We start from the raw sequence: 56,135 nt of genomic DNA, 5'->3' as shown, positions 1-56,135 counted from the left end.
CACCAACAACCGCAGGCATCAACACACCCAAGCCGTCACAGACAGCTTGATTTACACCGGATCTCGTCGCCATATTCGGATTCCGGGTACGGCGACGGCCTCCTTCCGTGTACCCGAAACCCGATTTCCGCGTCGAGATCCGTACCCGCGATGCCTCCCGCCCTGAGGGACGGAGGCCTCCTGCGAGACAGGTGCCGACAGACCGGCTTCGCGGCCCAGGAACGTGAGACCGGCGGCTCCTCGCGAGACCGGTCCCGACAGCCCCGGTCTCGCGGGCAAGGTCCGGTCTCGTGGACCCTCACGGCGCGGCAGCGCCCCTAAATCGCTAGCCCCCCGATCCTCAGCCGAGCGGGGCCCGGACCGATCGACTCGGTCCGGGCCCCTCGGCCGTGCTGGGGTCCCGCCTACTCGGCGAGGGAGTGGTGGATGGCGACCTGGAGCGCCGCGCCGACGATGCCGGCCTCGTTCTTGAGCTCGGCCGGGACGATCGGGGTGCGCAGCTTGAGCCGCGGCAGGTACTCGTCCGCGCGCTTGGAGATGCCGCCGCCGACGATGAACAGCTCGGGCGAGAACAGGAACTCCACGTGCGAGAAGTAGCGCTGGAGCAGCACCGAGTACTCCTCCCAGCTGAGCCCGTCCCGTTCGCGTGCGACGGCGGAGGCCTTGGTCTCGGCGTCGAAGCCGTCGATCTCGAGGTGGCCGAGCTCGGCGTTGGGCACGAGCCTGCCGTCGAAGACGAAGGCCGAGCCGATGCCGGTGCCGAGCGTGATGACGAGGACCGTGCCGTCGACGCCCTTGCCGGCGCCGTACCGCACCTCGGCGAGCCCGGCTGCGTCGGCGTCGTTGATCACCTCGACCGGGCGACCGAGGCGCTGGGTGAAGAGCGTGTCGATGTCGAAGTCGAGCCACGATTTGTCCACGTTCGCCGCAGACCGGGAGACGCCGTGCTGGATGATGCCGGGGAACGTCACGCCGACGGGGGAGTCGGGCTCGGGCGCGTCCTCGCGGGCGCCGAGGGCGCCGACGATCTCGGCGACGACCTCCGCGACGTTCTCGGGGGTCGCCGGTCGGGGGGTGTCGATGCGCACCCGGTCGCCGAGGAGCTTGCCCTTCTTCAGGTCGACGATGCCGCCCTTGATGCCGGTGCCGCCGATGTCCACGCCGATGACGTACCGGGACTTCTTCTTCTCGCTCTTGGCCATGCGTTGTGCCTCTCGCGGGTTCAGGGGAGGGTGAGGACCTCGGCGCCGGAATCGGTGACGACGAGGGTGTGCTCGAACTGGGCGGAGCGCTTCCGGTCGCGGGTGACGACGGTCCAGTCGTCCTCCCACATGTCCCACTCGATCCCGCCGAGGGTCAGCATCGGCTCGATCGTGAAGACCATCCCCGGCTCGAGCGTCTGGCTGTAGCCTGGCGCGGCGTCGTAGTGCGGGATGATCAGGCCCGTGTGGAAGGCCTCGCCCACGCCGTGGCCCGTGAAGTCCCGAACGACGCCATAGCCGAAGCGACGCGCGTAGGACTCGATGGCCCGGCCGATCACGTTGATCTCGCGTCCGGGGGCGACGGCCTTGATGCCGCGGCGGAGGGACTCCTGTGTCCGCTCCACGAGCAGCCTCGACTCGTCGTCCACCTCCCCCACGAGGAAAGTGACGTTGGTGTCCCCGTGGACACCGTCCTTGTAGGCAGTGATGTCGATGTTGACGATGTCGCCGTCGGCCAGGACGGTGGTGTCCGGGATGCCGTGGCAGATGACCTCGTTGACGGAGCTGCAGAGCGACTTCGGGAAGCCGCGGTAGCCCAGGGTCGACGGGTACGCGCCGTGGTCGAGCACGAACTCGTGCCCGATCCTGTCGAGCTCGTCCGTCGTCACGCCCGGCCGGATGTGTCGGCCGACCTCGACGATCGCCTGCGCGGCGATCCTGCCCGCGGCGCGCACGAGCTCGATCTTCTCGGGCGAGAGGACCGAGGAGCCCGTGTGCTTGGCCGGGGCCGCCTTCCCCACGTATTCGGGTCGCGGGATCCAGTCCGGCACGGGCCGCAGGGGGCTCACAGTGCCGCGGACCAGAGTGCCCACGGGTGCCGTGGAGGGGGAAGAAGGCATAGGGTTGAGTGTACTAGGGAGGAGGCTCACGTGGTCGAGTACTGGTACAACGTGCGGACCCATGAAGTCGAGGTCGACGCCCAGAGCGACTGGACCCAGCTGATCGGCCCCTACGCGACACGCGAGGAGGCCGAGCGGGCGCTCGAGAAGGTCAGGGAGCGCAACCGCGCGTGGGATCCGTCCGACGCCGACGGGGACGGCTGGTCGGACAACGACGACTGACGCGCGGACAGCTGCTGGATCGAGGGTTCTCTAGAACGAGTGCTCGGGGCCGGGGAACTCGCCCGAGCGGACCTCGTCGCGGTACTGGCGTGCGGCGTCGAGGAGGGTCGTCCGAAGATCGGCGTACTTCTTGACGAACTTCGCGACCTTCATGCCCTCACCGCCCCGCAGCCCGGCCATGTCCTGCCACACGAGCACCTGGCCCGTCGTGGAGCTACCCGCGCCGATCCCGACGGTGGGCACGGCGAGGGCAGCGTCGACGGCCGCCGCAGTGTCCGCGGGGACCATCTCCATGAGCACGCAGAATGCCCCTGCCGCCTCGAGGGCGCGGGCGTCCTCGATGAGCCGTTCGGCGTCGTCGCCCCGCCCCTGCACGCGGTAGCCGCCGAGCGCGTGCTCGCTCTGCGGGGTGAAGCCGATGTGGGCCATGACGGGGATGCCGGCCTGGACCATGGCGCGGACGGTCTCCACGTAGTACGCGCCGCCCTCCATCTTGACCGCGTGTGCGAGGCCCTCCTTGAGGAAGCGCACGCCCGCCGCGACGGCCTGCTCGGGCGAGGCCTCATAGCTGCCGAAGGGAAGGTCCGCCACGATGAGTGCACGGCGCGCGGCGCGGGAGACGGCGCGCACGAGGGGCAGCATCTCGTCGACGGTGATGGGCAGCGAGGTCTCGTAGCCGTAGACGTTGTTCGCGGCCGAGTCGCCGATGAGGAGCACCTCGACCCCGGCCTCGTCGAAGATCTGCGCCGAGTACTGCTCGTAGGCTGTCAGCATCGCGAACCGCTCGCCCCGCTCCTTGGCCTGGGCGAGGTGGTGCACACGCACGCGGCCGGTCCGCGCGGCGGGGGCGGCGCCGCTGCCGTACGGCGCGGCGCCCTCGGACGGGCGCGGCTCAGGGGAGATCGTGGGGGCCATGGACCGAGCCTAGCCGACCGTGCGGTGCGCTGCTTAGCGCAGGCCCAGTTGCTGAGTAGAGTGGGAGGCACCGGCCGCGGTGCCTCCTTAGCTCACGCACCGGCCCAGCACTGAGAAGGCGAGGGACTGCCCCCCATGAACCGTCAGCAGGAGTTCGTGCTCCGCACCATCGAGGAACGCGACGTCCGTTTCGTCCGCCTGTGGTTCACCGACGTCGTCGGCTCGCTCAAGTCCGTCGCGCTCGCCCCGGCCGAGGTCGAGGGTGCCTTCGAGGAGGGCCTCGGCTTCGACGGGTCCTCGATCGAGGGTCTCGCCCGAGTCTCCGAGTCGGACATGCTCCTGCAGCCGGACCCCTCGACCTTCCAGATCCTGCCCTGGCGCGGGGAGACCGAGCCGACCTCGCGCATGTTCTGCGACATCCTCACGCCGGATGGCGAGCCGTCGACGGCGGACCCGCGCAACGTGCTCAAGCGGACGCTCGCGAAGGCCGCCGAGATGGGCTTCACGTGCTACACGCACCCGGAGATCGAGTTCTACCTCCTCGAGTCGGACCAGCTCGGGCCTGACGGCGCGCCGGTGCCGATCGACCAGGGCGGCTACTTCGACCACGTCCCGGGCGGTGTGGCCCAGGACTTCCGACGCACCGTGGTGAACATGCTCGAGTCGGTCGGGATCTCCGTCGAGTTCAGCCACCACGAGGGCGGCCCGGGCCAGAACGAGATCGACCTGCGCTACGCTGACGCCCTCCAGACGGCGGACAACATCATGACGTTCCGCACGGTCGTCAAGGAGGTCGCGATCCAGCAGGGCGCCTATGCCACCTTCATGCCCAAGCCGTTCACGGTCCACCCCGGCTCCGGGATGCACACGCACTTCTCGCTGTTCGAGGGGGACACGAACGCGTTCCACGAGGCGGGCGCCGAGTTCCAGCTCTCCCGCACTGCTCGGCACTTCATCGCGGGCCTCCTGCGGCATGCGAACGAGTTCTGCGCGGTGACGAACCAGTTCGTCAACTCCTACAAGCGACTCTGGGGCGGCGGGGAGGCCCCGAGCTACCTCAGCTGGGGGCACAACAACCGCTCGGCGCTCGTCCGGGTCCCCCTCTACAAGCCGGGCAAGCACCAGAGCGCTCGGGTCGAGTACCGCGGCATCGACTCCGCGACGAACCCGTACCTCTCCTACGCCGTCCTGCTCGGTGCGGGCCTCAAGGGCATCGAGGAGGAGTACGAGCTGCCGCCCGCGGCCGAGGACGACATCTCGATGCTCACGACCTCCGAGCGCCGCGCCCTGGGCCACTCGCCGCTCCCCGCGAGCCTCTACGACGCGGTCAACGCGATGGAGGAGTCCGAGCTCATGGCCGACATCCTCGGCGAGCAGGTGTTCGAGCACTTCCTGCGCAACAAGCGCCAGGAGTGGAACGAGTACCGGCTCGAGGTCACGCCCTACGAGCTGTACCGCAACCTCGGCATCCTGTAGGGGACTGCATGGCTCCGAGCCTCGCGCGCAGGCTGATCGCCCTCGGCTCGTCCGACCCTGAGCGGGCCGAGCGGTTCTTGGCGGCCGAGGAGCTCGACGGCGTCGGCACGGATGCCCTCCTCGAGGGCCTCTCCGTCGCGCCGGACCCGGACACCGCGCTTCTGACGCTCGTGCGGCTCCTCGACCGCAGGCCCGAACTCAAGTCTCTGCTCGAGGGGGGCCCCGAGCGCAGCGAGCCGCTCTTCCGCCTCCTTGGCGCGTCCGAGGCCCTCGGCGAGTTCCTCCTGCGCCGCCCCGAGCACTTGGACGTGCTCGAGATGCCGCTCTCAGCCGAGCCGCTCGGCGCGGACCCGGAGGAGCTGCGCGCCTTCCTCCTGCGCGCCGTCGGGGCCGACCCGCACGCGGCCCGGCCGGTCGCCGGGGTCACGGGCGGAAGCGCGTACGAGGCCCTGCGCGTCGCCTACCGGAGGCGGCTGTGCGAGCTCGCCCTGCGCGACCTCGGCGCCGCCTCGCCCACCGACTTCCTGCCCATCGCCGCCGCCGAGCTCTCCGACCTCGCCGCTGCGGCCCTCGAGGCCGCCCTCGCCGTCGCGCGGGCCGAGGCCGCGGCGACGTTCCCTGCAGACGAGGTCGCCGCCGTCGGGCTCGCCGTGATCGGCATGGGCAAATGCGGGGCGCGCGAACTCAACTACATCTCCGACGTCGACGTGGTCTACGTGATCGAGGCTGATTCGAGGGATTCCGAGGGACCCGTCGACGACACCCGGGCCGTGCAGATCGGCACGTTCCTGGCCACGGGGCTCGCCCGTGCGGTCTGGTCGACGGGCCGCGAGCCGGCCCTGTGGCAGGTGGACGCGAATCTGCGCCCGGAAGGGCGGGACGGCCCGCTCGTGCGCACCCTCGACTCGCATCTGGCCTACTACGCGCGCTGGGCGGAGAGCTGGGAGTTCCAGGCCCTCCTCAAGGCCCGCTGCATCGCGGGCGACAGGGAGCTCGGCGCCCGATACGAGGCGGCCATCGCCCCGCTCGTGTGGGCCTCCGCGGGGCGGGACGGCTTCGTCGACTCGGTCCAGGCCATGCGCCGCCGCGTCACCGACAACATCCCCGCGGGGGAGGCCGACCGGCAGATCAAGCTCGGCGTCGGCGGGCTCCGCGACGTCGAGTTCACGGTCCAGCTCCTCCAGCTCGTCCACGGCCGCGCGGACGAGTCGCTGCGCGTGCGCGACACGACGTCGGCCATCTCGGCCCTTGCCGCGGGCGGGTACATCGGGCGCGGGGCCGCGGCGGAGTTCGACTCGTCCTACCGCTACCTGCGGCTCCTCGAGCACCGCATCCAGCTCTTCCGGCTCAGGCGCACCCACCTCATGCCCGTCGGCCAGGACGCCCTGCGTGCCCTCGCGCGCTCGGCGCAGGGCATCTTCGAGGTGGGCCGCTCGACCCCCGAGCAGCTCCTCGAGCGGTGGCACCGCACCAAGCGCAGCGTCCGCGAGCTGCACGAGCGCATCTTCTACCGCCCGCTGCTCAACACCGTCGCGAACCTGAGCCCCGACGAGGCACGGCTGACGCCGGAGGCGGCCCAGGAGCGGCTCGCCGCGCTCGGCTACCGCGACCCGCGGGGGGCCATGCGGCACATCGAGGCCCTCACGGCCGGCGTGAGCCGCCGGGCCGCGCTCCAGCGGCAGCTGCTGCCCGTCCTGCTCGGCTGGCTCGCCGACGGCGTGGACCCCGACGGCGGGCTCCTCGGCTTCCGCCGCGTGAGCGAGGCGCTCGGAACGACGCACTGGTACCTCGGCCTCCTGCGGGACTCCGCGGCCGCCGCCGAGCGGCTGTGCCAGGTCCTCGCCGACTCCCGGCTCATCGCCGACCTCCTCGAGGTCTCGCCGGAATCCGTCGCGTGGCTCGGCAACGACGTCGACCTGCGGCCCGTGCCCCTCGACACGCAGTGGCAGGAGATGCAGGCCAAGCTGTCCCGCCACGATGACCCCGGGGCCGCGATGCGGCTCGTCCGGCTGATCCGCCGGCGCGAGATCCTGCGTGTCGCCCTCGCGGACCGTGCGCGCCTCCTCGACGTCGGAGCGGTGGGGGAGGCCCTCGCGGACACGGACCAGGCCGCCGTGCTCGGCGCCCTGCGCGTGGCCGAGGGCATCGCGGCCGCCTCCGGCCCGCTCCTGACCCAGGTCCTCGTCGTCGCGATGGGCCGGCAGGGCGGGCGGGAGATCGGCTACGGCTCCGATGCCGACGTCATCTACGTCCACCGTCCGCTCCCGGGGGCCGACCCGACGGCGGCGCAGAAGCAGGCGCTCGAGATCGTCGGGAGCCTGTCCTCGCTCCTGACACAGCCGCTCAAGCCCCCGGTCCTCGCCGAGCGGGTCCTCGCGCTCGACGCCAACCTGCGCCCCGAGGGCAAGAGCGGGCCGCTCGTGCGCTCGCTCGAGTCGTTCGCGGAGTACTACCGCCGCTGGGCCCTCGTGTGGGAGGCGCAGGCCCTGCTGCGCGCCCGGCCGCTCGCGGGGGACGACGACGTTGCCCGCGAGTTCATGGCGCTCGTGGATTCCGTGCGCTACCCCGAGAAGCTCGAGGCCGCGGACGTCCGGGAGATCCGGCGCATCAAGGCACGTGTCGAATCGGAGCGGCTGCCCCGCGGGGCCGACCCTTCGCGGCACCTCAAGCTCGGCCGCGGCGGGCTCAGCGACGTCGAATGGCTCGTCCAGCTCCTGCAGCTCCAGCACGCAGCGCGGTATCCGGAGCTGCGCACGACGGCGACGCTCCCGGCGCTCGCGGCGGCCGCCGCGGCGGGGCTCGTCCCCGGAGACGAGGCGGAGCTGCTCGCCGAGACCTGGACCCTCGCGAGCCGCGTGCGCAGCGCCAACGTCGCATGGACCGGCAGGGCGTCCGATCTCCTGCCGTCCTCGAGGCGGGACCTCGAGGGCGTCGCGCGGTGGTGCGGCTACCCGCCGGGCCAGGCGAGCGCCCTCGAGCAGCAGTACCTGAACCTCACGCGCCGTGCGCGGCAGGTCTTCGAGCGGCGGTTCTACGCCGCCGGATAGGGGAGGGACATCACATGGAGCACGTCAAGGTTGACCTCGCGGCAGAGGCCGAGCGGGAGCTTGCACGGGCCCGGGCGGACGCCCATGGGCACAGCGCCGCGGCCGAGCTCAGGGACGGTCGGCTCCGGCACACGCTCGTCGCCATCCTCGACGGCCGGAGCCTCGGGGAGCACGCCAAGCCCGAGGCGGCGACGCTGCACGTCCTGCGGGGACGCGCCGTCGTGCGATCGGGCGAGGACGGGGCCGAGACGACCGTCTCCCAGGGGGAGGTCATGGTGCTGCCCGGAGCGACGCACGACGTGCGCGCCGAGGGCGACCTCGTGGCGCTCCTGACGTCGATCGCAGGCTGAGGCGGGCCGTCGGGCGACAGCGCCGCCGCACGCGCCGGGGATGCGGCACGTGCCCCGGCCCAAAAGGCCGGAGGGCGCGGAAGAGCGCCCGCCCGGGCACGGCTTGGCCGTCCCGGGCGGGCGCTGTCGCAGCGGTGTCGGCTGTGCCGATCAGACGCCGTAGTAGAGCTCGAACTCGTACGGGTTCGGGCGCAGGGAGAGCGGAGCGATCTCCTTCTCGCGCTTGTAGGCGACCCAGGTGTCGATGAGGTCCTGCGTGAACACGCCGCCCGCCTGGAGGAACTCGTTGTCCGCCTCGAGGGCCTCGAGGGCCTCGTCGAGCGAGCCCGGAGCCTTGGGGATGTCGCGGGCCTCCTCGGCCGGGAGCTCGTAGAGGTCCTTGTCAATCGGAGCCGGCGGCTCGATGCGGTTGCGGATGCCGTCGATGCCGGCCATGAGCTGAGCGGCGAACGCGAGGTACGGGTTGCTCGAGGGGTCCGGCGCGCGGAACTCGATGCGCTTGGCCTTGGGGTTCGAGCCCGTGATCGGGATGCGGATGCCGGCCGAGCGGTTGCCCTGCGAGTACACCATGTTCACCGGGGCCTCGAAGCCCTTGACGAGGCGCTTGTAGGAGTTCACCGTCGGGTTGGTGAACGCGAGCACCGCCGAGGCGTGCTTGAGCAGGCCGCCGATGTACCAGCGGGCGGTGTCGGAGAGGTTGGCGTAGCCCTTCTCGTCGTAGAAGAGCGGCTCGCCGCCGTTCCAGAGCGACTGGTGGCAGTGCATGCCCGAGCCGTTGTCGCCGAAGATCGGCTTCGGCATGAAGGTCACGGACTTGCCCCACTCGAGCGCCGTGTTCTTGATGATGTACTTGAACTTCTGCAGGTCGTCGGCGGCGCGGACGAGCGTCGAGAAGCGGTAGTTGATCTCGGCCTGGCCGGCAGCGCCGACCTCGTGGTGCGAGCGCTCGACCTCGAGGCCGGCCGCGTCGAGGTTCAGGCACATCGCGTCGCGGAGGTCGGCCTGGTGGTCGACCGGGGCGACGGGGAAGTAGCCGCCCTTGAACGGGGTCTTGTTGCCGAGGTTGCCGCCCTCCTCCTCGCGGGAGGAGTTCCACGGTGCCTCGATGGAGTCGACCTTGTAGAAGGAGCCCTGCGGGGAGGACTCGAACTGGACGTTGTCGAAGACGTAGAACTCGGCCTCGGGCGCGAAGAACGCGGTGTCCGCGATGCCGGTCGAGGCGAGGTAGGCCTCGGCGCGCTCGGCCACGCCGCGCGGGTCGCGGTGGTACGGCTCACCGGTGCGCGGGTTGACGATGGAGAAGTTGAGCGCGAGGGTCTTCTCGACCCGGAACGGGTCGACGAACGCCGTCGTGACGTCCGGGATGAGCTGCATGTCAGACTCGGCGATGCCCTGGAAGCCTCGGATCGAGGAGCCGTCGAAGAGCTGGCCGTTCTCGAAGAAGTCCGCGTCGACCGTCTTGGCCGGAACGTTGAAGTGCTGCTGGACGCCCGGGAGGTCGGTGAAGCGGATATCGACGAACTTGACGTCTTCGTCCTGGATGTACTTGAGGACTTCGTCCGCAGACTTGAACATCTATGCTCCTATACACAAGGGGGGTGGCAGTCTGGCCGGGCGCAATCACGGCGCGCGCAGCCTGCGCGGCGCCGGACGCCTCGCTGCAACGGGCTCCAGCCTACGAATGAGGCATTTCCCGGCCGTGTCCGCATTGTTTCGGGCAGGTTACAGAAGGCTGTCGTGTGTAAACGCTAGCGGTGACCGCAGCGCGAGGCCAGCGCGCCACGCGCCCTAGACTGGACCGGTGATCGACCGCAAAGACCTTGGCTCCTGGCTCGGCGGCACGCCGTCGTCCGAGGGCGACTATCCAGGCCGGCGCCTCGGCAAGCCCGCCGCCGGCCCCGGCTCCATCGGGCGGCCCGGCCGGCGGGTGCTCGCCCTGTGCATCGACTGGGCCGCATGCTACGCGATCGCGGCGGCCTTCTTCGGCGCGAGCCAGCTCGCCATCCTCGCGGTGTTCGCCGTCGAGCAGATCCTCCTCGTCGGGCTCGCCGGCTACGGACTGGGCCACCGGATCGCCGGGCTGCGCGTCGAGCGCCTCGACGGCCGGCGGGCCGGCCTGCTGGCGGCGGTCATTCGCACGGTCCTGCTGTGCCTCGTGATCCCCGCGGTCATCTTCGACCCTGACCAGCGCGGCCTGCACGACAAGGCGGCCGGAACCGTCGTCGTGCGCCTCTGAACCCCCGTCCCCGGCGTCGACGGAACCACGATGGACGCCGAACACGCGCGAGGACCCCGGGCACTGCCCGGGGTCCTCGCGTATGCCGCGGGTTCGTCCTCGTCAGCGGCCACGCATGGCGCGGCGGTCGGGCCGGACGCGGCGGGGGTCGATGCCCTTCGGGATGGGGAGGCGCGGGCCGAGGGAGGCGATCCGCTTGCTGACGGTCGCGACCTCCACCTTGGACAGCTCGGGCTTGAGCTTCTGCATGGCCTTCGCCACGCCGCGCAGGGGGGTCTGGCCCTCGTCGCGGCCGGTCTCGATGACATGGATCGGCACGTTCGGCAGGATGCGTGTGAGGCGCTTGCGCTCCTCGTCGACGAGCTGGCGCACGCGCGAGCTCGGGCCCTCGGTCACGAGGACGACGCCCGGGCGGCCGATCGCGCGGAACACGACGTCCTGCATGCGGTTGACGGCGACCGGCTCCTCGGCCACGATCCAGCCGCGGCGGAGCGTGCCGAGCGCGGCACCGGCGGCGCCGGGCTGGCCCTCGATCTGGCTGAAGGCCGCGCGTTCGGCGCGGCGGCTCAGGATGAAGACGGCGCCGAGCAGGCCGAGCGGGAGGCCGATGAGGAGGCCGGTGATCCAGTTATCGAGCAGGAAGCCGATGAGGAGGCTCACGCCGGTGACCGCGAGGAACACGAGTGCCATGAGCCACACGGAGTTCGGGTCGGCCTTCCGGGTCATCTGGAAGACCTGGATGAACTGCTTGATGCCGTTCGTGAAGCCGTTCGGCTTCTTCGCCTTCTTCGGAGACTTGTCCGAAGGCGTGCTGGAGGTGTCGGTGCTCTTCGCCATAGTCCCTCAATTCTACGGGACAACGCGCGCGCGGCGCCCGCCGGGCGGCCCCTCGGGGGCCGGGCGGGCGCCGCGGTCGGCAGGTGCTGGGCTCAGCCCTGACGGGAGGCGACGAGGGTCGCGGCCTCCTGGCGGGTCGTCCCGGAGCTCTCGATGTGGGCGAGGTGCGCGGGGATCGGCAGGCCCTTCTTGCGCATTGCCGTGGCCCAGAGGCGGCCGGCGCGGTACGACGAGCGAACGAGCGGGCCGCTCATGACGCCGAGGAAGCCGATCTCCTCGGCCTCCTGGGACAGCTCGACGAACTCCTCGGGCTTGACCCACCGCTCCACCGGGTGGTGGCGCTCGGAGGGGCGCAGGTACTGGGTGATCGTGATGAGGTCACAGCCCGCGGCGTGCAGGTCGCGCAGGGCCTCCGAGACCTCCTCGCGGGTCTCGCCCATGCCGAGGATGAGGTTCGACTTCGTGACCATGCCGCGGTCGCGGCCCTGCGTGATGACGTCGAGCGAGCGCTCGTAGCGGAACGCGGGGCGGATGCTCTTGAAGATGCGCGGGACGGTCTCGACGTTGTGCGCGAAGACCTCCGGGGCGGCGTCGCAGATCGCGGTGATGTGCTCGGGCTTGCCGGAGAAGTCCGGTATGAGGATCTCGACGCCGGTGCCCGGGTTGAGCTCGTGGATCTTGCGGATCGTCTCGGCGTAGAGCCAGGTGCCCTCGTCCTCGAGGTCGTCGCGCGCGACGCCGGTGACGGTCGCGTAGCGCAGGTTCATCGACTGCACCGAGCGCGCGACCTTGGTCGGCTCGAAGCGGTCCAGCGGGGAGGGCCTGCCGGTGTCGATCTGGCAGAAGTCGCAGCGGCGCGTGCACTCGGAGCCGCCGATGAGGAAGGTGGCCTCCTTGTCCTCCCAGCACTCGAAGATGTTGGGGCAGCCGGCCTCCTCGCAGACCGTATGCAGCCCCTCCTTCTTGACCTGGTTCTTGAGCTGGACGAACTCGGGTCCCATCTGGACCTTGGCCTTGATCCAGTCAGGCTTGCGCTCGACGGGCGTCTGGGCGTTGCGCGCTTCGATGCGCAGCAGTCGGCGTCCTTCGGGGGCGAGGGTCACGCGAGGGCTCCTTCCGGCGAGGCGATCCCGGCCGCGACGAACTCGTCTTGGCGTCGGGAGAGCTCCTCCGTGATCCGGTCGACGATGTCGCGGGGGCCGACGTCGCGCCCGCATTCGGCCGAGATGGTGGTGGTCCCGGCATCGGTGATGCCGCACGCGATGATCTGCGCGTACGGCTCCAGGCTGTTGTTGCAGTTGATGGCGAAGCCGTGGCCCGTGACGCCGTCGCGGACGCTGATGCCGATCGCGGCGATCTTGCGGTCCCCGCCGCGCTCGTCCGCGCGGACCCAGACGCCCGAGCGGCCGTCCACGTGCTCTGCCCTGATCCCGTACTCGTTGATGACGGTGATCATGACGTCCTCGAGGAGTTCGACGTACGCGCGGATCCCGCGCGGCTCCCTGAGCCGTACGATCGGGTACCCGACGAGCTGGCCCGGGCCGTGCCACGTGAGCTTGCCCCCGCGGTCGACGGGGATGACGGGGGTGCCGTCGAGGGGTCGCTCGTGGTCCTCCGTGCGCTTCCCGGCCGTGTAGACCGCGGCGTGCTCGAGGAGGAGGACGGTGCTGGGGGAGTCGCCGGCCACCACGTCGTCGTGGAGCTGGCGCTGCGCCTCGAGGCCGGCTTCGTAGTCGACGTAGTCCGGCGCGAACCCCAGCTGGGTGAACGCAAGAGTCATGCCGTCCAGCTTAGCCCTCAGGCCGGGGCCCAGGCCCGGCAGTGTGGCGAAGGTCGCACTGGCCTGTGGATAACTTCTGCGGCCCCCTGCCTGTCTGCGGTAGACATGAGCCATGGAGACCCAGCCGCCTACCGCGCCGCCGGGCGGGGGCCAGCCCGAGCCGCCCGCCCTGCCGGGCTACGACCTCGTGCGCCACCTCGGGACGGGGGCCGCGGGGCACGTGTGGCTCGTGCGCGAGGCGGCGACCGGCCGCGCCCTCGCTGCCAAGGTCATCGTCCCCACGGTGGGGGATGATCGCGACGTGCTCGCGGCGGCCCGTCGGGAACTGCGCATCGCCGCGGCCCGGCCGCACGAGCACGTCCTCGCCGTGCGGGACGCCATTGAGGTGCGGGGTACAGAGCCGACGACGGCGCAGGGGCACGGGAGTGAGGCAGCCGGCGCCGAGGCGAGGCTCGGGCAGGGCGCGATCGCGCTCCTGGCCGACTACGCCGCGGGCGGCTCGCTCGGGCGGCTCGTCGCGGCCCGCGGGCGGCTGGCCGTGGGGGAGACGGTGACGTCGGTGGCGCCCGTGGCCCAGGCCCTCGGCATGCTGCACGCAGAGGGCACGGTCCATGGCGACGTCTCGCCGGGGAACGTCCTCTTCACGGCCCGGGGCAAGCCCCTGCTCGCCGACTTCGGCCTCGCGCGCATGGTGGGCGACTCGTCCGCGGGCGGCGCCGGCACCCCCGGCTTCGTCGACCCGGTGCCGAGGCCCCCGGAGGAGGAGCACGTGCGCACCGCCGCGCGGGACGTCTTCTCGCTGGGGGCCCTCGCGTGGTTCTGCCTTACGGGCTCGCCCCCGCCGCCGACGGCGGGGCGCCCCCCGCTCAGCCTCCTCGTCGAGGACGTGCCGGCGGAGCTCGCCGCGGCCATCGAGGCTGCCCTGCGGGACGATCCGCTCGCACGACCGACGGCGGCCGAGTTCGCCCACGCCCTCCTGCGCAGCGCCCGTGCCGAGCCCGTCGACCTCGCCCCTGCGGTGGACGCCGCCGTCATCCCCGAGCTGCTCACGCGTGTCCAGGCGCCCCCCGCGGGACGCTGGCCGTTCGCGGGCCTCCGCCGGTCCCGGCGGCGGCCGCTGTTCGGCGCCGAGCCGGGCGACGGCGGCACCGCGTCGAGGCCGCGCCGTGCCCCGCGCGCCCGCCGCCTGCCCGTGCGCATGGGAGTGCTGCTCGCCTGCTCGGCCGCGCTCGTCCTCGTCGCCGTCGCTGTCGGGGCATGGTGGGCGGCGTGGCCCGGGGAGGCCCGCACGACGGCGGTGCACGGGTCGTCGGCAGGCGACGCTGAGGCGCCAGGATCCGCGGGCGGCTGGGCGTCCCTCCCGGAGCGGCTGCGCACGGCCGCCGGCGCGGACGACCCGGTGCGCGCGGTCCAGGCCCTCTCTGACATCCGGTCCCAGGCCATCGCCGCCTCCGACCGCGCCCTGCTCGAGGCCGTGAGCGTCCCCGGCTCCGCGGCCGCCGCTGCCGACGCGGCCCTCCTGGACGCCCTTGAGCGGGACGGCCAGCGGCTCGAGGGCTTCCGTGCGAGCGTGACCACGGCGTCTCTGGACCCGAAGCCGGCGCCCGGAGCGGCGGAGGGCAGCGCCGTGGTGCGCGTGCGCATCGTCACGAGCGGCTACACGGTGCTGGACGCTGCGGGCGGCCGCGTGGGCGAGCAGCCCGCTGGCCGGGACCAGGACCTGAGGATCGTGCTCGAGCGGGTCGACGGACGCTGGCGCGTGGCCAGCGTCCTCGGTGCGTGAGCGAGCTGCGTCACACTTCGCAGGGGCGGGGCGGACGGACGATGCGCCCGCGCTCTGCCACTGCGCGGCCTGCCTATGATCGGAGGATGACTGGCTCCAGCTACTTCCGCTATCCCCATGTGCACGGGGACCTCGTGGCCTTCGTGGCCGAGGACGACGTCTGGCTCGCGCCCCTGGCCGGGGGCCGCGCCTGGCGGCTGTCCGCGCTCCGGCTCCCGGCCCGCAACCCGCGCTTCGCCCCGGACGGGTCGAAGGTCGTGTGGACTGTCGTGCAGGGCAGCGCTCCCGAGGTCGTCTCGGCGGACGTGGACGGCGGCGGCTTCCGCCAGCTCACCTACTTCGGCCACTCGACCACGCGGGTCAAGGGCTTCGAGCCCGGCGGCCGCGTCGTCGTCACGAGCGCCCACAACCAGCCGGACTCGCGCCACACCCACGCGTACACCGTGCCGCTCGACGGCGGCTGGCTCGAGGAACTGCCCTACGGGCCCGTCGACTCCGTGGCCTTCGGCCCGCGCGTGGGGGATGAGCGGCCAGTCGTCGTCGCAAGCGTCGTGACGCGCGAGCCCGCCTCGTGGAAGCGGTACCGCGGCGGCGCGGCGGGGAAGCTCTGGATCGACCCCGACGGCGGCGGCGAGTTCCGCCGCCTCCTCCCCGGCCTCGAGGGCAACCTCTGCGACCCGATGTGGGTCGACGGCAGGATCGCCTTCCTCTCCGACCACGAGGGCGTCGGCAACCTGTACTCGGTGGACAGGCTCGGTCAGGACCTGCGCCGGCACACCGACGCGGACCGCTTCTACGTGCGGCACGCGAGCACGGACGGCTCCCGCATTGCGTTCGAGTCCGCCGGCGAGCTGTGGCTCCTCGACAGCCTCGACGCCGAGCCGCGCCGCCTCGACATCGCCCTCGCGTCCGCCTCGACCTCACGCCGCGCCGTCCCCCTCGCGGTGTCCCGCCACCTCGGCGAGGTCGTGCCGGCCCAGGACGGGCACGCGAGCGTCGTCGAGTCCCACGGGACGGTGCACTGGCTCGCGCACCGGGATGGGCCCTCCCGGGTCGTCGAGGCGACCCCGGGCGTCCGCGCCCGGCTCGCCCGCCCGCTCGGCACGGACGCCGTGGCCTACATCGCGGACCACGAGGGCGAGGAGGGGCTCTTCGTCAAGCGCCTCGCCGACGCCGAGGCTGCCGCCCGTGCCGCGGCGGGGATCCGCGGCGCCGCGGCTGTCGCGTACGACGGCGGGCCCGCGCGCGCAACGCACGACGGCGGCGAGGGCCTCCCGCAGCCCGTCTCGGCCCTGGCCCGGACCGGGCAGGCCGGCAACACCATGGCCGGCGCCGACGCCGAGGCTGCTGCGGCAACCGAGGCTGCGGCGGCCCTCGCCCCGTTCCCTGCCCCGGCGGGTGCCCGCTCGTACGTCGTGCCCGCTCGGGAGAGCGTGCCCCCGAACCCCGATGACACGGCGGACTCCCTCCCGCGCGTGCGCCGCATCGCACTCCCGACGCCGAGCCGCGCCGCGGAGCTCGTGCCGAGCCCGGACGGGACCCTCATCGCGGTCGGCACGGCGTTCGGGGAGGTGCACCTCGTCGACGTCGCCGCGGGTACCGCGACGACGCTGAGCAGCGTCGAAGAGGGCAGCATCGAGCAGCTCGCGTGGAGCCCCGACTCGCGCTGGCTCGCCTGGAGCGAGCCCGTCACGGCGTTCGGCGCGCGTTCGAAGATCCGCCTCGCCGAATGCGCGACCGGCACCATCGCCGACGTCACCGACGGCCGCTTCTGGGACGCGTCCCCGGCGTTCACTCCCGACGGCTCGTATCTCGCCTTCCTCTCGGGCCGCAGCTTCGACCCGGTCTACGACGGGCACTCGTTCGACCTGTCGTTCCCGAGCCCGATCAAGCCGTACATCGTCCCGCTCGAGGCCACCGCGGCGAGCCCCTTCGGGCCGCGCGTGGCGGACTTCGGGGCCTCAGGCCGCGGGTCCATCGCCTCCGGTGACGGAGCCGACGGCGCCGGCCAGTCGCCGTCGTCCGCGCCCGCCCCGGTCACGGTGGACCTTGAGGGGATCCAGCACCGCATCGTGGCCCTGCCCGTCCGGCAGGGCAACTTCTCGCACCTCTCCGCGGCACCCGACGCGCTCCTGTGGCTCTCCCAGGACCTCTCGGGGGCCACGGGCGAGGGCAAGGCGAAGCCGGGGGACAAGGACACGCCGCCAACCCTCCAGCGCCTCGACCTCCTCACGGGCGTCGAGACGACGCTCGTCTCCGCGCTCGACGCGTACCGGCTCAGCGGCGACGGGTCGCGGGTCGTGTACGTGCGGGACCGGGCTGTGCACAGCGTGCCGAGTTCGTCGGCGGCCGAGGACGGGCACAGCGAGCACATCGCCGTCGACCTCGACCGGATCCGCGTCCGGCTCGACCCGGTATCCGTGTGGTCCCAGGCCTTCGACGAGGCCTGGCGGCTCCAGCGCGACTTCTTCTGGACCGCGGACATGGCCGGGACCGACTGGGACGAAGTCGCGGACCGATACCGTCCGATCGTCTCCCGGCTCGGCTCCCACGACGACCTCGTCGACCTCCTGTGGGAGGTCCACGGCGAGCTCGGGACGTCCCACGCCTACGTGACCCCCGCGCTCGTCACCGAGCCCGGGGCGGGCGGCCAGGGCCGCCTCGGTGGCGAGTTCGACTTCGACGGCGGCTGGGTCGTCCGGCGCGTCCTCGCCAACGAGTCCTCGGACCCGCTCGCGTCCTCGCCGCTGGCGTCGCCCGGCGCAGACGTGCGCGCGGGCGACCGGCTCCTCGAGGTCGACGGCGTGCCGCTCACCCCCGAGTTCGGTCCGGCCATGGCCCTCGTCGGAGCGGCGGGGAAGGTCGTCGAGCTGACCATGCTCAACGGCCCGGCCCACGGCGACGAGTCGGGCGAGAGCCGGCGCATCGCCGTCGTGCCCATCCTCGACGAGGAGCGGCTGCGCTACCAGGACTGGGTCCAGGCCAACCGCCGGCTCGTGCGCGAGGCATCCGAGGGCCGCTTCGGCTATCTCCACGTGCCGGACATGGCCGCGCGCGGCTGGGCGCAGCTGCATCGGGACCTCGACACCGAGACAGCGCTCGACGCCCTCATCGTCGACGTGCGCCGCAACCGGGGCGGGCACACGTCCCAGCTCGTCGCCGAGCTCATCGGGCGCCGCGTGACCGGCTGGAGCATGCCCCGTGGCGAGCAGCCGCGCACCTACCCGCGGCACGCCCCGCGCGGCCCGGTCGTGATCCTCGCCGACGAGTTCGCCGGCTCGGATGGGGACATCATCACGCAGGTGTCCAAGCTGCGCGGCATCGGCCCCGTGGTCGGGACGCGCACGTGGGGCGGCGTCGTCGGCATCGACCACCGCTTCCGTCTCGCCGACGGCACAGGCGTCACCCAGCCGCGCTACGCGACGTGGTTCGAGGACGGCGTCGGCTGGGGCGTGGAGAACGCCGGCGTCGAGCCGGACATCGAGGTGCCGTACCCGCCGCATGCCCACGCCGCCGGCATCGACCCGCAGCTCGAGCAGGGGATCGGGGTGCTGAAGGAGATGCTCGTCGAGATCCCGACGCAGCGCCCGCCCGCGCGCGAGGGCTACCGGTCGCTCCGCCCGGCGCCGCTGCCCCCGCGCCCGCAGGCCCGGGCCGGCGAAGAGGCGGTCCCGGCCCTCGAGGGCTGAGCCGGCCGGGACGCACGGAAGGCCCCTGAGGCACCATGTGGTGCGTCGGGGGGCCTTCCGTGCGTCCCGCGCCCGGGGCACTCCGGGCGCTGCGGTCCTTCCGGGCCGGCTGGGATCAGGCCTCGAGCGTGGCCTCGAGCGTGATCGGGATGGAGAGCGCCTGGCTCACCGGGCATCCGGCCTTGGCGGCGTCGGCGATCTTCTGGAACTCGTCCTCGGCGATGCCCGGGATGCGGGCCGCGACGGTGAGCTTGCTGCCGGTGACGCCCTCGCCCGGCTGGAAGCCGACCTCGGCCTTGGTCTCGATGTGCTCGGCCTTGTAGCCGGCCTTGTCGAGCTCGTTGCTGAAGGCCATCGAGAAGCACGCGGAGTGCGCTGCTGCCAGGAGCTCCTCGGGGCTCGTCTTGCCGCGGGCGTCCTCGGTGCGCGCCTTCCACGTCACGTCGTAGGTGCCGATGCCCGAGTAGTCGAAGGTGGTCTCGCCAGAGCCCTCGAAGAGGTTGCCCTGCCAGACGGTGTGCGCGTTGCGGATGGTAGCCATGCGTGCTCCTTGCGTGCGTGGTCGGTGTGCCGCGGCGCAGCCGGAAGGACTGCGCCGTCCTCGCCCATCCTAGGCACAACTGAGGAACTATCCGGGCACAAGGCGGCCCCGGCCGCCACGCGTGGCGCTGGCTGCCGGGGCTCGGTGCGGCGCCCTGGAGACTAGTTCCAGATGGTCGCGATCGCGACGTTGAGGAGGGCCAGGCCGCCGACGGCGTGGGCCAGCCCGGGCGCGACCGCCTCACCGGACTTGCGCTTGCGGTTGCCGACGAACGCAAGGGCGCCGACGATCACGGCGACGGAGAACTTGACGATGAGCTTGGGATAGTTCGGGTCAGCGAAGGCCTCGTCCGTCTGGCGGAGGACGGGGATGAGGCCCATGAGGATGACGCCCGTGAGCAGCTGGGTCATCGCGCCGTCGAACTGCCGCGGCCCGACCGTGGGCTGCTTCATGTTCGCGATCCATGGGCCGATGATCATGGCCGCACCGACGATGTGCACGAAGACGACGATGTTGTAGACGAGGGTCATGGGTCCGAGTCTAGCGGCGGGCCCCCGCTCGATCCGCCGGGCGCAGGCGCGGCGGGTCCCAAGTCCATAACGAATGCCCTCTGCCCCGTGGCGGCCCCGCGCGGCAGCAGCCCGGGTGAGGAGACGCCGACGGCGCCCGTCCGGGGGGACGGGCGCCGTCGGCGTCGTGCGCGCTGCTCAGAGGCCGAGGTCGGCCTCGAAGGCGCCCTCTTCGAGGCGTGCCTTGAGCGTCTGGAGGAAGCGGCCTGCGTCCGCGCCGTCCACGAGGCGGTGGTCGTACGTGAGCGAGAGGTACATCATCGAGCGGATGGCGATGACGTCGTCGCCCTCGGCGTTCTGGGTGACCCACGGGCGCTTCACGATGGCGCCCGTGCCCAGGATCGCGACCTGCGGCTGGTTGATGATCGGGGTGTCGAAGAGCGCCCCGACCGAGCCGATGTTCGTGATGCTGAACGTGCCGCCGGAGAGCTCGTCCGGGCCGATCTTGCCCTTGCGGGTGCGGTCGGCCACGTCCGCGATCTTGGCCGAGAGGCCCGCGAGGTTGAGGCTGCCCGCGTCCTGGACGACCGGGACGAGGAGGCCCTTCTCGGTGTCGACGGCGATCGCGAGGTGCTCCGCGCTGTGGTACACGATCTCCTGCGTGTCCTCGTGGTACTCGGCGTTGAGCTTCGGGTGCTGCTTGAGCGCCTCGGCGACGGCCTTCGCGATGAACGGCAGGAAGGTGAGCTTGGTGCCGTTCTGCGCGAGGAACTGGCCCTTGGCCTTGTCCCGGAGCTTCGCGATCTTCGTCATGTCGACCTCGTGGACCTGCGTGAGCTGGGTCGAGGTGTCGAGCGACTCGCGCATGCGCCGGGCGATGACCTGCCGGATGCGCGGGGCCTTCTCGGTCGTGCCGCGCAGGGACGACGCCGCTGCGGCGGGGGCCGCCTTCGCCGGGGCGGCGGCCGGGGCTGCCTGTGCCGGGGCGGCCTGCGCTGCCTCGGCGGCCTCGGCGGCTGCGAGCACGTCCTGCTTGCGGATGCGGCCGCCGACGCCGGTGCCCGTGAGGGTCGAGACGTCGATGCCGTGCTGGTTGGCGAGCTTGCGCACGAGCGGGGTCACGTAGCCGGCCTCGGCACCCTGGGCCGGGGCCGCCTGGGCAGGAGCCTCCTGGACGGGCGCCGGGGCCGCCTGGGCCGGGGCGGCCGGGGCAGGCGCCTCCGCCGGGGCGGGGGCCGCCGGTGCCTCCTGGGCGGGGGCGGCGGGTGCCTCGGCGGCGGGCGCTGCCTGCGCCGGGGCGCCGGAGCCGACGACGGCGAGGACGGCGCCGACTTCGGCGGTCTCGTCCTCGCTCACGCGGATCTCGAGGAGCGTTCCGGCGACGGGGGAGGGGACCTCGGTGTCGACCTTGTCGGTGGAAACTTCGAGGAGGGGCTCGTCGACCTCGACGGTGTCGCCGACGGCCTTGAGCCAGCGGGTCACCGTCCCCTCGGTGACGCTCTCGCCCAGGGCCGGGAGTGTGACCTCGTGGCCCTCCGCCGCGGCCTGCGCCGAGGCCGGCTCGGCCTGCTCCTGGGCCGGGGCTGCCTGCTCCTGCGCCGGGGCTGCCTGCTCCTGCGCCGGGGCCGGGGCCTCCTCGGCGGGGGCTGCCTGAGCCGGCGCCTCCTGCGCGGCGGGCTCGGCCTGGGCCTGGGCGCTGCCCGCGCCGGCGCCGTCGCCGATGCGGGCCAAGGGTGCGCCGACCTCGGCGGTCTCGTCCTCGCCGACGAGGATCTCCTCGAGGACGCCCGCGACGGGCGACGGGATCTCGGTGTCGACCTTGTCGGTCGAGACCTCGACGAGGGGCTCGTCGAGCTCGACGCGGTCGCCCACCTGCTTCAGCCAGCGGGTGACGGTTCCTTCGGTGACGCTCTCCCCGAGCGCAGGCAGGTTGACGGTTTCAGACATGGGTCCCCGTACTCCTTAGTTCTCTTCTCGTGCGAATGCTGTCGGGGCTTCTCAGCCGTGGAGCGGCTTGCCGGCGAGGGCGAGGTGGACCTCGCCGAGGGTCTCGTTCTGCGTCGGGTGCGCGTGGACGAACTGCGCGACGTCCTCCGGGTAGGCCTCCCAGTTGACGATCAGCTGCGCCTCGCCGATCTGCTCGCCCATCCGGGCGCCGATCATGTGCACGCCGACGACGGGGCCGTCCTTCTGGCGCACGACCTTGACGGTGCCCGACGTGCCGAGGATCGAGCTCTTGCCGTTGCCGGCAAGGTTGAACTCCTGCGTCTGCACCTGGTCGTCGCCGAACTTGGCCTTCGCGCCCTTCTCGGTGTATCCGACAGTCGCGATCTCGGGATCGCAGAACGTGACCTTGGGGATGTTGACGTCCTCGACGACGATGGGGTTGAGTCCCGCGATCTCCTCGGCAACGAAGATGCCCTGCTGGTAGCCGCGGTGCGCGAGCTGGACGCCGGGGACGATGTCGCCGACCGCGTAGATGTTGCCCACACCGGTGTGGAGGCGCTCGTTGGTGATGACGAAGCCGCGGTCGATCGTGACGCCGGCCTCCTCGTAGCCGAGGTTGGCCGTGACAGGGCCGCGGCCGACGGCCACGAGCAGGAGCTCGGCCTCGAAGGTCTTGCCGTCGACGAGGGTGACCTTGACGCCGTTCTCGCTCTGCTCGACGCCCTGGAAGAACGTGCCGGTGGAGAACTTGATGCCGCGCTTCTTGAAGGCGCGCTCGAGCTGCTTGACGATCGTCTCGTCCTCGTTCGGAACGAGCGAGGGCAGGCCCTCGACGATCGTGACGTCGACGCCGAAGGACTTCCACACCGAGGCGAACTCGACGCCGATCACGCCGCCGCCGAGCACGATCGCGCTCTGCGGGATGTAGTCGAGCTCGAGGGCCTCGTCCGAGGTGATGACCCGGCCGCCGATCTCGAGGCCCGGGAGGCTGCGGGAGTAGGAGCCCGTCGCGAGGACGATGTTCTTGCCCTTGTACGCCGTGCCGTTGACGCTGATCGTGTCCGGGGCGGTGAGGCGGCCCTCGCCCTCGATGACCGTGATGCCCTTGGACTTGATGAGGCCCGTGAGGCCCTTGAACTTGCCGGCGACGATGCCGTCCTTGTAGGCGTTGACGGCGGTGATGTCGATGCTGTCGAGCGTGACGTTGACGCCGTACTTCGCGGAGTCGCGGGCGTGGTCGGCGAGCTCGGCCGAGTGCAGGAGCGCCTTGGTCGGGATGCAGCCGTTGTGCAGGCACGTTCCGCCGAGCTTGGCCTTCTCGACGAGGCCGACGGTGAGGCCGAGCTGGACGGCGCGCAGCGCCGCGGCGTAGCCGCCACTGCCGCCGCCGAGGACCAAGATGTCGAATTCCTGCGCAGTTGCCTGGTCGGCCACGTGGACGCTCCCTCGCCTTGTGGACGGCGTTCCGCCGTCAGATGTGACAGTTTGTGCCTGCGGCGGTCCGCGCAGGCCCGGTATCAGGGGAAACCCTATCCCCCTGACGGACTATGCTCCACCTTCCCGGATTGAATGTCACCGGGCTTGTGGCCAGAGTCACGGGAACTCTAGCACTTCCACTTAGCGGATTTTGAATTTCGCATTATGAAAAGCTGCCCGAGGCCGTCTGCGTCGGGCCCGCTGGGTCAGGCGTCTGCCTCGCCCGCGAGGGCCTCGAGGTACGCCACGAGGGTGCGGACAGTGGCCCCCGTTCCCTGCTTGGGCGTGTGGCCGTAGGCCGACCCCGTGTTGAACGCGGGGCCCGCGATGTCGACGTGGGCCCACGGGACCGCGCTGCCATCGGCGCGGGCTCCGACGAACTCATGGAGGAAGATCGCCGCGGTCAGCATGCCCCCTGGGCGGTCGCCGATGTTCGCGATGTCGGCCGTCGGCGAATCGAGGCCCGCGCGCAGCTCCTCCGGGAGCGGCATCGGCCAGGCGGGCTCGCCCGCGGCGGCCGCCGCGTCGAGCAGCGGGCGCGTGACGGCGTCGTCCCCCATGACGCCCGCGGTCCGCGTCCCGAGCGCGATGAGCGCGGCGCCGGTGAGCGTCGCGACGTCCACGAGCACGTCGGGCTCCTCGTCGCTCGCGGCGGAGAGCCCGTCCGCCATGACGAGCCGCCCCTCGGCGTCGGTGTTGAGGACCTCGACGGTCTTGCCGCCGCGCACCGTGATGACGTCGGCGGGCCGCTGGGCCGTGCCCGAGGGCATGTTCTCGGCCATGCACAGCCACGCAGTGACCGAGACGCCGAGGCCCAGCCGGGCCGCCGCGAGGAGCGCGGTCAGCACGGTCGCCGCGCCCGCCATGTCGCTCTTCATCTGGTCCATCTGCGCCGAGGGCTTGATCGAGATGCCGCCGGTGTCGAACGTGATGCCCTTGCCCACGAAGTGGACCCGGCGCGCGGACTTGGCCGGCGCGTACTCGACCTTGACGAGCCGCGGCGGGCGCGCAGAGCCCTGGCCGACGGCGAGGATCCCGCCGAACCCTTCCTTCGCGAGCCGCTTCTCGTCCCACACCGTCACCTTGACGGGGAGCCCCTTCGCGAGCTCGCGGGCGGCCTCGGCGAACGTCTCGGGGTAGAGCTGGCTCGGCGGCATGTTCACGAGCGTGCGCGTCACGTTGACCGCGGAGCCGACGACGGCGGCACGGGCGAGCGCGTCGTCGGCCGCCGTCGTGCCCGCTGCCGGCGAGTAGACGACGGCGCGGCGGACGTTGGACTTCGGGCCGTCCTGCGTCGCGGTCTTGTGCTCGGTGTAGGCGTAGGCGCCGAGGGCCGCACCCTCCGCGACCGCACCGAGCTCCTCCGCGGTCGGGGCGGGGAGGGCCAGGACGACCGTGTCGCTCCCCGCGAGCTGCCGCACGGCGGATCCCGCGGCCCGCCGCAGCTGCTCGGCGCTCGGCGCAGCCCCGTCGTCGATCTTCCCCACGCCGGCGAGCGCGATGACGTCGGTCCCCAGCTCCGGAAGCCCGGGGAGCCGATGGAGCTGGTCGGCAGCACCCGTCACCCCGAGTGACCGCAGCGTCGAGGCAATGGCCTCGGCGCTGCGGGGGCTGAGCGGGCTCTCGAGCAGGACAGGCCCGTCGGGGCCCACCGCGACGCCCACGACGAGGGCGTCGCTCGGGGTCTTTCGCGGGTCCTTGGCGATGGCGCTCAGGGTGACTTCGCGGTTGCTGAACACTTCGGTGGCCTCGATTCTGCGCGGCGGCCGTCGTCCTCGTCGCGCGCTGGAGTATTTCGCTGCGGTTGCTTCAGGTCCTAACGATCGTAGTCGCTCGTGGAATGATCGAAGGCTGGCCCACGTTGGACTCTCCAGCCTTCCAGCGAGGGCTCCACAGCATGGCCAGAGAGGATTCCGGCCAGAGAGGATTCCACAGTGATAGACCCCGTGACCGGACCCCTGCAGGAGCCGGCCGGACTGTACACCGCCGCCCGAGAGCTGAGCGAGGACGCCAGGCTGCGCGGCCTGCCGCTCATCATGGGCTTCACCGGCTTCGCGGACGCAGGGCACGCCGTGCGGCAGATCGTCGACGAGCTCGTGGACGCTCAGTCCGGCGGCGCACTGGCCGCGTTCGACGTCGACCAGCTGCTCGACTACCGCTCCCGCCGGCCCAGGATCCGGTTCGTCGAGGACCACCTCGAGGGCTACGAGCCGCCGCGGCTCGCCCTGTACCGCCTGACAGACGGGCTCGGCCGGCCGTACCTCCTCCTCGCAGGTCCCGAGCCTGACCTGCAGTGGGAGCGCTTCGCGCGCGCCGTCGTCGGCCTCGTCGAGCAGCTCGACGTCTCGTCCGTGCTGTGGCTCCACGCCATCCCCATGCCCGTGCCGCACACCAGGCCCCTGGGCGTGACCGTCCACGGGACCCGGCAGGAGCTTGTCGAGCGGATCTCGCGGTGGAAGCCCACGGTCGAGTTCCCAGCGGCCATCGGCCACGTCCTCGAGCTGCGCCTCATCGAGGCCGGCCGGGACGTGACGGGCTTCGTCGTCCACGTCCCCCACTATCTGGCCGACGCCGAATACCCGGCCGCCGCCGTGACGGGGCTCGAGCACCTCGGCGCCGCGTCCGCGCTCATGCTCCCCAGCGACCGCCTGCGCGAGGCGGCGCGGGAGGTCGAGCGCCAGGTCGCGGAGCAGGTGTCCGCCTCCGCCGACGTCCGCGAGCTCGTCGCCGGTCTCGAGAAGCGCTTCGACGACCGCTCCGAGGAGTTCCCGCTGCGCTCGCTCCTCGCGGGCCCAGAGGACGAGCTGCCGACGGCGGAGGACCTCGGCGCCGCGGCCGAGGCCTTCCTCGCCTCGCACGGCGGATACGACGCCGGGAATCCCGGGAGGGGCCGCCCGGCCGACTAGGATCGAGCGGGTGAACAGCTGGCGGGCGTGGATGGTGTGGGGGATCGGCATCGCCGCCTACCTCGTGGCCGTCGTCCAGCGGACGTCGTTCGGCGTCGTCGGCCTCGAGGCCACCGAGCGCTTTCACGCCGGCGGCGCGCTCCTCTCGGCCTTCACCGTCATGCAGCTCGTCGTCTACGCCTCGCTGCAGATCCCTGTCGGCCTGCTCGTGGACAGGTTCGGCACGCGCATCATGGTCACGGTCGGGGCCACGTTCATGGCGCTGGGACAGCTCCAGATCGCCGTCGCCGAATCCGTCGTGACGGGCATCATCGGCCGGATGCTCGTGGGCATGGGGGACGCGATGACGTTCGTCTCGGTGCTCCGCCTCGTGCCCGTCTGGTTCGAGGGCCGCCGCGCGCCGCTGCTGAGCCAGCTCACGGGCACCATCGGCCAGCTCGGCCAGCTCGTGAGCGTCATCCCGTTCCTGGCCTTCCTGCACGTGTGGGGGTGGACGCCGGCCTTCCTCGGGCTCGCGTCGCTCTCGGTCCTCGTGATCGTGCTCGTCCTGGCCCTCCTGCGCAATGCCCCGCCCGGGACCGAGGCGCGCCGCGACGGGCCGCCCGAGGGCACGCGGGACGTGCTCGCGGCCGCCTGGCGCCAGCCCGGCACGCGCCTCGGGCTGTGGAGCCACTTCACCGTCCAGTTCAGCGGCAACGTCTTCGCTCTCGCGTGGGGGTTCCCGTTCATGCTGGCAGGCCACGGGTACAGCACGGCCGAGGCGGCCGGCCTCATGTCCTTCTTCGTCATCGTCTCGCTGCTCGCGGGGCCGCCGATGGGGCGCTTCGTGTCCCGGCATCCGCTGCGGCGCTCGACCCTCGTCCTCGTCATCACGGGTCTCACCGCGACGGCGTGGGCCGCCGTGCTGATCGTCCCTGGGAGGGCGCCTCTCTGGCTCATGGCCGCGCTCGTCGCCGTCCTCGCGCTCGGCGGGCCGTGCTCGATGATCGGCTTCGACTTCGCGCGCACCTTCAACCCCTCGCACCGCCTCGGCACGGCGACGGGGATCGTGAACTCCGGGGGGTTCGCGGCCGCACTCGCGACGATGTTCCTCATCGGCTACCTGCTCGACATCCAGCACGCTCTGGGCCTCAGCCCCGAGGGCCTCTACAGCCTCGGCGCCTTCCGGGTCGCGCTCGCGGTGCAGCTCGTGGTCATGGGCGTCGGGACGGCCGCCCTGCTCGGCGTCCGGCGGAAGGTCCGCAGGGACCTCGCCGCGCAGGGGATCCGCGTGGCGCCCATGCGCGAGGTCTGGGCGGACTTCCGCAGCCGGAGGGGCTGACTTCTCCTCCCCAGCGGTCCGCATCGGCGTGTCGTCCACATAGGAGTCCCAGGCCGGCCGCCCCTTCCCGCGCCGCCCGAGACTGGCGGCATGGACAGCATCAAGCAGCCCGAGCCCGCCAGCCATCCCTCCGATTCCCAGCTGCAGCCTGCCGAGGAGCCCCTCACGATCCGCAGCCCGGGGGACGTGCTCGCGTACATCCCACATGCGCTCGGCGAGTGGCCGTCGGAGAGCCTCGTTGCGGTCAGCATCGGGCGCGGCAGGCTCGGGCCGACGCTGCGGGTCAGCCTGCCCGGCCAGAACCCCGGCGGACTCGGCCAGTATGCGGGGATGGTCGGGGACTACGTGTGTTCCGATTCCGAGGCGGAGGGCGTGGTCCTGGCCCTCTACACCGACGCCGAGTGGCCGGCCGTCGACAGGCCCCCGCATGCCCATCTCCTCGCGGCTGTCGGCGAGCGGCTCGACGGATCCGGCCTGCCCGTGCTGGATGCCTGGATCGTCGGTCCGACCCACTGGCGGACCATCCTGTGCACGGACCTCACGTGCTGTCCCTGGCCGGGCCGCAGCGTCGAGGAGCTGCGAACGGGACGCATCGGCGCGGAGATGGTGTACCGCGGGAGCGCCTACGGGCCGACGGAGATCCCCGAGCCGCTCGAGCGGCTCCTGCCGCCGGCCGCGCTCTCCGCCGAGCTGCAGCGCTACCGGGAGGACCCCGGCCGGTGGTGGGATCCGCTCGCCTTCACGGCGGCGCTCGCCGCGTGGGACGAGGTCTTGGGCGGCGCCGTTGCCGTCGGCCCTGAGCGGCTCCGGCTCCTCGGCGTGACTCTTGCACGGCCGGCCCTGCGGGACGCCGTCATCGTGGCCGCCGCCGCGGACGCCAGCACGGCCTGGCGTGGGAGCCGCGCCACGGCCGGACTGCGCGCTGCGGGGGCGAAGGCAGGGCCCCCGGCAGCGCCGCCGGCCCTGCCCGGTGGCGTGAGCGCGGCGCGGGCCGCCGTGGCGCTCGACGTCTGGCGACGGGCGGACCGGGAGGCGCAGGGCCTGAACGGTGCCGCCGCCGAAGCCGATCCGCTCGGACCCAGCGGCCCCCGCGAGGACTCCCTCGGCGGCGGGGCGGACCCGGCCTTCGGCGCCGTGCTCCTGGGGCATACCGCCGGCCCGCCGGACTGGGGGCGCGTCGAGCAGCTCGAGCGCATCTGCCAGCGCCTCACAGAGATGGAGGAGCCCGAGGTCCGGGCCCCCGCCCTGTCCCTGCTCGCGTGGGTCCAGTGGGCGCGCGGCAGGGGAGGGCGGTCCATGCGATACCTCGAGCGCGCCCTGAGCGTCGACCCGGACTATCGTCTCGCGCAGCTGCTCCGGCGCTTCGTCGACCACGGCGAGCTCTCGGGCTGGGCCCGTCGCGGGGACGCCGCCTGGCGCCGTCCCTCGGCCGCATGAGCCCGCACGCGCCCGGGCGGCCCGCCGGGGCGTGGCGGGGGCGCCGCCGCGCGCGCCATGACGCGGAGAGGACGATGCCATGAAGCGGCAATGGGGAACGAGGCGCCGCCTTCGTGAGAGAATGGACGCCAGACCCGGTTGGGTCCGAACACCGGAAGCCGATCGCTGCCCCCTGTGGGGAACGAATTCGGACGCCGGAGGGTTAACCAAGACGACCCTTCGGTCCGGTGGAGGCGCTTGCGCCGCACTTCGGACTTGACAGGGTCATAGTGGTGTTGCCCGCAGGGTTGCACCGGCACTGCGGCAGGAAGGTAATCGTGACGCCCCCCACGGATAAAGAGACCGCCGAGACGGCGACGGTGAACGGCTCGGCCCAGAGCGCTGGCGCGCGCACCGCGACCAAGCGGTCGGCGGGCAGGGCCGCCGCGGCCAAGGCGAAGGCTCCGGCCCGAGGGGCCGCGGCCAAGGACGCCAAGGGCAAGGCGGACGAGACCAAGGCCGAGGGCGACGCCGTCGAGGACACCGCCGAGGAGGACCTCGACTCGGTCACCCCCGACGAGGGCGAGATCGCCGCCGAGGACGAGGCCATCGAGAGCGAGGGCAAGGAAGGCAAGCCCTCATCGGCCATGGTCATCTCGGATGCCGACGAGGACGACGCGCCTGTCCAGCAGGTGACGAGCGCCGGCGCGACGGCCGACCCGGTCAAGGACTATCTCAAGCAGATCGGAAAGGTGGCCCTGCTCAACGCCGAGCAGGAGGTTGACCTCGCGCTCCGCATCGAGGCCGGCCTGTTCGCGCGGCACAAGCTCGACGAGGAGGGGGAGACGTACGACCCCCAGCACCGGCACGACCTCGAGCGGATCGTCCACGACGGCGAGCGGGCCAAGAACCACCTGCTCGAGGCGAACCTGCGCCTCGTCGTCTCCCTGGCCAAGCGCTACACCGGACGCGGCATGCTCTTCCTGGACCTCATCCAGGAGGGCAACCTCGGCCTCATCCGCGCCGTCGAGAAGTTCGACTACACGAAGGGCTTCAAGTTCTCCACGTACGCCACCTGGTGGATCCGCCAGGCGATCACGCGTGCCATGGCGGACCAGGCCCGCACGATCCGCATCCCCGTGCACATGGTCGAGGTCATCAACAAGCTCGCTCGCGTCCAGCGCCAGATGCTCCAGGACCTCGGCCGGGAGCCCACCCCGGAGGAGCTCGCCAAGGAGCTCGACATGACCCCCGAGAAGGTCGTCGAGGTCCAGAAGTACGGCCGCGAGCCGATCTCGCTCCACACCCCGCTCGGCGAGGACGGCGACTCCGAGTTCGGCGACCTCATCGAGGACTCCGAGGCCGTGGTGCCGGCCGACGCGGTCAGCTTCACGCTCCTGCAGGAACAGCTGCACTCCGTCCTCGACACGCTCTCGGAGCGCGAGGCCGGCGTCGTGGCCATGCGGTTCGGGCTGACCGACGGGCAGCCCAAGACCCTCGACGAGATCGGCAAGGTCTACGGCGTCACGCGTGAGCGGATCCGCCAGATCGAGTCCAAGACGATGTCGAAGCTGCGCCATCCGTCGCGTTCCCAGGTGCTGCGCGACTACCTCGACTAGCGGCGGGGCGGACGGCAGGAGGCCCGGACACCATGGGTGTCCGGGCCTCCTTCGCATGTCCCCTGGCCGCTGGGCCGGGGCGACGTCTGTTTCAGTCCTCGGGGAGGGCGGCCTTCTCGGTCAGCCTGCCGGTCTCATCCTGCCAGTGCGACGCGAGCGGCCGAAGGGTTCCCTCGACGGCGCGCGCGTGGTGTGCGCAGAATTGGAGCTCTCCACCGGACGATTCCAGGACCACTCGCACGTAGGCCTGGGCGCCGCAGCGGTCACAACGATCCGCCGCGGTCAGGGTGCGGTCCGCCAGTGCTGCAGTCATCTCAGCCTCCTTCACAACAACCGGGTGGTTCTTAGCACGGTCACTACATCTAACACCGTCCTTCCCCGCAAAGGTGCCAAGAATACGCAACTTTCGCTCGAGGCGTATTGCAGTTCGGCAACGGACCGGGACCGGCAGTACCGTTTCGCGGCCTGACGCCCGGGTCGTGTGCGCTTCCGGGCGCCGAAGCCGACTAGCCTTGACCTGTACCCTGCCATCCTGCAGCAGGCCTGTTCGACCTCCCAAGAAGGAGTTCCCACCGCGTGGCACCGAGTTCTGAATACACCGCCCGGCACCTGTCCGTCCTCGAGGGGCTGGAAGCGGTGCGCAAGCGCCCGGGCATGTACATCGGCTCGACGGACTCGCGTGGCCTCATGCATTGCCTCTGGGAGATCATCGACAACTCCGTGGACGAGGCCCTCGCCGGGTTCGGCCACGAGATCGCGGTCATCCTGCACCCTGACGGCTCCGTCGAGGTGCACGACGACGGCCGCGGCATCCCGGTCGACGTCGAGCCCAAGACGGGGCTCACCGGCGTCGAGGTCGTCTTCACGAAGCTGCACGCGGGCGGCAAGTTCGGCGGCGGCTCCTACACGGCCTCGGGGGGCCTGCACGGCGTCGGCGCGTCCGTCGTCAACGCCCTCTCGGCGCGCCTCGACGTCCAGGTGGACCGGGGCGGCAAGACCTACCAGATGTCGTTCCGCCGCGGCGAGCCCGGCCGCTTCAAGGACACGGGCCGGCCCAATCCGACCGCGCCGTTCGAGCCGTTCATCGAGGACTCCGTGCTCGACGTCGTGGGCAGGGCCAAGCGCGGCGTCACCGGGACCCGGATCCGCTACTGGGCGGACTCGCAGATTTTCACCCCGGATGCGAAGTTCTCCTACGAGGAGCTCACCGCCCGCGCGCGCCAGACCTCATTCCTCGTGCCGGGCCTGCGCATCACCGTGCGCGATGAGCGCCGCCTGCCCGGGACGCCGGGGGAGTCGGGCGTGCACGAGGAGGTCTTCCACCACGACGGCGGGATCTCCGAGTTCGTCGACTTCCTCGCCATCGACGCCCCCGTCACGGACGTGTGGCGGCTCCACGGCTCGGGCACCTTCAAGGAGACCGTTCCCGTCCTGGACGAGCAGGGGCACAGCCGCATCGCGGAGGTCGAGCGCACCTGCGAGGTCGACGTCGCCCTGCGCTGGGGCGTCGGCTACGACACCACGATGCGCAGCTTCGTGAACATCATCGCGACCCCGAAGGGCGGCACGCATCAGGCCGGCTTCGAGACGGCGATGCTCAAGGTCTTCCGCAGGACCGTCGAGGCGAACGCGCGCAAGCTCAAGGCCGGCAACGACAAGCTCGAGAAGGACGACGTGCTCGCCGGCATGACCGCGGTCCTCACCGTCCGCCTCGCCGAGCCGCAGTTCGAGGGGCAGACCAAGGAGATCCTCGGCACGCCGGCGGTGCGGCAGATCGTGGCCAGGGTCGTCGAGAAGGAGCTCGGCGCCAAGCTCAGCTCCACGGCGCGCGGCGAGAAGAACCAGAGCGCCGTGCTGCTCGAGAAGGTCGTCAACGAGATGAAGTCGCGCATCACCGCGCGGGTCCACAAGGAGACCCAGCGGCGCAAGACGGCCCTCGAGTCCTCGACGCTGCCGTCCAAGCTCATCGACTGCCGCACGGACGACACCGAGCGTTCCGAGTTGTTCATCGTCGAGGGCGACTCTGCGCTCGGCACGGCCCGGCACGCGCGCTCGAGCGAGTTCCAAGCCCTGCTGCCGATCCGGGGCAAGATCCTCAACGTGCAGAAGGCCTCCGTCGGCGACATGCTCTCGAACGCCGAGTGCGCGGCCCTCATCCAGGTCGTCGGTGCGGGCTCGGGCCGCAGCTTCGACCTCTCGGCGGCGCGGTACGGCCGTGTCATCCTCATGACCGACGCCGACGTCGACGGCGCCCACATCCGCACGCTCCTGCTGACGCTCTTCTTCCGCTATATGCGGCCCATGGTCGAGCAGGGCCGCGTGTTCGCTGCCGTCCCGCCGCTCCATCGCGTCGAGGTGGTCCACCCCGGATCCAAGCCGAACGAGATGGTCTACACCTACTCGGAGGCCGAGCTGCACCGCCTCCTGGCCCGGCTCGAGGCCGACGGGAAGAAGTACAAGGAGCCGATCCAGCGCTACAAGGGCCTCGGCGAGATGGACGCCGACCAGCTGGCCGAAACGACCATGGACCCCCGCCACCGCAGCCTGCGCCGGGTCACGATCGAGAGCGCCCAGCGGGCCGAGGAGGTCTTCGAGCTGCTGATGGGCTCGGACGTGGCCCCGCGCAAGGACTTCATCGTGACGGGGAGCTCACAGCTCGACCGCGAGCGCATCGACGCGTAGCGCTCGGCCGCGAGCGGGGACCACAGGAGCGCATCGACGCGTAGCGCTCGGCCTACGCGATCCCCGGGGCGAGCAGCAGCACGGTGGGCACCGCGAGGAGCAGGGCCGAGGCCGTGAGCACACCGGCGGTCGCGGTCCGGCCCAGCGGCGGGCGGGGCGTCAGGAGCCGGCTCAGCCGGGCGGCGACGTCCACGTCCTCGCCGTTGTCCATGGTCGCGGGTAGGGAGCCGCCGTGCGCACCCGGCGGCCGCTCGCCGTCGTCCGCGCTGCCGACGGCGACGAGCGCGATCGCCCGGACGAGGACGGCGTCGGGGGTCGAGCGGCGGGCGACGTCGTCCGCGAGCATCTCGACGAGCGAGTTCACGGCGGCGCGCGCGAGGCGGCTCGTGGGCAGCCAGGGGAGCGCGGCGCGCCACGCCTCGAAGGCCCACAGGAGCAGGTGGTGCCGCTGGGTGAGGTGGGCCCTCTCGTGGCGGACGACGGCGGCGAGCTCCTCGGGCGCGAGCGCCTCCATGAGCCCGTCGGAGAGCACCGTGACCGAGCGCGAGCCGCCGGGGAGGCAATAGGCCACCGGGGCGGGGTGGTTGATGACCCACGTCCTGTCGAGGGCGCCGGAGGGCGAGCTCAGGAGCGCGAGGAGCTCGCGGTGGCGACGCCGCTGGGTCACGATGCGCGCGTAGGTCAGCAGCAGCGTGAAGACGAGGTGGACGGTCAGGAGCGCCGCCGTGCAGAGCGCGAAGAGGTGCCAGAAGTGGAGCTCGCCGGGGCTCTCGTTGCCCAGGACGATCGTCGTGGCACGGCGCAGCGCGGCGAGGAGGTTGCCGCCGAGCGGCTCGAGCCCGTACACGAGCATCGCGCCGATCATGGACAGCCCGCCGGCGAGGGCGATGGACTGCCACAGGACCATGGCGGCGAAGGGGGAGCGGGCCGTCCAGCGGGCGCGCGACAGCGCCACCGGGACGGGCCATGCCAGGACCAGCGCCAGCAGGGCGAGGAGGTAGGCGGTCAGGAGCACGCGGGGCTCCCGGCGGCGAGCATCAGCCCCGGGCCAGGAGCCTGCGCAGCGTCGCGGCCTCGGCGTCGGAGACGGCGCCGATGAACCTCGCGAGGACTGCCTCGCGGTCCGGCGCAGTGCCGAGTGCCTCGTGCATGAGCGTGGCGGTGTGCTCCTCGCGGGTCGAGACGGCCCGGTAGCGGTGCGGGCGCGTGCCGCGCTCGCGCTCGACGAGGCCCTTCTTCTCGAGGCGCGAGAGCACGGTCAGGACGGTCGTCACGGCGAGGTCCTTGCCCGCGTGGTCAGGGCCCTCGTTCGAGGCGAGCCGATCGCGCAGATCGTTGGCAGTGGACGCCTCGGGCGCCGACCACAGCAGGTCCATCACCGAACGCTCCAGTTCACCCAGGCTTGCCATCGTCCCTCAGTCCTCACCCTCTTCTGCCGCCGCGCCACCCCTTGGCGCGCGGCGGGCGTCCATTGCGCCCACGATCCATTCTACGCGGGGTAGAACACTTCGGAACACACCGCGCGGGTTCCGTTCGCTGTGAGCTGGACGCAGACTGGTGCCGAGGCGGGGGTCCGTGTTCTACACTTTGTAGAACTCAAGATTTCTACGGGACGTAGAAGTCGACCTGCGAGGGGAGCATGCGTGGACGCTGTAGAGATTGCGCGCTGGCAGTTCGGCGTCACGACGGTCTACCACTTCATGATGGTGCCGCTCACGATCGGCCTCGGCCTCGTGGTGGCCATCATGCAGACCATGTGGCACCGCACGGGCAGGGCCGAATACCTCAGGATGACCAAGTTCTGGGGCAAGCTCTTCCTGATCAACTTCATCATGGGCGTGGCCACGGGCATCGTGCAGGAGTTCCAGTTCGGCATGGCCTGGAGCGAGTACAGCCGATTCGTCGGCGACGTCTTCGGGGCGCCGCTCGCGATGGAGGCCCTGCTCGCGTTCTTCGTCGAGTCCACGTTCCTCGGCCTCTGGATCTTCGGGTGGAAGCAGCTGCGGCCCGGCCTGCACCTCGCCGCCCTGTGGGCCGCAGTGCTCGGCTCGGTGGTCTCGGCGTACTTCATCATCGTCGCGAACAGCTGGATGCAGCACCCGGTCGGCGTCACCGTGGTCGATGGGCGGCCCGTCATGACGGACGCGTGGGCCGTGTTCACGAACAACACCGCCCTCGTGGCCTTCCCGCACACGCTCATGGGCGCGCTCGGCGTCGCTGGCGCGTTCCTGCTGGGGATCGCCTGGTACCACCTGTGGCAGCGCCGGCACGACGGCATCGATACGGTCGGCGAGGACGGGCGCGTCGTTGTCGGCGAGGCGCCCGACGTCCCCGGCCGCGACCGCACCGACCACACGGTCTGGCTGCGCTCTCTGCGGATCGGCGCCGTCGTCGCCATGATCTCCTTCGCCGGGACCGGCATCACGGGCGACCTCCAAGGCAAGCTCATGTTCGAGCAGCAGCCCATGAAGATGGCCGCCGCCGAGGCCGCCTGCCACGACGGCACAGGCTTCTCGGTGCTGTCCATCGGCAACGTCGGCGCGCGGGACTGCGACGACATCGTCGCCGTCATCGAGCTTCCCGGCCTGCTCTCCTTCCTCGCCAAGGGCGACTTCACGACCGAGGTCAAGGGCGTGAACAGCCTCCTCGACGAGTACCGCGGGCAGTACGGCGCGAGCCTCCCCGACAACCCGCGCTACGGCGAGCGCGCCGGAAGCGAGGTCCAGTACGTCCCCGTCATGGAGGTCACCTACTGGGGCTTCCGCATGATGATCGGTTTCGGCGGGCTCGCGGCCCTCGCCGCCGCCGTCGCCCTCTACGCGACGCGCCGGGGCACGGTGCCGAGGTCCCGCTGGCTCATGCGGCTCGCCGTCGTGGGCATCCTCGCCCCCTTCGGCGCGAACGCTGCGGGCTGGATCTTCACCGAGATGGGCCGCCAGCCCTTCGTCGTCGCACCGAACCCGGCGATGGCCGGCAGCGTCGACCAGGTGTTCATGTTCACCGCAGCCGCCGTCTCGCCCGGCGTATCTTCGGGGGAGATCCTCACCTCGCTCGTGGTCCTCACGGCCATCTACGCGGCCCTCATGGTCGTCGAGGTGCGCCTCCTGGTCACCTACGTCCGCGGCGGCGTCGCCTCGGCCATGCCCGGGCTCGCGCCCGCACAGCACAAGGACGACGACGATGCCTCCGGCGGCAAGCCCGCCGACGACGTCCTGGCCTTCGCCTACTAGGAGCCTGACTGTGGAATCCCTGCCCGAGACCCTCCCCGCCCTCCCGACCGTCTGGTTCTGGGCCGTCGCCGTGCTCTGGATCGGCTACCTCTTCCTCGAGGGGTTCGACCTCGGCGTCGGCATGCTCATGAAGCTCTTCGCGCGCGGCGAGCAGGAGCGCCGCGTGCTCCTGAACACGATCGGCCCCGTGTGGGACGGCAACGAGGTGTGGCTCCTCACCGCCGGCGGAGCGACCTTCGCCGCCTTCCCGCACTGGTACGCGTCCCTGTTCTCCGCCCTCTACCTGCCGCTGACCCTCACGCTCGTGGCCCTCATCTTCCGCGCGGTCGCCTTCGAGTACCGCGGCAAGATCCACAGCGACCGCTGGCGCGCCGGCTGGGACTGGGCGATCGCGCTCGGCTCGGGCGTCGCGGCCTTCTGCGTCGGCGCGATGCTCGCCCTCACGACGACCGGCCTTCCGCTCGACGCCAACGGCGACCGCGTGGGCGGGCCGTTCGCGTGGCTCAACGGCTACGCGGTCCTCGGCGGGCTCGCCGTGGTGGCCTTCGCCCTCGTGCACGGACTCGCCTTCATGGCGCTCAAGACCGACGGCGACATCCGCTCCCGCGCGCACGCGGCCTTCGTGCGCTGGCTCCCGGCCGGGGTCCTGCCGCTCGCCGCGTGGGCCGTCGCCGTGCAGCTCGGCACCGGCGCCTGGTACAGCTGGGCCCTCACCGCCGCCGCCGTGGTCGCGGCGGCCACGGCCTGGGCGCTCGGCCGGCGCGGCTCCGAGGGGCGGGCGTTCATCGCCGTCGCGCTGTTCCTCGTCGCGGGCGCCGCGGGCATCTTCACCGCGGTCTTCCCCGTGGTCCTGCCCTCCACGATCGACCCGGCGAACAGCCTCACGATCGCCAACGCGTCCTCGTCGGACTACACGCTCGGCCTCATGACGGTCGTCGCGCTCGTCGGGCTCCCGCTCGTGATCGCCTATCAGGCCTGGACATACTGGGTGTTCCGCCGCCGGCTGACCGTGGGCAGCATCCCGACCGCCCACTCGGTCGTCCCCGCGACCGTCCGCCGCCTCGTGACGGGCTCGCCGGCCGGCGGGAGCTAGCCCGTGCGGCCGGACATCCCGCTGGGCCCCACGACGCGGCGCGCGCTCGTCCTCCTCGGCGCGCTCGCCGTCGCGAAGGCCACGGGCCTCGCGCTCATGGCCCAGGGGGTGGCGTCCGGGCTGGCCGCTCTCGCCGCGGGAGGCGTCCAGGCGAGCGCCCTCGCGGACAGCACGCTCCTGGCCGCGGTCGGCGTCCTCGTCCGCGCCGCGGCACACTGGGGGACCGCCGCGACCGGCCGGTGGGCCGCCGTCGGCGTCAAGGAGGAGCTGCGCGCGCAGCTCCTCGAGGCCGGCCTCGCGACCGGGGCCGCGGGCCCGGGAGGAGCCGCGCACGACGGCGAGGCGCGGGTCGCGTCGTCGGCCGCGGCCACCGCGGTGCTCGCCGTCCGCGGGCTCGACGCCCTCGACGCGCTCTACACCCAGTACCTGCCCGCCGTCGTCCAGTGCGCCGCCGTGCCGGTCCTCGTCGGGGCCAGGATCCTCGGGGCGGACTGGGTGAGCGCGCTGGTCCTCGCCGCGACCCTCCCGCTCGTGCCGCTCTTCATGGTCCTCATCGGCCGGCACACGCTCGAGGCGGTGTCCGAGGCCCAGCAGTCGCTCCTGCGGCTCGGCTCGCACCTGGTCGAGCTGGCTCAGGGCCTGCCGGTGCTCGTCGGCCTGGGCCGCGCCGCCGAACAGCGCGCAGCGCTCGCGGGGCTGTCGCTCGCCTACAGGGACCGGACGATGTCGACCCTGCGGGTCGCGTTCCTCTCCGCGCTCGCGCTGGAGCTCGTCTCGACGATCTCCGTCGCGGTGGTCGCGGTGTTCATCGGCGTCCGGCTCGTGCACGGGGACATGCCGCTCGAAGCCGGCCTCCTGGCCCTCATCCTCGCGCCCGAATGCTTCCAGCCGCTGAGGGACCTCGGCTCGGCCCACCACTCGAGCGAGGACGGGGCGGAGGCTCTCCGCCGCGCGCGGACGCGCATCGGCGCCGCCCGCGGCACGGCCCTGGCCGGGCAGGGTCGGGGTGACGCTGGACCGGGCTTCGGCGCCGCCGGGTCGGGACTCGGCGCCGCGGCGCCGATGCGTGAGATCAGTGTCGAGGGCCTCGGCGTGCGCTACGCAGGGGCCTCCCGGGACGCCGTCGCGGACCTCACCTTCACCGCGCCCGCGGGCCGCGTGACCCTCCTCGCCGGTCCGAGCGGCTCGGGCAAGACGACCGTCCTCGCGGCGCTGGCCGGTCTCGTGCGGGACGGGGCCGGGGCCCGGGTCTCGGGGAGCGTCCGCGGCATTGCGGCGGACGGGATCGCGTGGGTCCCGCAGCATCCGCAGTTCACGGAGCCGAGGGCGGCGGGCGAGCTCGCCCTTTACGCCGGGCACGCCGGGGCGCATGACCCGGCGCTGGCGGGCCGGCTCCTCGCGCAACTGGGCCTCGGAGGGCTCGGCGATGCCGACCCGGCGGAGCTGAGCCCGGGGCAGCAGCGCAGGCTCGCCGTGGCCCGCGGCCTGGCCAGGGTCGCGGACGGCGCGGACACGGTCCTGCTCGACGAGCCGACGGCCCACCTCGACGCCGCCTCGGCCGCGCTCGTCGAGGATGCCGTCACCTCGCTGCGCGGCCGGGCGACTGTCCTTCTCGTCTCCCACGAAGGGCGCACGGCGGCGCTCGCGGACCATGTCGTCCGGCTTGAGACCGGCGGCGCCGGGCGGGAGACGGCGTCCGAACGGTTCCGGGCCGACGTCGCCGACCTCGTCGACGGCCGGCCGGCCGACCGGCAGGCACCGTCCGAGGCCGGGGCCTCGGACCTGGCCTGGCTGCGCGAGCTCGCCCGCCTCGTCCGGCCCGACGCCGGGAAGTACGTCCTCGCGGCGCTCGCGGGCCTCGGCGCGGCGGCGGCGGGCATCGCGCTGGCCTCCCTGTCCGGCTGGCTCATCGTGCGCGCGAGCGAGCAGCCGCCCATCCTCTACCTGCTCACCGCCATCACGGGCGTGCGGTTCTTCGGCATCGCGCGGGCCCTGCTGCGCTACCGGGAGCGGCTCGCCGTGCATTCGGCCGTCCTGTCAACACTGACGGTCCTGCGCGACCGGCTCTGGGGCATCCTCTCGGCGCGGGGGCTCTCCGCCCGCCGCCTCCTCGTGCCCGGGGCGGCGCTCGAGTCTCTCGTCGGCGACACCGAGGCCGTCAAGGACCAGCTCCCGCGGGTCGTGCACCCCATCGCCGCGGCCGTCCTCGTCGGGCTGGGCTCCCTCGTCGCCGTCGGGCTCCTGCTCCCGGCACAGGTTCCCCTCCTCGCCGCCGCGCTCGCGGTGGCCCTCCTCGCCGCGCCCGCCGTGGCCCTCGCGGCCGACCGGCGCGCCGCGCGCCGGCTCCAGGCGGGCCGGTCCCGGCTCCTCGCGCGCGTCGGCCAGGCGCTCTCCGCCGCGGCGGACCTTGCGGCCAACGCCCGAGCGGGCGCCGTGCTGTCCGGGCTCCGGGCCGAGGACGGCAGGCTCACGCGCCTCGAACGGCGGGGGGCCTCCGCCGAGGGCCTCGCCCAGGCCCTCGTCATCGCCGCCACCGCCACCGCGGCCGGGCTCACGCTCGTCACGGCCGGCGCCGCCGGGGTCCCGGGAACGACGGCGGCGGCCGTCCTCCTCCTGCAGTTGGCCCTCGCCGAGCCGCTCGCCGCCGCGAGCACGGCCGTCCAGCAGCTGCCGGCCCTCCGCTCGGCCCTGACGAGGGTCGCGGCCGAGGAGGCGGGCCGCCGTGGCGACGCCGGAGCGCAGACAGCGCGGTGGGGGCAGGCCGCGGCCGCGCCTGCCCCGACAGCCGCGGCGGGAGCGGTGGCCGCCGAAGAGGGGGCCGCGGCGCCCGGCGTCCGGCTGCGCGGCGTCAGCGTGGGCTGGGCCGATGGCCCGGATGTCGTCGCGGGCCTGGACCTCGAGGCCGGCCCGGGGGACTGGGTCGTGCTGGCGGGCCCCTCGGGCAGCGGCAAGTCGACAATGCTGGCGCTCCTGACAGGCTTCCTGCCCCCGCGCGCGGGGACCGTCGAGGTGGGAGGGCCCGTCGCGTGGTGCCCCCAGGAGTCGCACCTGTTCGACTCAACGGTGCGCGGCAACCTCGCCGTCGCACGGGAGCGCGACGGCGCGCCGTCGGACGCCGAGTTCGAGGACGTCCTGGCCCGCGTCGGCCTCCTCGAACACGTCCGCTCGCTGCCGGGGGGCCTCGACGCGCGCATCGGCAGCCGCGGATCGTTCCTCTCCGGCGGCCAGCGCCAGCGGCTCGCGGTGGCCCGCACCCTGCTGGCGGGGGCTCGGGTCGTGCTCCTCGACGAGCCGACGGCCCACCTCGACCCGGGGTCCGGCCTCGAGCTCGTCGACGCCCTGCACCGCGCCCTGGCTGACCGGACGGTCGTCATGATCACGCACCACGCCACGGAGCTCATGCCGGGGGACCGGCTCGTGCGGCTCGGCTGGCCCGCAGCGTCGGCGGCGGACGACGGCGCCCGGCCGGCCCAGCTCGTCGGCTGAACAGCCGGGGCCTGCGTGAGGGCGCCCGGGCCCCTATGGCGTCCCGGCAGCCGGCTGGAACAGCTCGACGACGTTCCCGGACGGATCGACGAGCAGGATCTGCTGGCCCCCGGGGCCGGAGACGATCTCGTTCCGGAACGTGACCCCCGAACCCTTCAGCCGCCGCACCTCGGCGGCGATGTCGTCGACAATGAGGTGGATCCGGTTCCAGCCGCCCGGGGCAGGCTCCTCGCCGTCGGGCATCGGGCGCGCGGCCGAGCTCGTCGGGCCGCTCAACAGGAGCCGCAGCGGGCCCCGGACCACGTCCGCGAACGCCGGGGCGAAGTTCCGCCGCACCGTGAACCCGAGGTGCTCGGTGTAGAAGCCGATGGCCGCCTCGACGTCGTCGACCAGGTAGCGGACGCTCACGAAGTCCCTGTCGTCTGCCATGTCACTGCCTCCCCTGTCTCGGGCTTTGGTCCATGTCCCGTCCCACGGCGTCAGCCGCGGACGTCGTGCAGGTGGTGCTCGACGTCGTGCAGGAAGTACCGGGTGAGCGTCACCACGGTGAACTCGCTGCCGTTGCTGCGCAGGCCGCGCCGGCCGTGCGCCTCCTCGGGGACGGCCGCGAAGGCGTCCCGTGTCGCGGCGCCCTGCTTGGCGAGCTCGGCGCGCACCGCCTCCGGATCCGCGGCAGCGTAGTCCTTCTCGCGGGCCGTCGCGTCCTGGTCCCAGTCGGCGAACCGGGCGCGGTCCTCGGCGAGCATGAGCCCGAGGCGGTGGCGGAAGAGCTCGCACACGTCCCGGACGTGGAAGCCGTACTCGAGCGGCGACCACGTCGACTCGTCCGGGCGCTCGCGCACGTCGTCCCTCCGCAGCACGGCGTCCCAGCGGGGCAGCGCCTCGCCGAGGCGGCGGGCGACGTCCGCCGGCGTGAGGCCGTCGGCCTCGAAGCCGCACTCGGGGCAGGGCCGGTCGAGGACCCATGTCCAGTCCTTGGTGTCAGGCGTGATCGCCATGCCCGCAGTCTAGGCCGGGACGGCGGCGGGCGTCTGTTCCCGGAAGGCCGGAAGGGCTGCGAGATATGTACCCGAAAGGACTGAAGGGCGTCGAGATACGTACCCGACACGGGGGGTCAGGGGAAGGACGGGCCGATCTCCTCGACCGCCTGGGCCAGGGGTACGCCCGAGCCGTCCCGGCGGCCGTGCTCGGTCGGGAGGGACCGGGCCACCCCGGCCCGCGAGGACGCCTTGGCCGGGCCGCGGCCCACCCACGCAAGCGTGAGCCGGTCCTCGCCCTTGAGGAAGCGGTGCGAACGGACGCCGCCGGTCGCGCGCCCCTTCGCCGGGTACTCGGAGAGCGGGGTGACCTTGACCGTGCCCGGTGACGTGCCCGGGAGCGCCGAGGCGCTGCCAGCGATCGTGACGACGACGGCGGAGCCCGCGTCCCCGGAGCCGGCCGGCTCGCCGTCGTCGGCCAGCGCCGCGCCCGCGTCGCCCGCCGCGACCACGCCGAAGAACACCGCCGAGTCGCCCTCGGCGAGCTTGATCCCGGCCATGCCGCCCGCGGCGCGGCCCTGCGGGCGCACGGCCGAGGCGGCGTAGCGCAGGAGCTGCGCCTGGGCCGAAACGAAGACGAGCGTGTCCTCGTCCGCGGCCGGGCCCGCGCCGATGACGGCGTCCCCGGCCTTGAGCGAGATGGCCTCCCAGTCCTCACGGTTGAGCGGGTAGTCCGGGCTCACCCGCTTGACGATGCCCTGCGCCGTCCCGAGCGCGACGACGGTGTCGAGCGGCACGAGGGCCACGAGCTCCTCGCCCTTGGCCAGCTGGACGAAGTCGGCCGCGGCCACGCCCGCGGCCATGTTCGGCAGGCCAGCCGAGGGCTCGAGCACCGGCAGGTCCACGGTCTGGAGCCGCAGCATGCGCCCCGCCGTGGTCAGCGCGCCGAGCTCGCCGCGCGCTGTCGTGCGCACGACCGAACGGTACACGTCGTGCTTCGAGCGCGGGCCGGCCTCGGCCAGCGGCTCGCCGGTCTGCGTCCGGGCGACGAGGCCGGACGCGGTGAGGATCGCCCAGCACGGGTCGTCGGCGATCTCGAGCTGCAGGGCCGGCGCCTTGGCCGAGGCCTTTCCCGCCACCGCACCTGCCGCAGCGCCCGCCGCGGCGGCCAGGGCCTTCGAGGACGTCGGGGCGACGTCCTCGGACTCGAGCAGGACGGTGCGGCGCGGCGTGCTGTGCTTCGCCGCGACGTCGCCCAGCTCGCGGGAGACGAGCTCGCGCAGGAGCGTGTCCGAGCCGAGGATGGCCTCGAGCTCGGCGATCTCGCGCCGCAGCTCGTCCTGCTCCTTCTCGAGCTCGATCCGCGAGTACTTGGTCAGCTGGCGCAGGCGCAGCTCGAGGATGTAGTTGGCCTGCACCTCGCTCAGGTCGTAGATCGACATGAGCCGCTCGCGCGCGGCGGCGGCCTCGTCCGAGGTCCGGATGATCTGGATGACCTCGTCGATGTCCATGATGGCCACGAGGAGGCCCTCGACGAGGTGCAGCCGGTCCTTGCGCTTGCCGAGCCGGAAGGCCGTGCGGCGGCGCACGACGTCGAGCCGGTGGTCCACGTAGACGCGCAGGAGGTCGAGCAGGCCCAGCGTCTGGGGCTGCCCGTCGACGAGCGTGACGTTGTTGATGCCGAACGAGTCCTCGAGCGGCGTGTAGCGGTAGAGCTGGGCGAGGACGGCGTGCGGGTTGAAGCCGTTCTTGACCTCGATCACGAGCCGCAGGCCGTGCTTGCGGTCCGTGAGGTCGGTGACGGCACTGATGCCCGTGAGCTTCTTGGACCCGACGGCGTCCTTGACCTTCTCAATGACCTTCTCCGGGCCCACCATGTAGGGCAGCTCGGTCACGACGAGGCCGGTCCGGCGCGCGGAGAGCTGCTCGACGGCGACCTTCGCGCGGGTCTTGAAGGAGCCACGGCCCGTCCGGTAGGCGTCCCGGATGCCGTCGAGGCCCACGATCCGCCCGCCCGAGGGCAGGTCGGGGCCGGGGACGAGCTCCATGACCTCCTCGAGCGTCGCGTCGGGGCGGGCGACGACGAGCTGGGCCGCCGCGATGACCTCGCCGAGGTTGTGGGGGGCCATGTTGGTGGCCATGCCGACCGCGATACCTGTCGTGCCGTTGACGAGCAGATTCGGGAACGCGGCCGGGAGCACCTCGGGCTGCGTGAGCTGGTTGTCGTAGTTGGGGACGAAGTCGACGACGTCCTCGTCGAGGTCGCCCGTGAGCTCGAGCGAGGCGGCCGCCATGCGGGCCTCGGTGTAGCGCGGCGCCGCGGGGCCGTCGTCGAGCGAGCCGAAGTTGCCGTGGCCGTCGATGAGCGGCAGGCGCAGGGAGAAGTCCTGGGCCATGCGCACCATCGCGTCGTAGATCGCGGCGTCGCCGTGCGGGTGCAGCTTGCCCATGACCTCGCCCACGACGCGGGCGCTCTTGACGTGGCCGCGGTCCGGGCGCAGGCCCATCTCGCTCATCATGTAGAGGATGCGGCGCTGCACGGGCTTAAGTCCGTCCCGGGCGTCGGGGAGCGCGCGGGAGTAGATGACCGAGTAGGCGTACTCGAGGAAGGAGGACTCCATCTCCTCGGCCACGTCGATGTCGGTGATGTTCTCCGCGAAGTCGTCCGTTCCGGGGAGAGTGTCCGCTCCCGAGGAGCGGGGGTTCTGTCGACGTGCCAAGACTGCCTGGATCCTTACCTCTGGGTCGAGCCTCTTCTCGTCAGAGGCCTGATCTAGGCTAACCCTATGGTGGAACCGAGCACGGCCGGCGCACATCAGGCCAGCGCACATCCGGCCAGCGCATATCCACGGCATTGGGAGGCCGACGTCGTCCTCCGCGACGGCGGCACCGCGCACCTGCGGCCCATCCGCCCCGAGGACGCCCCCGCGCTCGAGGCCTTCCACAGCCAGCAGTCCGAGGGCTCGATCTACCTGCGCTTCTTCAGCTACAGGGCCCGGCTCACGGGCGCCGAGCTCACGCACTTCACCACCGTCGACCACCGCGACCGGGTCGCCCTCGTCATCACGGTCGGGGACGAGATCATCGGCATCGGCCGCTACGACAGGCTCAGCGACCCCGACGAGGCCGAGGTCGCGTTCAACATCTCGGACCGGCACCACGGCCGCGGGCTCGGCTCGATCCTCCTCGAGCACCTCGCCGCCGCCGCGCGGGAGAACCACATCCGCCGCTTCACGGCCGAGGTCCTGCCCGAGAACCGCAAGATGCTCGCGGTGTTCGCCGAGGCCGGCTACGCCGTCGACCGGCACTTCGACGACGGCATCGTGAGCGTCGAGTTCGAGATCGACCCGACCGAGAAGTCGCGCGCCGTCATGGAGTCCCGCGAGCACCGCGCCGAGGCGCGCAGCGTGCTCGGGCTTCTCGCGCCGTCGTCCGTCGCCGTCATCGGCGCGAGCCGCACGTGGGGCGCGCTCGGCCAGCAGCTCCTCGAGCACGTCGTCGAGGGGGGCTTCGACGGGCGCGTCTACGGGATCAACCCCGAGGCCTTCGAGCTCGGCGGCATGATGGCCTACGCCCGCATCGGGGACGTTCCCGAGCCCGTGGACCTCGCCCTCGTCGCCGTGCCGTACGAGGAGGTGCCCGGCGTCGTCGCGGAATGCGCCGCGGCGGGTATCCACGGCGTCCTCATCGCCTCCGCGGGCTTCGCCGAGCGCGGCGAGGACGGCCTCGCTGCCCAGCGTGAGATCGTGCGGCACGCCCGCGCGCACGGCATGCGGGTCGTCGGCCCCGGCTCCCTCGGCATCGCCAACACGGACCCCGATGTGCGCCTCAACGCGTCCCCTGCGCCCCGGCTCCCGCGCCAGGGTGGCCTCGGGCTCTTCAGCCAGTCGGCGTCGATCGGCGTCGCGCTCTACGCCGCCGCCGAGCGCAGGCACCTCGGCTTCTCGACCATTGTCTCGGCGGGCAACCGCGCCGACGTGTCCGGCAACGACGTCATGCAGTACTGGGAGGACGACGTCGCGACGGGCGCCGTCGCGCTCTACCTCGAGTCCTTCGGCAACCCCCGCAAGTTCTCCCGGATCGCCCGGCGGCTCGCCCGGTCCAAGCCGGTCATCGTGGCCAAGGGCGAGGGCCTCGGCCTGCGCCTTCCCCCGGGCCACTCGGGCCGCACGACCCAGGCCCCCGCGGGCGCCCTCGACGCGATGCTGCGCCAGGCCGGCGCGATCCGCGTCGCGACCGTCGAGGAGCTCGTCGACGTCGCCCAGATCGTCGCGGGGCCGCTCCCCGCGGGCCCGGGGGTCGCCATCGCGAGCAACTCGCCCGCGCTCGCGCGCGTCGCCGCCGACGCCGCCGAGACGCTCGGGCTCGCCGTCGCCGCGACCGAGCACGTGGACCTCTCGGGGGGCCAGTCGGTCGCCCTCGGCACCCTCCGCGACCGCGTCCGCGAGCTTGCGGGCCGCGAGGGCGTCCACGCCGTCGTCGTCCCCGTGCTGCCGGTGCAGGGACTCAGGGTCGAGGCCGTCGCAGCCGTGCTCGCCGACCTGGCCCAGGCCACGGGCCGGACCGTCGTGGCCATCTTCCCCGGAGTCCTCGACCGGCGCGTCCAGACCGAGGGGCTCCTGCCCGAGGCCGGCGTCGACGCCCAGGGCGCGACCGTGCCCAGCTACGCGAGCGCCGGGGCGGCCGTCGCGGCGCTCGCCGCCGTCGTCCGCTACAGCGAGTGGCTCGCCCAGGAGCAGGGCGCGCCGTTCGAGGCCGCGCACGACGGCGACACCGCCGAGGCGCTCATCGAGGCGCACCTCGCGCGGGTGGCCGGCACCGAGCTCACGCAGCTTGACGCCGGGGCCGCCGCCGAGCTCCTGTCCTGCTACGGGATCTCCGTGCTGCCCTCGCGGCGCATCGCGACGGCGGACGAGGCCGTCGCCGCCGCAGACGAGCTCGGCTGGCCCGTCGCGGTCAAGTCGGCCAGCGCCAACCTGCGGCACCGGCTCGACCTCGGGGCCGTGCGGCTCGACGTCCCGGACGCGGCGTCCCTGCGCGCCGCCGTGGAGCACATGGGCCACTCGCTCACCCCGTACGGCAGCGCCCCCTTCGAGGTGCAGAGCATGGCACCCGTGGGCCAGGCATGCGTCGTGCGCGCGATCGAGGACCCGCTGCTCGGGCCCGTGCTGTCCTTCGGCCTCGCGGGCGACGCCGTCGACCTCCTCGACGACTGGGCGCACCGCATCACGCCCCTCACGACCGGGGACGTGCGCGAGATCGTCCGCTCGCCCCGGACGGCGGTCAAGCTCTTCGGCCACGGGGGCATGCCGGCCCTCGACGTCGCGGCCCTCGAAGACCTCGTGGGGCGGGTCTCGCTGCTCAAGGACCGGCACCCCGAGGTCGCGCTGCTCGAGCTGCGGCCCGTCGTCGTCAGCGGCGAGGGGCTCACGGTACTCGCCGCCGACGTCCGGATCGGCAACGCGGCGCGGCGCACCGACAGCGCCCGCCGCGCAATGCTCACCCAGTAGGGCACAGCGGCGCTCATCCGCCAGCGCGCGCCGCTGCCCGCCGGTCACGTCCCGCAGCCGCTTTGGGGCGCCCGCTGGCCATCTGGGAGAATGTGGCCCATGACCCACAATGCGCCAGAGGACCACGGCCGCCAGACCCGCCGGTCCTCGGGGGAATCCCTCACGGCCGCGCTCGAGCGGACGGGGTTCTACCCCCGGCTCGTGGGCGACGTCGTCGAGGACGCCCTCGACGGACGTGCACCCCTCGCGCAGCTGACCCACCTCGAGACGCACTTCGAGCGCTCCGAGGTCCGCCGCCACGTCACCGTCCTCGTCCTGACCGAGGACATGCTCGTCGTCACCCACGTGGACGAGACACCCCTTGACGACACGGGCCACCGGGTGTCGGCGCAGGTCTCGACCGAGTCCGTCCCGGTGTCCCAGATCGCGACGGTCGTGCTCAGCTACGTCTACAGCGAGCCCGCCGAGTACACGCCCGAGGACCCGGTGCGCGAGGTGACCCTCGCGATCGCGTGGAGCGGGGGCCAGCGCCTCGACATCGTCCCCGCCGGCTGCGGCGACCCGCAGTGCGAGGCCGACCACGGCTACACGGGCACGATGGCCCAGGAGGACCTCGTGCTGCGCATCAGCGCCGAGGCCGACGGCCCGCGCGCCGTCCAAGACGCGAAGCACTTCGCGCGCCTCCTGCGTGCCGTGAACACCGGCTCGGCCCCGGCCTCGGGGGCCGGCGCGGCGGGCGGCCCGCAGCGCCCGCGCCTCGCGTTCGCCGGGCGGAGCCTGCGCGGCCACGGGGGTCGCCAGTGACGGCCGCGCCCACCGGCCAGCCCCTCCCGCCGCCGCCCGCGTTCGGCTCGCGCTCCCTCGCCGACGTCCTGCCCAGCTGCGCCGCGGCGCTCGGGGCACCCGGCTTCCAGAACGTGCTCGGCCTGCCGGAGGTGCCGCGCATCTGCCTCGTCATGGTCGACGGCCTCGGGCGGAGCCTCCTGACGAGCCGCGCCGCCCACACGCCGTTCCTGCGCGAGCGGATGCAGGCGGGGCAGGGGGCGATCCCCGACGTGCTCGATGCGTCCTTCCCGAGCACGACGGCGGCCTCGCTCGCGAGCCTCGGCACGGGCGTCCCGCCAGGCCAGCACGGGATGGTCGGCTATGACGTGTACTCCCCGACACTCGGCCGGGTCGTGAACCAGCTCAACGGCTGGGACCCTGACGTGGACCCGCTGGCGTGGCAGCCCTTCCCGACGGTTTTCGAGCGGCTCGAGGGCCACGCCCACGTCGCGACGGTGAGCCTCCCGCAGTTCGAGGGCTCTCCCATGACGCGCGCGGCCCTGCGCGGCGGGGAGTTCATCGGCGCCACGACGCTGCACGCGCGAACGACGGCGGCGGCCGCGGCGATGGCCGCCCATCCGCGCATGATCGCGTACTTCTACCTCAACGAGGTGGACAAGGCCGGGCACGACTACGGCTGCGACTCGCCCGAATGGGAGGCCGCGCTCGAGGAGGTCGACGCGTGCGTGCGCCGGCTCGGGTCGCAGCTGCCCGCGGGGACCCTCGTGCTCGTCGTGGGCGACCACGGGATGGTGGACATCCCGCCGGCCCGGCGCATCGACTTCGGTGCCGAGCCCGAGCTCACGCAGGGCATCCGCCACACGGCGGGGGAGCCGCGCATGGTGCACCTGCACCTCGAGGACGGCGCGGACGACGACGCGCGGTCGGCGGTCATGGACCGCTGGCGAGCGCGCTTCGGCGGGCAGGCGTGGATCATGACGCGAGATGAGGCGATCGGCCACGGGCTCTTCGGTCCCGTCGCCGAGCAGGTCCGCGAGCGCATCGGGGACATCCTCGTCGCGGCGCACGGCGACCTCGCCCTCTTCGACGGACGCCGCGCCCGGCCCACGGCCTTCAGCATGGTGGGCCAGCACGGCTCGTGGACCAAGGCGGAGCGGCTCGTGCCGCTCGTGGCCTTCCGGGCCGGCGGACCCATGCAGCCCAAGAGGCGCCGACGTGGCTGAGCTCGCCTTCTTCACCGGCACGATGGACAGCGGCAAGTCGACCCTCGCCCTCCAGATGGACTACAACCATCGGGCCGGCGGCCGCCGGGGTCTCCTCTTCACGCGGCACGACCGCTCCGGCGAGGCCGCCATCACGAGCCGGCTGGGGCTGCGCACGCCCGCGATCGAGGTCACCGGCACTACGAGCTTCTGGGACGAGGTGGTCACGCGGCGCACCCACGCGGCCGAGGTGGACTACCTCATCTGCGACGAGGCGCAGTTCTACCTCGCAGCGCAGGTCGAGGAGCTCGCCCGCGTGGTCGACGAGCTCGACGCCGACGTGTATGCCTTCGGCATTTCGACCGACTTCCGGGGCCGCCTCTTCGAGGGCTCGCGCCGGCTCGTCGAGCTCGCCGACCGCGTCGAGGTGCTCCAGGTGGAGACCCTGTGCTGGTGCGGCCGCCGGGCCACGCACAACGCCCGCACAGTCGGCGGGCGGATGGTCCTCGAGGGCGACCAGGTCCTTGTCGCGGACATCGCGGCACCTCACGAGCACCGCCACGAGGGCCAGGTGCCGGCCGAGGTGGGGTATGAGACCCTGTGCCGGCGGCACTACATGGCGGGGCAGACCGCGGCCCACGTGCGCATCCTGCACGAGGGGGACCAGCTCCTTCCCTTCGGCGACTAGGGCCAGCCGGAGGGCGTTGGCGCGGGCCTGCTGACGGCGTCAGACGGCGTCAGTCGCCCTTCGTGCCGAAGACGATCTCGTCCCAGCTCGGCACCGAGGACCGCTTGGGCCGGCTCGAGCGGCGCGTCGGCTCGGGCGGCGGGGCCGCGCCGCCGTCGTCCTGGTCCCCGGAAGCGGTGCTCCCGGCCGCCGCCGGCGGTTCGGCCGGCACGGCGGGTGCGGGAGTGATCGAGATCTCGCGCGTGGCTGTGCTCACCCCCGGGAACAGCCCGAGATGGCCCTCGGTGCCGTCGCCCCGCGGCTCGAGCCGCGAGAACAGCGAGGTGATCCCGCCCCGCGGCATGGGGGAGTGCTCCGCCTCGCGCGCCCCGGCGCGCGGCGCGGGCAGGTCGTGCGCTGCGTCACGGGTTGCCGGCAGCGCCGGGCCGTGCACCGCTCCGTCCTCGCCCGGGCCGGAGTCCGATGCGTGAGCCTCCGAGGGGCGCGGATGGGCGGCGGGAATGCCGTTGGTCAGCAGGAGCGCGAGCGCATCGTCTCCGTCCTCGTCGACGCCGAGCCGCTGGCCGCGGCGGGCCCGCAGCATGTCGAGCAGCTCGCCCTCGCGGTCCTCGTCCTGCCGTGGCGCGCCGTCCCGGCCCGGGCTCTCGCGCACGACCTCGGCCTCGACGTCGAACGGCCGGTCCGAGACGGCCGCGAGGCGGCGCCTCGGGGCGGGGCCGTCGAGGGGCTCGAGCTCGCTGAGCTGCTGGGCCCAGCGGTTCGCATTCGCGACTGTGCGGTGCATGGGGTGGTACGTCCACATCGCCGGGGGTTCCTCCCCGATCGACAATGGCGCGCCGTCAGGGAGCTCGAAGCGGGCCACGACGGTCCACTGGCCGTCCGGCCTGCGCCACGAGTCCCAGACGACGGAGGAAGCATGCACTCGGTGGAGGGAGAGCCGGTACTCGACCATCTCGCCGAGCGAGACGGGCTGGGACGCCGCGGGCCCGCGCAGGACGTCGTGCGAGGGCAGCCGGCCCGGGACCTCGACGGCCTGGGCGCGGCGCACCATGTGCTCGCGCTCGGCGAGCACGGGGCCCTCGTACCGCTGCACGCGGGCGAGCGGGACGCCGGAGGACTCCGCGACCTCCTCGGCGGTCGCCCCCGCCCGGATCTCCGCCTGGATCTGACGGGGGGACATCATCGGGCCGTCCGCACCCCCGGCCGGGGGACGCTGCGGAGCCGGCCGCGAGACGGCGCGCCGCAGCGCCTCGTCCAGCGGCAGCCGGAACACCTCGCCCGACGCAGCGCTCACGAGCAGGTGGGCGCCGTCGTCGTGCACCCCGACGAGCCGGAGCTGCTGCACATGGTCCTGCGGTTGCTCCCGCATAGAAAGCCTCCAGCCTTGCATTGATCCTGCACAGCACTGTGCCATCCGCGTCCCCGTTTCCCGCTGCACACGCCCGGTGTGCCGCGAAAATTCGGGCGCCCCCGCAAGGCCAGGAGGGCGGGCGGCGGGAGCCTTTTTCGTGTCCGGCGGGGACTCGAGTGGCGTTTTGGGCGCACATCGGGAACAATCTCCCCGTCACTGGGCACAAAATGGGGGCCGAGTGCGTTGGAGTGGACTACGTGGGATGCCACGTGACATGGCTAGCAACCGGAGCGTGAACGAATAACTATGGCGACCGACTACGATGCGCCGCGCAAGAACGAGGAAGAGCTCAGCGAGGATTCGCTCGAGGAGCTGAAGACCCGCCGCACCGACAAGCAGTCCGCGGCGGTCGACGAGGATGAGGCCGAGGCCGCGGACAGCTACGAGCTGCCGGGCGCCGACCTCTCCGGCGAGGAGCTCCTTGTCCGAGTGCTGCCCGCGCAGGCCGATGAGTTCACCTGCGCGTCGTGCTTCCTGGTCCGTCACCGCTCCCAGATCGCCAGGGAGAGGAACGGGCTCCTGTTCTGCAAGGAGTGCGAGGGCTGACATTCCCAGCCGCACTGACAGACCGACAGACCGAGAGGCCCCCGGCGCACCAGCGCCGGGGGCCTCTGTTGGTTCCCGGGGCCTCTATTGGTTCCCGGGCCCCTGGCTCTTCGGCGCCGACCGGGGCTGTGCAGCACGTCGGCCTCCCTGGGCCGCGCGTCTTCCCTGTGATCAGGACGGCGTTCCCGGTGATCAGGACCGTGCTGGGCGTCCCCCCGCAGCCTCGGCCAGGGTCGCGGCGAGCCGGGCGGGCCGCCGCGTGGAGACGAGCCAGTACGGCGTCGTGTCCTCCGGGTCGGTCAGCTCGACACGCACGACGGCGGGGATCCAGCCGCGGATGCACAGGTAGGCGAGCGCGTTGAGCCGCGGCCCGCGCTCGGCGGTGGCGTCCTCGCCGTCGAACGCCTCGACGGCGCCCACGAACTCCAACGGCAGCGACGCTCGGCCCGCCCGGAAGCCCTCGGCCGTGACGGCGACGACCGGCGTCGACGCCACGAGGCCGCCGGCGAGGAGGGCGAAGATCACGGCGGCGGCGATGTAGCCGGCGGCGAGGCTGATGGGCGCGAAGATGAGGATGCCCGCGCCCGAGATGCCGAGGGCGACGAGCCAGACCCACCATGCCGGCCACAGTCGCTCGGAGTAGAGGGCGGGCTGGCCGGTGGGCGCGGATCCGCCGAGGGCCGGCGTCGGGTCGTGAGGCATGGCACCAGCTTTCCATTCCGCGCTCCGGGGGACAAAAGCGCGCACAGCGCCCCCGTGGCCGTGGACGCCAGCGCGGCGCCGACCCGCGGATGCGCGGCCCCGACCGGCGGATGCCGCGGCGCCGGGCTAGAGTGTATGGGTGACAGCGCAGCAGCAGGCCCCCACCGCCCCCGCCGCCGACCGGGAGATTCCCGAGGGTGACTTCCCCGTCTGGGAGCCCACCCTCGACGTCCAGCTCCGCATGCTCGACGACGGCCTCGAGCCGCCGTCGTACGCCCACCCGGGCGACGCGGGAGCCGACCTGCGCGCCCGCGTCGACGTCACGCTCGCCCCGGGCGAGCGGGCCCTCGTGCCGACCGGGGTGAGCATCGCCCTGCCCTTCGGCTACGCCGCGCTCATCCACCCCCGCTCGGGTCTCGCGACCAAGCACGGCCTGACGGTCGTCAACGCCCCCGGCACCGTCGACGCGGGCTACCGCGGCGAGATCGCGGTGACGCTCCTCAACACCGACTCGGCGGTCCCCCTGACACTGCGCCGCGGCGATAGAATCGCCCAGATGGTCATCCAGCGCGTCGAGCACGCGCGGTTCGTCCCCGTCGACGAGCTCTCGGGTACGGTGCGGGGCGCGTCGGGCTTCGGCTCGACCGGCGGATATTCAGCCCAGTAGCGCATGATGCGTCGGCCCGTCATGGCCGCCGCGGGCGGGCCCGAGGCGGGCCGGCAAGACTAAGGAGTTGTGTGGTGCTGTTCGGACGCGGCAAGAATGCCAAGCTCACTGCCGAGGATCCCTCGGTGCTCGGCCAGCCGAATGCCCGGCGGACCGAGCCGGACAAGAGCGGCTATGGCCGCGCCCAGAGGGGGCCCTTCGACGCGAGCGAGGCGAGCACCGACACGGGCTACGTGGACCTCGGCTCGATCCTCGTGCGTCCCACCGAGGGCCTCCAGCTCCGGCTCGAGCTCGAGGAGGCGACGCAGCGGGTCGTCGCCGTCACGATGGACCTCAGCGGTTCGAGCCTCCAGCTCCAGGCCTTCGCCGCCCCCCGCTCCGAGGGGCTGTGGGGCGAGATCCGCGCGCAGATCGCCCAGTCGGTCGCGAGCCAGGGCGGCACCGTCGAGGAGGCCGAGGGCGCCTTCGGGACCGAGCTGCTCGCCCGCCTGCCCGTGGAGTCCTCGGGGGAGCGGCGCACCTACCGGGCCGCGCGCTTCATGGGCGTCGACGGGCCGCGCTGGTTCCTCCGCGGCGTCATCGGCGGGCCGGCGGCTGAAGACCACGGCGCCTCGGCGGCGCTCGAGGAGCTCTTCCGGAACATCGTCGTCGACCGGGGCGAGTCGCCGCTCCCGCCGCGGGAGCTCCTGCCCCTGCGGATCCCCGCTGAAGCCGCGCAGCACGAGGCGAACGGCGCCCCGGGCGCCGGGCCGCGCGCGCCGGAGCCGCCGCAGCGCGGCCCGGAGATCACCCATCGTGGCTGATGGCGGCCGCGTCACCGTGCTCGAGGACTTCCGGTCCCTCCCGCAGCGGGGCCCCGTCTCGGGCCATGGGATCGTCCGCTCGATCACGTATGTCCCCGTCACCGAGCCGCCGCGCGTGAGCGCCGTCGTCGCGGAGGACACGGACCGCCCCGGGCTCGGCCCCGCCCTGTCGCTCATCTGGCTCGGCCGCCGCCGCGTGAGCGGGCTCGGCGCCGGGACGCGGCTGCGGTTCGCGGGCATGCTCGCCCATTACAACGGGGTGCCCACCATCTACAACCCCCGCTACGAGATCCTGGCCCAGGAGGACTGACGTGATTTCCCGCGACGACGGAGCGTCCATCCCGCCGAAACCACCCCACGGCCCCGAAGGGCACGAGCCTTCTGCCCGCGGCGGCGTCCCCATCTCGGGCAGGCCCAGCCCCGAGGACCTCGCGGCGGCGTACGCGGCGAAGGCCGGCCTCCACCGCCACCACGACGGACGCATCGACGTCCTGCGCAGCGCGGGCGGGCTGCGCGGCGTGCTCGAGAGCATCCTGCCCGGGTTCGTGTTCCTCGTGGCCTTCACCATCGCGCGGGACCTCGTGCTCTCCGCGGTCCTCGCCCTCGCCGTCGCGGCCGTGTTCGTCGCCGTGCGGCTCGCCGGCCGGACGCCGCCGACCCAGGCCTTCGCCGGCATCGTGGGCATCGCCGTCTCCGCCGCGCTCGCGCTGTTCACGGGCCGGGCGGAGAACTTCTACGTGACGGGCTTCCTGACCAACGCCGCCTACATCCTCGCGCTCACCGTGTCGATCGCGGTGCGCTGGCCGCTCATGGGGGTCGTGTTCGGCTTCCTCCGCAACGAGGGCGTCCACTGGCGCCAGGACGCCCAGCGCATGCGCCAGTACCGGCTCGGCACGTGGATCATGGTCGCCGTCCTCGGGCTGCGGCTCGTCGTGCAGGTCCCGCTCTACCTCCTCGGCGACGCCGGCCTCGTGGCGCTGGGCGCGACGCGGCTCATCATGGGCGTCCCGCTGTACGCCGTTGGGATCTGGCTCGCTTGGCTCGTCTCGCGGCCCCTGCCCGGGGCGTCCCGGACCTGACGCCAGGGACGTGGGACTCAGCCGTCGAAGGCGTCGTCCTCGTCCTCGGGCTCGGGCACGCGCTCCTCGGCCGGGGCCGCCGTGGTCCTCGGCGCGAGGAGGCGCCGCAGGGCGTCCTCGGCCTCGAGCGTCGTGATGAAGAAGAGCTCGTCGCGGTGGTCGACGACGTCGTCCCGGCTCGGCGAGATCGGCACCTGGTCGCGCAGGATCGCCACGAGCGTGCAGTCGGCTGGCCAGTCGACCTCACCCACCGTCCGCCCGACGATCGAGGCGTCGGCGGGAACGGTGAACTCGACGAGCGAGGCGACCCCCGTCCGCAGCGTCAGGAGGCGCACGACGTCGCCGATCTCGACGGCCTCCTCGACGAGCGCCGTCATGAGCCGCGGCGTGTTGACGGCGACGTCGACGCCCCAGGAGTCGTCGAACATCCAGTCGTTCTTGGGGTTGTTGACGCGGCCGACGGTGCGGCCGACGCCGAACTCGGTCTTGGCCAGGAGCGAGACGACGAGGTTGACCTTGTCGTCGCCGCTCGCGGAGACCACGACGTCGGCCTCGGCGATCTGGGCCTCCTTGAGCGTGCTCAGCTCGCACGCGTCGCCGATGAGCCACTTGGCGCCGCGCAGGCCGCTGCGCCCAATCACCTCGGGCTTCGGGTCAATGAGCAGGACGTCGTGGCCGTGCGCCAGGAGCTCGCGGGCGATCGAGCTGCCGACGCTCCCGGCCCCGGCGATGATGACCTTCACTCGGACTCCTTCGCGGGCGGAGCGGACAGGGCGCGGGCGACCTCGGCGGCGTCGGCGATGTCCATCATGACGTGTACCGTGTCGCCCTCCTGGTAGCTCATCGAGGCCGTGGGGAGGAGCCCCTCGCCGAAGCGCGTGAGGTACGCGACCCGGACGCCGGCGGCCTTCTCGATCGCCGAGAGCGAGTGCCCGAACCATGCCGGGTCGACGTCGACCTCGGTGAGCACGAGCCGGCCGGACGGCTCGCGGAAGTCGCCGGCCACCCCTGACTCGGGGAGGATGCGGCGCAGCACCTGGTCGGCGCTCCACCGCACGGCGGCGACCGTCGGGATGCCAAGACGCTGGTAGATCTCCGCGCG

Annotated in this window: 46 protein-coding genes (1 of these 46 cut by a window edge); 24 read left to right on the top strand and 22 right to left on the bottom strand. The window is 72.7% G+C overall.

The window, feature by feature from the left end:
* Positions 1–404: 404 nt before the first annotated feature.
* Both ppgK and map read right to left on the bottom strand, forming a co-directional pair.
* Positions 405–1,202: a polyphosphate--glucose phosphotransferase gene (gene ppgK / locus BV907_RS05180; protein ID WP_077488646.1), complete on the bottom strand. Its 798-nt coding sequence runs from the start codon at positions 1,200–1,202 to the stop codon at positions 405–407.
* Positions 1,203–1,222: 20 nt separating this feature from the next.
* Positions 1,223–2,101, bottom strand: a complete 879-nt coding sequence (gene map, locus BV907_RS05175; RefSeq protein ID WP_077488645.1) for a type I methionyl aminopeptidase — start codon at positions 2,099–2,101, stop codon at positions 1,223–1,225.
* 30 nt (positions 2,102–2,131) lie between these two features.
* On the opposite strand from map, the gene BV907_RS05170 reads away from it, so the two are divergent.
* On the top strand, positions 2,132–2,323 hold the full coding sequence (locus tag BV907_RS05170) for an SPOR domain-containing protein (RefSeq protein WP_077488644.1): 192 nt from the start codon (positions 2,132–2,134) through the stop codon (positions 2,321–2,323).
* 30 nt (positions 2,324–2,353) lie between these two features.
* On the opposite strand, the gene panB is transcribed toward BV907_RS05170, so the two are convergent.
* Complete coding sequence (gene panB / locus BV907_RS05165; protein WP_077488643.1) at positions 2,354–3,238, bottom strand: 3-methyl-2-oxobutanoate hydroxymethyltransferase; 885 nt, start codon at positions 3,236–3,238, stop codon at positions 2,354–2,356.
* A 135-nt stretch (positions 3,239–3,373) separates the two neighbouring features.
* Between panB and glnA (BV907_RS05160) the strand changes: the two genes are divergently transcribed.
* Genes glnA (BV907_RS05160) through BV907_RS05150 form a run of 3 tightly spaced genes read left to right on the top strand, consistent with a single transcriptional unit; the run spans position 3,374 to position 8,111 of the window.
* Positions 3,374–4,714 carry a type I glutamate--ammonia ligase gene (gene glnA, locus BV907_RS05160; protein WP_077488642.1) on the top strand — a complete coding sequence of 447 codons (1,341 nt, stop codon included), beginning with the start codon at positions 3,374–3,376 and terminating at the stop codon, positions 4,712–4,714.
* 8 nt (positions 4,715–4,722) lie between these two features.
* Positions 4,723–7,761, top strand: a complete 3,039-nt coding sequence (locus BV907_RS05155; RefSeq protein ID WP_077488641.1) for a bifunctional [glutamine synthetase] adenylyltransferase/[glutamine synthetase]-adenylyl-L-tyrosine phosphorylase — start codon at positions 4,723–4,725, stop codon at positions 7,759–7,761.
* A 14-nt stretch (positions 7,762–7,775) separates the two neighbouring features.
* Positions 7,776–8,111: a cupin domain-containing protein gene (locus BV907_RS05150; RefSeq protein ID WP_077488640.1), complete on the top strand. Its 336-nt coding sequence runs from the start codon at positions 7,776–7,778 to the stop codon at positions 8,109–8,111.
* 150 nt (positions 8,112–8,261) lie between these two features.
* Here BV907_RS05150 and glnA (BV907_RS05145) read toward each other — a convergent pair whose 3' ends face one another.
* A complete protein-coding gene (gene glnA / locus BV907_RS05145; protein WP_077488639.1) occupies positions 8,262–9,686 on the bottom strand; it encodes a type I glutamate--ammonia ligase in 1,425 nt (474 codons plus the stop codon).
* 226 nt (positions 9,687–9,912) lie between these two features.
* Here glnA (BV907_RS05145) and BV907_RS05140 point away from each other — a divergent pair, with 226 nt between their 5' ends.
* Positions 9,913–10,347, top strand: coding sequence for an RDD family protein (locus tag BV907_RS05140; protein ID WP_077488638.1), 435 nt, complete (start codon positions 9,913–9,915; stop codon positions 10,345–10,347).
* A gap of 102 nt (positions 10,348–10,449) precedes the next feature.
* Here the strand turns inward: BV907_RS05140 and BV907_RS05135 are convergent, their stop codons facing one another.
* The 3 genes from BV907_RS05135 to lipB form a co-directional block, all read right to left on the bottom strand.
* Positions 10,450–11,184, bottom strand: coding sequence for a DUF4191 domain-containing protein (locus BV907_RS05135; RefSeq protein ID WP_077488637.1), 735 nt, complete (start codon positions 11,182–11,184; stop codon positions 10,450–10,452).
* A gap of 92 nt (positions 11,185–11,276) precedes the next feature.
* Entirely contained in the window at positions 11,277–12,287 is a 1,011-nt protein-coding gene (gene lipA, locus BV907_RS05130; protein ID WP_077488636.1) for a lipoyl synthase, read from the bottom strand.
* Entirely contained in the window at positions 12,284–12,964 is a 681-nt protein-coding gene (lipB, locus tag BV907_RS05125) for a lipoyl(octanoyl) transferase LipB (RefSeq protein WP_077488635.1), read from the bottom strand. Before lipB ends, lipA begins: the two co-directional genes overlap by 4 nt.
* Before the next feature lie 112 nt (positions 12,965–13,076).
* Between lipB and BV907_RS05120 the strand changes: the two genes are divergently transcribed.
* On the top strand, positions 13,077–14,747 hold the full coding sequence (locus BV907_RS05120; protein WP_077488634.1) for a protein kinase domain-containing protein: 1,671 nt from the start codon (positions 13,077–13,079) through the stop codon (positions 14,745–14,747).
* A gap of 86 nt (positions 14,748–14,833) precedes the next feature.
* Positions 14,834–18,436 (top strand): S41 family peptidase, encoded by a 3,603-nt coding sequence (locus tag BV907_RS05115; protein WP_077488633.1) that lies wholly within the window; start codon positions 14,834–14,836, stop codon positions 18,434–18,436.
* 115 nt (positions 18,437–18,551) lie between these two features.
* On the opposite strand, the gene BV907_RS05110 is transcribed toward BV907_RS05115, so the two are convergent.
* The 5 genes from BV907_RS05110 to BV907_RS05090 form a co-directional block, all read right to left on the bottom strand.
* Complete coding sequence (locus tag BV907_RS05110) at positions 18,552–18,977, bottom strand: OsmC family peroxiredoxin (protein WP_077488632.1); 426 nt, start codon at positions 18,975–18,977, stop codon at positions 18,552–18,554.
* Positions 18,978–19,138: 161 nt separating this feature from the next.
* Positions 19,139–19,507 carry a hypothetical protein gene (locus BV907_RS05105; protein ID WP_077488631.1) on the bottom strand — a complete coding sequence of 123 codons (369 nt, stop codon included), beginning with the start codon at positions 19,505–19,507 and terminating at the stop codon, positions 19,139–19,141.
* 177 nt (positions 19,508–19,684) lie between these two features.
* Complete coding sequence (gene sucB / locus BV907_RS05100) at positions 19,685–21,433, bottom strand: 2-oxoglutarate dehydrogenase, E2 component, dihydrolipoamide succinyltransferase (RefSeq protein ID WP_077488630.1); 1,749 nt, start codon at positions 21,431–21,433, stop codon at positions 19,685–19,687.
* Between the two features lie 51 nt (positions 21,434–21,484).
* A complete protein-coding gene (gene lpdA, locus BV907_RS05095) occupies positions 21,485–22,867 on the bottom strand; it encodes a dihydrolipoyl dehydrogenase (protein ID WP_077488629.1) in 1,383 nt (460 codons plus the stop codon).
* Positions 22,868–23,115: 248 nt separating this feature from the next.
* On the bottom strand, positions 23,116–24,648 hold the full coding sequence (locus tag BV907_RS05090; RefSeq protein WP_077488628.1) for a leucyl aminopeptidase: 1,533 nt from the start codon (positions 24,646–24,648) through the stop codon (positions 23,116–23,118).
* Between the two features lie 195 nt (positions 24,649–24,843).
* Here BV907_RS05090 and BV907_RS05085 point away from each other — a divergent pair, with 195 nt between their 5' ends.
* The 4 genes from BV907_RS05085 to BV907_RS05070 all read left to right on the top strand — a co-directional run bounded on the left by BV907_RS05085 (position 24,844) and on the right by BV907_RS05070 (position 30,171).
* Complete coding sequence (locus BV907_RS05085) at positions 24,844–25,815, top strand: proteasome assembly chaperone family protein (RefSeq protein WP_077488627.1); 972 nt, start codon at positions 24,844–24,846, stop codon at positions 25,813–25,815.
* 10 nt (positions 25,816–25,825) lie between these two features.
* Positions 25,826–27,136 carry an MFS transporter gene (locus tag BV907_RS05080; protein WP_077488626.1) on the top strand — a complete coding sequence of 437 codons (1,311 nt, stop codon included), beginning with the start codon at positions 25,826–25,828 and terminating at the stop codon, positions 27,134–27,136.
* A gap of 90 nt (positions 27,137–27,226) precedes the next feature.
* On the top strand, positions 27,227–28,573 hold the full coding sequence (locus BV907_RS05075; RefSeq protein WP_077488625.1) for a DUF4192 family protein: 1,347 nt from the start codon (positions 27,227–27,229) through the stop codon (positions 28,571–28,573).
* A 317-nt stretch (positions 28,574–28,890) separates the two neighbouring features.
* Positions 28,891–30,171, top strand: a complete 1,281-nt coding sequence (locus tag BV907_RS05070; protein WP_077488624.1) for an RNA polymerase sigma factor — start codon at positions 28,891–28,893, stop codon at positions 30,169–30,171.
* A gap of 91 nt (positions 30,172–30,262) precedes the next feature.
* On the opposite strand, the gene BV907_RS05065 is transcribed toward BV907_RS05070, so the two are convergent.
* Positions 30,263–30,484: a DUF7455 domain-containing protein gene (locus BV907_RS05065; RefSeq protein ID WP_077488623.1), complete on the bottom strand. Its 222-nt coding sequence runs from the start codon at positions 30,482–30,484 to the stop codon at positions 30,263–30,265.
* A gap of 263 nt (positions 30,485–30,747) precedes the next feature.
* Between BV907_RS05065 and BV907_RS05060 the strand changes: the two genes are divergently transcribed.
* Positions 30,748–32,853: a DNA gyrase/topoisomerase IV subunit B gene (locus BV907_RS05060; protein WP_077488622.1), complete on the top strand. Its 2,106-nt coding sequence runs from the start codon at positions 30,748–30,750 to the stop codon at positions 32,851–32,853.
* A gap of 52 nt (positions 32,854–32,905) precedes the next feature.
* Here the strand turns inward: BV907_RS05060 and BV907_RS05055 are convergent, their stop codons facing one another.
* Together BV907_RS05055 and BV907_RS05050 are read right to left on the bottom strand one after the other, a co-directional pair.
* Positions 32,906–33,868, bottom strand: coding sequence for a M56 family metallopeptidase (locus BV907_RS05055; protein ID WP_139346603.1), 963 nt, complete (start codon positions 33,866–33,868; stop codon positions 32,906–32,908).
* 22 nt (positions 33,869–33,890) lie between these two features.
* Positions 33,891–34,262 (bottom strand): BlaI/MecI/CopY family transcriptional regulator, encoded by a 372-nt coding sequence (locus BV907_RS05050; RefSeq protein ID WP_077488621.1) that lies wholly within the window; start codon positions 34,260–34,262, stop codon positions 33,891–33,893.
* A 234-nt stretch (positions 34,263–34,496) separates the two neighbouring features.
* On the opposite strand from BV907_RS05050, the gene BV907_RS05045 reads away from it, so the two are divergent.
* From BV907_RS05045 to cydC, 3 genes are read left to right on the top strand one after another with little or no spacing between them, the layout of a single operon-like run.
* The gene (locus tag BV907_RS05045) at positions 34,497–36,083 is read left to right on the top strand and encodes a cytochrome ubiquinol oxidase subunit I (RefSeq protein ID WP_077488620.1); all 1,587 of its coding nucleotides are present in this window, start codon (positions 34,497–34,499) and stop codon (positions 36,081–36,083) included.
* Between the two features lie 10 nt (positions 36,084–36,093).
* On the top strand, positions 36,094–37,176 hold the full coding sequence (gene cydB / locus BV907_RS05040) for a cytochrome d ubiquinol oxidase subunit II (RefSeq protein WP_245827802.1): 1,083 nt from the start codon (positions 36,094–36,096) through the stop codon (positions 37,174–37,176).
* A 3-nt stretch (positions 37,177–37,179) separates the two neighbouring features.
* Entirely contained in the window at positions 37,180–40,662 is a 3,483-nt protein-coding gene (gene cydC, locus BV907_RS05035) for a thiol reductant ABC exporter subunit CydC (protein WP_077488618.1), read from the top strand.
* A 33-nt stretch (positions 40,663–40,695) separates the two neighbouring features.
* On the opposite strand, the gene BV907_RS05030 is transcribed toward cydC, so the two are convergent.
* From BV907_RS05030 to BV907_RS05020, 3 genes are all read right to left on the bottom strand, one after another.
* On the bottom strand, positions 40,696–41,091 hold the full coding sequence (locus BV907_RS05030) for a VOC family protein (RefSeq protein ID WP_077488617.1): 396 nt from the start codon (positions 41,089–41,091) through the stop codon (positions 40,696–40,698).
* Positions 41,092–41,141: 50 nt separating this feature from the next.
* Positions 41,142–41,660, bottom strand: coding sequence for a DinB family protein (locus BV907_RS05025; protein ID WP_077488616.1), 519 nt, complete (start codon positions 41,658–41,660; stop codon positions 41,142–41,144).
* Between the two features lie 116 nt (positions 41,661–41,776).
* A complete protein-coding gene (locus BV907_RS05020) occupies positions 41,777–44,359 on the bottom strand; it encodes a DNA gyrase/topoisomerase IV subunit A (protein ID WP_245827801.1) in 2,583 nt (860 codons plus the stop codon).
* Between the two features lie 66 nt (positions 44,360–44,425).
* On the opposite strand from BV907_RS05020, the gene BV907_RS05015 reads away from it, so the two are divergent.
* The 4 genes from BV907_RS05015 to BV907_RS05000 all read left to right on the top strand — a co-directional run bounded on the left by BV907_RS05015 (position 44,426) and on the right by BV907_RS05000 (position 49,825).
* On the top strand, positions 44,426–47,149 hold the full coding sequence (locus BV907_RS05015; protein ID WP_077488614.1) for a bifunctional acetate--CoA ligase family protein/GNAT family N-acetyltransferase: 2,724 nt from the start codon (positions 44,426–44,428) through the stop codon (positions 47,147–47,149).
* 99 nt (positions 47,150–47,248) lie between these two features.
* On the top strand, positions 47,249–47,953 hold the full coding sequence (locus tag BV907_RS05010) for a DUF5998 family protein (RefSeq protein WP_139346602.1): 705 nt from the start codon (positions 47,249–47,251) through the stop codon (positions 47,951–47,953).
* Entirely contained in the window at positions 47,950–49,158 is a 1,209-nt protein-coding gene (locus BV907_RS05005) for an alkaline phosphatase family protein (protein WP_077488612.1), read from the top strand. The genes BV907_RS05010 and BV907_RS05005 overlap by 4 nt, the downstream gene beginning before the upstream one ends.
* Complete coding sequence (locus BV907_RS05000) at positions 49,151–49,825, top strand: thymidine kinase (protein ID WP_077488611.1); 675 nt, start codon at positions 49,151–49,153, stop codon at positions 49,823–49,825. The genes BV907_RS05005 and BV907_RS05000 overlap by 8 nt, the downstream gene beginning before the upstream one ends.
* 49 nt (positions 49,826–49,874) lie before the next feature.
* Here the strand turns inward: BV907_RS05000 and sepH are convergent, their stop codons facing one another.
* Complete coding sequence (sepH, locus tag BV907_RS04995; protein ID WP_245827800.1) at positions 49,875–51,194, bottom strand: septation protein SepH; 1,320 nt, start codon at positions 51,192–51,194, stop codon at positions 49,875–49,877.
* Between the two features lie 288 nt (positions 51,195–51,482).
* Between sepH and BV907_RS04990 the strand changes: the two genes are divergently transcribed.
* A complete protein-coding gene (locus tag BV907_RS04990; protein WP_077488610.1) occupies positions 51,483–51,782 on the top strand; it encodes a DUF4193 domain-containing protein in 300 nt (99 codons plus the stop codon).
* 192 nt (positions 51,783–51,974) lie between these two features.
* On the opposite strand, the gene BV907_RS04985 is transcribed toward BV907_RS04990, so the two are convergent.
* Positions 51,975–52,484, bottom strand: coding sequence for a DUF3093 domain-containing protein (locus BV907_RS04985; RefSeq protein ID WP_077488609.1), 510 nt, complete (start codon positions 52,482–52,484; stop codon positions 51,975–51,977).
* A 187-nt stretch (positions 52,485–52,671) separates the two neighbouring features.
* Between BV907_RS04985 and dut the strand changes: the two genes are divergently transcribed.
* The 4 genes from dut (at position 52,672) to BV907_RS04965 (ending at position 55,033) form a co-directional block, all read left to right on the top strand.
* Positions 52,672–53,151, top strand: a complete 480-nt coding sequence (gene dut, locus BV907_RS04980) for a dUTP diphosphatase (RefSeq protein WP_245827808.1) — start codon at positions 52,672–52,674, stop codon at positions 53,149–53,151.
* A gap of 74 nt (positions 53,152–53,225) precedes the next feature.
* The gene (locus BV907_RS04975) at positions 53,226–53,954 is read left to right on the top strand and encodes a DUF3710 domain-containing protein (protein ID WP_077488672.1); all 729 of its coding nucleotides are present in this window, start codon (positions 53,226–53,228) and stop codon (positions 53,952–53,954) included.
* The gene (locus tag BV907_RS04970) at positions 53,947–54,264 is read left to right on the top strand and encodes a single stranded DNA-binding domain-containing protein (RefSeq protein WP_245827799.1); all 318 of its coding nucleotides are present in this window, start codon (positions 53,947–53,949) and stop codon (positions 54,262–54,264) included. The genes BV907_RS04975 and BV907_RS04970 overlap by 8 nt, the downstream gene beginning before the upstream one ends.
* A gap of 1 nt (position 54,265) precedes the next feature.
* Positions 54,266–55,033 (top strand): DUF3159 domain-containing protein, encoded by a 768-nt coding sequence (locus BV907_RS04965; protein WP_077488607.1) that lies wholly within the window; start codon positions 54,266–54,268, stop codon positions 55,031–55,033.
* A 17-nt stretch (positions 55,034–55,050) separates the two neighbouring features.
* On the opposite strand, the gene BV907_RS04960 is transcribed toward BV907_RS04965, so the two are convergent.
* Entirely contained in the window at positions 55,051–55,776 is a 726-nt protein-coding gene (locus tag BV907_RS04960; RefSeq protein WP_077488606.1) for a potassium channel family protein, read from the bottom strand.
* Positions 55,773–56,135 carry the 3' portion of a potassium channel family protein gene (locus BV907_RS04955; RefSeq protein WP_077488605.1) on the bottom strand. The gene runs 312 nt beyond the window's last position, so 363 of the gene's 675 nt are visible here — the last part of the coding sequence; the start codon falls outside the window, past its right edge; it ends in the stop codon at positions 55,773–55,775. The genes BV907_RS04960 and BV907_RS04955 overlap by 4 nt, the downstream gene beginning before the upstream one ends.

The sequence above is a fragment of the Sinomonas mesophila genome (genome assembly GCF_001999765.1).
Lineage (GTDB): Bacteria > Actinomycetota > Actinomycetes > Actinomycetales > Micrococcaceae > Sinomonas > Sinomonas mesophila.
The sequence above is the reverse complement of the archived record's forward strand: the minus strand, read 5'-3'. Positions and strand labels throughout refer to the sequence as shown.

Bases quoted from the DNA above. Each gene is read 5' to 3' on its own strand.
- lipB (WP_077488635.1), bottom strand. From the start codon at position 12,964: ATGACTCTTGCGTTCACCCAGCTGGGGTTCGCGCCGGACTACGTCGAC.
- BV907_RS05030 (WP_077488617.1), bottom strand. From the start codon at position 41,091: ATGGCAGACGACAGGGACTTCGTGAGCGTCCGCTACCTGGTCGACGAC.
- glnA (WP_077488642.1), top strand. From the start codon at position 3,374: ATGAACCGTCAGCAGGAGTTCGTGCTCCGCACCATCGAGGAACGCGAC.
- BV907_RS05015 (WP_077488614.1), top strand. From the start codon at position 44,426: ATGGTGGAACCGAGCACGGCCGGCGCACATCAGGCCAGCGCACATCCG.
- BV907_RS05105 (WP_077488631.1), bottom strand. From the start codon at position 19,507: ATGACCCTCGTCTACAACATCGTCGTCTTCGTGCACATCGTCGGTGCG.
- map (WP_077488645.1), bottom strand. From the start codon at position 2,101: ATGCCTTCTTCCCCCTCCACGGCACCCGTGGGCACTCTGGTCCGCGGC.
- sepH (WP_245827800.1), bottom strand. From the start codon at position 51,194: ATGCGGGAGCAACCGCAGGACCATGTGCAGCAGCTCCGGCTCGTCGGG.
- BV907_RS05110 (WP_077488632.1), bottom strand. From the start codon at position 18,977: ATGGCTACCATCCGCAACGCGCACACCGTCTGGCAGGGCAACCTCTTC.
- BV907_RS05075 (WP_077488625.1), top strand. From the start codon at position 27,227: ATGGACAGCATCAAGCAGCCCGAGCCCGCCAGCCATCCCTCCGATTCC.
- BV907_RS05135 (WP_077488637.1), bottom strand. From the start codon at position 11,184: ATGGCGAAGAGCACCGACACCTCCAGCACGCCTTCGGACAAGTCTCCG.
- ppgK (WP_077488646.1), bottom strand. From the start codon at position 1,202: ATGGCCAAGAGCGAGAAGAAGAAGTCCCGGTACGTCATCGGCGTGGAC.
- BV907_RS05065 (WP_077488623.1), bottom strand. From the start codon at position 30,484: ATGACTGCAGCACTGGCGGACCGCACCCTGACCGCGGCGGATCGTTGT.
- BV907_RS04985 (WP_077488609.1), bottom strand. From the start codon at position 52,484: ATGCCTCACGACCCGACGCCGGCCCTCGGCGGATCCGCGCCCACCGGC.
- BV907_RS05120 (WP_077488634.1), top strand. From the start codon at position 13,077: ATGGAGACCCAGCCGCCTACCGCGCCGCCGGGCGGGGGCCAGCCCGAG.
- panB (WP_077488643.1), bottom strand. From the start codon at position 3,238: ATGGCCCCCACGATCTCCCCTGAGCCGCGCCCGTCCGAGGGCGCCGCG.
- sucB (WP_077488630.1), bottom strand. From the start codon at position 21,433: ATGTCTGAAACCGTCAACCTGCCTGCGCTCGGGGAGAGCGTCACCGAA.
- BV907_RS05115 (WP_077488633.1), top strand. From the start codon at position 14,834: ATGACTGGCTCCAGCTACTTCCGCTATCCCCATGTGCACGGGGACCTC.
- glnA (WP_077488639.1), bottom strand. From the start codon at position 9,686: ATGTTCAAGTCTGCGGACGAAGTCCTCAAGTACATCCAGGACGAAGAC.
- BV907_RS04990 (WP_077488610.1), top strand. From the start codon at position 51,483: ATGGCGACCGACTACGATGCGCCGCGCAAGAACGAGGAAGAGCTCAGC.
- BV907_RS05010 (WP_139346602.1), top strand. From the start codon at position 47,249: ATGACCCACAATGCGCCAGAGGACCACGGCCGCCAGACCCGCCGGTCC.
- BV907_RS05025 (WP_077488616.1), bottom strand. From the start codon at position 41,660: ATGGCGATCACGCCTGACACCAAGGACTGGACATGGGTCCTCGACCGG.
- BV907_RS05050 (WP_077488621.1), bottom strand. From the start codon at position 34,262: ATGGCAAGCCTGGGTGAACTGGAGCGTTCGGTGATGGACCTGCTGTGG.
- BV907_RS05150 (WP_077488640.1), top strand. From the start codon at position 7,776: ATGGAGCACGTCAAGGTTGACCTCGCGGCAGAGGCCGAGCGGGAGCTT.
- BV907_RS05155 (WP_077488641.1), top strand. From the start codon at position 4,723: ATGGCTCCGAGCCTCGCGCGCAGGCTGATCGCCCTCGGCTCGTCCGAC.